At 60.1% G+C, this 56071-nt stretch carries 54 protein-coding genes, 1 tRNA gene and 1 pseudogene (2 of these 56 cut by a window edge); 25 read left to right on the forward strand and 31 right to left on the reverse strand.

Annotated features, from left to right (window positions below; translation table 11 throughout):
* The 3 genes in view from I6J26_RS09910 to I6J26_RS09920 are tightly spaced (at most 7 nt apart) and all read right to left on the reverse strand, a layout consistent with a single transcriptional unit that may run on beyond the window.
* Positions 1-1588, reverse strand: partial view of an ABC transporter ATP-binding protein gene (locus tag I6J26_RS09910; protein ID WP_115021449.1) — the 5' portion only. Its footprint begins 185 nt before the window's first position; the window shows 1588 of its 1773 coding nt (coding positions 1-1588); the start codon lies at positions 1586-1588; the stop codon falls past the left edge of the window.
* A complete protein-coding gene (locus tag I6J26_RS09915; protein WP_115021450.1) occupies positions 1581-3329 on the reverse strand; it encodes an ABC transporter ATP-binding protein in 1749 nt (582 codons plus the stop codon). The genes I6J26_RS09910 and I6J26_RS09915 overlap by 8 nt, the downstream gene beginning before the upstream one ends.
* Before the next feature lie 7 nt (positions 3330-3336).
* On the reverse strand, positions 3337-3903 hold the full coding sequence (locus I6J26_RS09920) for an ATP-binding cassette domain-containing protein (protein ID WP_239121770.1): 567 nt from the start codon (positions 3901-3903) through the stop codon (positions 3337-3339).
* Between the two features lie 427 nt (positions 3904-4330).
* Here I6J26_RS09920 and I6J26_RS09925 point away from each other — a divergent pair.
* A pseudogene (locus I6J26_RS09925) lies at positions 4331-4498 on the forward strand (IS481 family transposase); the annotation flags it as partial.
* Between the two features lie 33 nt (positions 4499-4531).
* Here the strand turns inward: I6J26_RS09925 and I6J26_RS09930 are convergent.
* From I6J26_RS09930 to I6J26_RS09955, 6 genes are all read right to left on the reverse strand, one after another.
* Positions 4532-5748 (reverse strand): IS3 family transposase gene (locus tag I6J26_RS09930; protein WP_115021451.1). Its coding sequence is split into 2 segments (ribosomal slippage): positions 4532-5487 and positions 5487-5748, totalling 1218 coding nucleotides; the frame shifts between segments, so codons are not numbered across the junction.
* Positions 5749-5960: 212 nt separating this feature from the next.
* A tRNA-Arg gene (locus I6J26_RS09935) sits at positions 5961-6033 on the reverse strand.
* A 90-nt stretch (positions 6034-6123) separates the two neighbouring features.
* Positions 6124-6402, reverse strand: a complete 279-nt coding sequence (locus tag I6J26_RS09940; protein ID WP_070672429.1) for a glutaredoxin domain-containing protein — start codon at positions 6400-6402, stop codon at positions 6124-6126.
* Positions 6402-6947 carry a dihydrofolate reductase gene (locus tag I6J26_RS09945; protein ID WP_115021452.1) on the reverse strand — a complete coding sequence of 182 codons (546 nt, stop codon included), beginning with the start codon at positions 6945-6947 and terminating at the stop codon, positions 6402-6404. The genes I6J26_RS09940 and I6J26_RS09945 overlap by 1 nt, the downstream gene beginning before the upstream one ends.
* A complete protein-coding gene (locus I6J26_RS09950; protein ID WP_115021453.1) occupies positions 6947-7753 on the reverse strand; it encodes a thymidylate synthase in 807 nt (268 codons plus the stop codon). The genes I6J26_RS09945 and I6J26_RS09950 overlap by 1 nt, the downstream gene beginning before the upstream one ends.
* A gap of 37 nt (positions 7754-7790) precedes the next feature.
* Positions 7791-8549: a 3'(2'),5'-bisphosphate nucleotidase CysQ gene (locus tag I6J26_RS09955; RefSeq protein ID WP_181815344.1), complete on the reverse strand. Its 759-nt coding sequence runs from the start codon at positions 8547-8549 to the stop codon at positions 7791-7793.
* A gap of 34 nt (positions 8550-8583) precedes the next feature.
* Here I6J26_RS09955 and I6J26_RS09960 point away from each other — a divergent pair, with 34 nt between their 5' ends.
* The 4 genes from I6J26_RS09960 to I6J26_RS09975 all read left to right on the forward strand — a co-directional run bounded on the left by I6J26_RS09960 (position 8584) and on the right by I6J26_RS09975 (position 16028).
* The gene (locus I6J26_RS09960) at positions 8584-13527 is read left to right on the forward strand and encodes a DEAD/DEAH box helicase (protein ID WP_115021454.1); all 4944 of its coding nucleotides are present in this window, start codon (positions 8584-8586) and stop codon (positions 13525-13527) included.
* Positions 13528-13665: 138 nt separating this feature from the next.
* The gene (locus I6J26_RS09965; protein WP_115021455.1) at positions 13666-14487 is read left to right on the forward strand and encodes a DNA-formamidopyrimidine glycosylase family protein; all 822 of its coding nucleotides are present in this window, start codon (positions 13666-13668) and stop codon (positions 14485-14487) included.
* A 10-nt stretch (positions 14488-14497) separates the two neighbouring features.
* A complete protein-coding gene (locus I6J26_RS09970; protein WP_070672447.1) occupies positions 14498-14911 on the forward strand; it encodes a YccF domain-containing protein in 414 nt (137 codons plus the stop codon).
* A gap of 52 nt (positions 14912-14963) precedes the next feature.
* Entirely contained in the window at positions 14964-16028 is a 1065-nt protein-coding gene (locus tag I6J26_RS09975; protein WP_239121771.1) for an HNH endonuclease signature motif containing protein, read from the forward strand.
* A gap of 139 nt (positions 16029-16167) precedes the next feature.
* Here the strand turns inward: I6J26_RS09975 and pgi are convergent, their stop codons facing one another.
* The 4 genes from pgi to I6J26_RS09995 form a co-directional block, all read right to left on the reverse strand.
* Entirely contained in the window at positions 16168-17802 is a 1635-nt protein-coding gene (gene pgi, locus I6J26_RS09980; protein ID WP_115021457.1) for a glucose-6-phosphate isomerase, read from the reverse strand.
* A gap of 82 nt (positions 17803-17884) precedes the next feature.
* The gene (locus I6J26_RS09985) at positions 17885-18805 is read right to left on the reverse strand and encodes a trypsin-like serine protease (RefSeq protein WP_070672456.1); all 921 of its coding nucleotides are present in this window, start codon (positions 18803-18805) and stop codon (positions 17885-17887) included.
* Between the two features lie 150 nt (positions 18806-18955).
* Complete coding sequence (locus I6J26_RS09990; protein WP_115021458.1) at positions 18956-19798, reverse strand: hypothetical protein; 843 nt, start codon at positions 19796-19798, stop codon at positions 18956-18958.
* Between the two features lie 25 nt (positions 19799-19823).
* Positions 19824-20186 carry a chorismate mutase gene (locus I6J26_RS09995; RefSeq protein ID WP_115024247.1) on the reverse strand — a complete coding sequence of 121 codons (363 nt, stop codon included), beginning with the start codon at positions 20184-20186 and terminating at the stop codon, positions 19824-19826.
* A 121-nt stretch (positions 20187-20307) separates the two neighbouring features.
* Between I6J26_RS09995 and pcrA the strand changes: the two genes are divergently transcribed.
* Positions 20308-22890 carry a DNA helicase PcrA gene (gene pcrA, locus I6J26_RS10000; RefSeq protein WP_115021459.1) on the forward strand — a complete coding sequence of 861 codons (2583 nt, stop codon included), beginning with the start codon at positions 20308-20310 and terminating at the stop codon, positions 22888-22890.
* An 8-nt stretch (positions 22891-22898) separates the two neighbouring features.
* On the opposite strand, the gene I6J26_RS10005 is transcribed toward pcrA, so the two are convergent.
* The 5 genes from I6J26_RS10005 to I6J26_RS10025 form a co-directional block, all read right to left on the reverse strand.
* Positions 22899-23651: a M23 family metallopeptidase gene (locus tag I6J26_RS10005; protein WP_115021460.1), complete on the reverse strand. Its 753-nt coding sequence runs from the start codon at positions 23649-23651 to the stop codon at positions 22899-22901.
* Between the two features lie 422 nt (positions 23652-24073).
* Positions 24074-26767 (reverse strand): FtsX-like permease family protein, encoded by a 2694-nt coding sequence (locus I6J26_RS10010; protein WP_115021461.1) that lies wholly within the window; start codon positions 26765-26767, stop codon positions 24074-24076.
* A gap of 1 nt (position 26768) precedes the next feature.
* Positions 26769-27485: an ABC transporter ATP-binding protein gene (locus I6J26_RS10015; RefSeq protein WP_070671533.1), complete on the reverse strand. Its 717-nt coding sequence runs from the start codon at positions 27483-27485 to the stop codon at positions 26769-26771.
* Positions 27482-28033 (reverse strand): PadR family transcriptional regulator, encoded by a 552-nt coding sequence (locus tag I6J26_RS10020; RefSeq protein WP_039676922.1) that lies wholly within the window; start codon positions 28031-28033, stop codon positions 27482-27484. The genes I6J26_RS10015 and I6J26_RS10020 overlap by 4 nt, the downstream gene beginning before the upstream one ends.
* Before the next feature lie 189 nt (positions 28034-28222).
* Entirely contained in the window at positions 28223-28975 is a 753-nt protein-coding gene (locus tag I6J26_RS10025) for a M23 family metallopeptidase (RefSeq protein WP_115024248.1), read from the reverse strand.
* Between the two features lie 406 nt (positions 28976-29381).
* Here I6J26_RS10025 and I6J26_RS10030 point away from each other — a divergent pair, with 406 nt between their 5' ends.
* Genes I6J26_RS10030 through purH form a run of 3 tightly spaced genes read left to right on the forward strand, consistent with a single transcriptional unit; the run spans position 29382 to position 33168 of the window.
* Positions 29382-30944, forward strand: a complete 1563-nt coding sequence (locus tag I6J26_RS10030; RefSeq protein ID WP_181815345.1) for a cell division protein PerM — start codon at positions 29382-29384, stop codon at positions 30942-30944.
* 42 nt (positions 30945-30986) lie between these two features.
* On the forward strand, positions 30987-31592 hold the full coding sequence (purN, locus tag I6J26_RS10035) for a phosphoribosylglycinamide formyltransferase (protein ID WP_115021462.1): 606 nt from the start codon (positions 30987-30989) through the stop codon (positions 31590-31592).
* Positions 31593-31635: 43 nt separating this feature from the next.
* Positions 31636-33168, forward strand: coding sequence for a bifunctional phosphoribosylaminoimidazolecarboxamide formyltransferase/IMP cyclohydrolase (gene purH, locus I6J26_RS10040; protein ID WP_115021463.1), 1533 nt, complete (start codon positions 31636-31638; stop codon positions 33166-33168).
* 16 nt (positions 33169-33184) lie between these two features.
* Here purH and I6J26_RS10045 read toward each other — a convergent pair whose 3' ends face one another.
* Entirely contained in the window at positions 33185-34087 is a 903-nt protein-coding gene (locus I6J26_RS10045; protein ID WP_115021464.1) for a hypothetical protein, read from the reverse strand.
* A gap of 226 nt (positions 34088-34313) precedes the next feature.
* Here I6J26_RS10045 and I6J26_RS10050 point away from each other — a divergent pair, with 226 nt between their 5' ends.
* Together I6J26_RS10050 and I6J26_RS10055 are read left to right on the forward strand one after the other, a co-directional pair.
* Positions 34314-35198, forward strand: coding sequence for a hypothetical protein (locus tag I6J26_RS10050; RefSeq protein ID WP_115024251.1), 885 nt, complete (start codon positions 34314-34316; stop codon positions 35196-35198).
* Positions 35198-36112, forward strand: a complete 915-nt coding sequence (locus tag I6J26_RS10055) for a hypothetical protein (protein WP_239121772.1) — start codon at positions 35198-35200, stop codon at positions 36110-36112. The genes I6J26_RS10050 and I6J26_RS10055 overlap by 1 nt, the downstream gene beginning before the upstream one ends.
* Before the next feature lie 36 nt (positions 36113-36148).
* Here the strand turns inward: I6J26_RS10055 and I6J26_RS10060 are convergent, their stop codons facing one another.
* Entirely contained in the window at positions 36149-36850 is a 702-nt protein-coding gene (locus tag I6J26_RS10060; RefSeq protein WP_239107239.1) for a hypothetical protein, read from the reverse strand.
* A gap of 106 nt (positions 36851-36956) precedes the next feature.
* Between I6J26_RS10060 and I6J26_RS10065 the strand changes: the two genes are divergently transcribed.
* The gene (locus tag I6J26_RS10065; protein ID WP_115021466.1) at positions 36957-38201 is read left to right on the forward strand and encodes a serine/threonine-protein kinase; all 1245 of its coding nucleotides are present in this window, start codon (positions 36957-36959) and stop codon (positions 38199-38201) included.
* A 106-nt stretch (positions 38202-38307) separates the two neighbouring features.
* Positions 38308-38988 (forward strand): DNA-binding response regulator, encoded by a 681-nt coding sequence (locus I6J26_RS10070; protein ID WP_239121773.1) that lies wholly within the window; start codon positions 38308-38310, stop codon positions 38986-38988.
* Positions 38989-39018: 30 nt separating this feature from the next.
* Here I6J26_RS10070 and I6J26_RS10075 read toward each other — a convergent pair whose 3' ends face one another.
* From I6J26_RS10075 to rpmB, 6 genes are all read right to left on the reverse strand, one after another.
* A complete protein-coding gene (locus I6J26_RS10075; RefSeq protein ID WP_115021468.1) occupies positions 39019-39735 on the reverse strand; it encodes a TetR/AcrR family transcriptional regulator in 717 nt (238 codons plus the stop codon).
* Positions 39736-39821: 86 nt separating this feature from the next.
* Positions 39822-40616, reverse strand: a complete 795-nt coding sequence (locus I6J26_RS10080; protein WP_115021469.1) for a hypothetical protein — start codon at positions 40614-40616, stop codon at positions 39822-39824.
* Positions 40617-40878: 262 nt separating this feature from the next.
* Positions 40879-41133, reverse strand: a complete 255-nt coding sequence (rpsR, locus tag I6J26_RS10085) for a 30S ribosomal protein S18 (protein ID WP_039674516.1) — start codon at positions 41131-41133, stop codon at positions 40879-40881.
* Between the two features lie 15 nt (positions 41134-41148).
* Entirely contained in the window at positions 41149-41454 is a 306-nt protein-coding gene (gene rpsN, locus I6J26_RS10090) for a 30S ribosomal protein S14 (RefSeq protein ID WP_039674518.1), read from the reverse strand.
* A gap of 3 nt (positions 41455-41457) precedes the next feature.
* Positions 41458-41622 carry a 50S ribosomal protein L33 gene (rpmG, locus tag I6J26_RS10095; protein ID WP_010187624.1) on the reverse strand — a complete coding sequence of 55 codons (165 nt, stop codon included), beginning with the start codon at positions 41620-41622 and terminating at the stop codon, positions 41458-41460.
* A gap of 2 nt (positions 41623-41624) precedes the next feature.
* A complete protein-coding gene (gene rpmB / locus I6J26_RS10100; RefSeq protein ID WP_005279911.1) occupies positions 41625-41861 on the reverse strand; it encodes a 50S ribosomal protein L28 in 237 nt (78 codons plus the stop codon).
* 504 nt (positions 41862-42365) lie between these two features.
* Between rpmB and I6J26_RS10105 the strand changes: the two genes are divergently transcribed.
* The 7 genes from I6J26_RS10105 to I6J26_RS10135 all read left to right on the forward strand — a co-directional run bounded on the left by I6J26_RS10105 (position 42366) and on the right by I6J26_RS10135 (position 47933).
* Positions 42366-42635 carry a type B 50S ribosomal protein L31 gene (locus I6J26_RS10105; RefSeq protein WP_005530151.1) on the forward strand — a complete coding sequence of 90 codons (270 nt, stop codon included), beginning with the start codon at positions 42366-42368 and terminating at the stop codon, positions 42633-42635.
* A gap of 15 nt (positions 42636-42650) precedes the next feature.
* Positions 42651-42824, forward strand: a complete 174-nt coding sequence (gene rpmF / locus I6J26_RS10110) for a 50S ribosomal protein L32 (protein ID WP_039674524.1) — start codon at positions 42651-42653, stop codon at positions 42822-42824.
* A gap of 256 nt (positions 42825-43080) precedes the next feature.
* Entirely contained in the window at positions 43081-43779 is a 699-nt protein-coding gene (locus I6J26_RS10115; RefSeq protein WP_039674526.1) for a response regulator transcription factor, read from the forward strand.
* A gap of 65 nt (positions 43780-43844) precedes the next feature.
* Entirely contained in the window at positions 43845-45329 is a 1485-nt protein-coding gene (locus I6J26_RS10120) for a HAMP domain-containing sensor histidine kinase (protein WP_239121774.1), read from the forward strand.
* A 110-nt stretch (positions 45330-45439) separates the two neighbouring features.
* Complete coding sequence (locus tag I6J26_RS10125; protein WP_115021471.1) at positions 45440-46945, forward strand: S1C family serine protease; 1506 nt, start codon at positions 45440-45442, stop codon at positions 46943-46945.
* 146 nt (positions 46946-47091) lie between these two features.
* Positions 47092-47685 (forward strand): MogA/MoaB family molybdenum cofactor biosynthesis protein, encoded by a 594-nt coding sequence (locus I6J26_RS10130; protein ID WP_115021472.1) that lies wholly within the window; start codon positions 47092-47094, stop codon positions 47683-47685.
* Positions 47685-47933, forward strand: coding sequence for a hypothetical protein (locus I6J26_RS10135; RefSeq protein WP_115021473.1), 249 nt, complete (start codon positions 47685-47687; stop codon positions 47931-47933). The genes I6J26_RS10130 and I6J26_RS10135 overlap by 1 nt, the downstream gene beginning before the upstream one ends.
* Positions 47934-48095: 162 nt before the next feature.
* Here I6J26_RS10135 and mscL read toward each other — a convergent pair whose 3' ends face one another.
* The 3 genes from mscL to I6J26_RS10150 all read right to left on the reverse strand — a co-directional run bounded on the left by mscL (position 48096) and on the right by I6J26_RS10150 (position 50076).
* Positions 48096-48515, reverse strand: a complete 420-nt coding sequence (mscL, locus tag I6J26_RS10140) for a large-conductance mechanosensitive channel protein MscL (RefSeq protein ID WP_115021474.1) — start codon at positions 48513-48515, stop codon at positions 48096-48098.
* A gap of 278 nt (positions 48516-48793) precedes the next feature.
* Complete coding sequence (locus I6J26_RS10145) at positions 48794-49453, reverse strand: SAF domain-containing protein (protein WP_115021475.1); 660 nt, start codon at positions 49451-49453, stop codon at positions 48794-48796.
* Between the two features lie 56 nt (positions 49454-49509).
* The gene (locus I6J26_RS10150) at positions 49510-50076 is read right to left on the reverse strand and encodes a 5-formyltetrahydrofolate cyclo-ligase (protein ID WP_115021476.1); all 567 of its coding nucleotides are present in this window, start codon (positions 50074-50076) and stop codon (positions 49510-49512) included.
* Positions 50077-50146: 70 nt separating this feature from the next.
* Here I6J26_RS10150 and I6J26_RS10155 point away from each other — a divergent pair, with 70 nt between their 5' ends.
* The 4 genes from I6J26_RS10155 to sepX all read left to right on the forward strand — a co-directional run bounded on the left by I6J26_RS10155 (position 50147) and on the right by sepX (position 54643).
* Positions 50147-51076, forward strand: coding sequence for a UTP--glucose-1-phosphate uridylyltransferase (locus tag I6J26_RS10155; RefSeq protein WP_115021477.1), 930 nt, complete (start codon positions 50147-50149; stop codon positions 51074-51076).
* Positions 51077-51135: 59 nt separating this feature from the next.
* Positions 51136-52428, forward strand: a complete 1293-nt coding sequence (glp, locus tag I6J26_RS10160) for a molybdotransferase-like divisome protein Glp (protein WP_115021478.1) — start codon at positions 51136-51138, stop codon at positions 52426-52428.
* A gap of 4 nt (positions 52429-52432) precedes the next feature.
* Positions 52433-53143 (forward strand): GNAT family N-acetyltransferase, encoded by a 711-nt coding sequence (locus tag I6J26_RS10165; protein WP_115021479.1) that lies wholly within the window; start codon positions 52433-52435, stop codon positions 53141-53143.
* 141 nt (positions 53144-53284) lie between these two features.
* A complete protein-coding gene (sepX, locus tag I6J26_RS10170; RefSeq protein WP_115021480.1) occupies positions 53285-54643 on the forward strand; it encodes a divisome protein SepX/GlpR in 1359 nt (452 codons plus the stop codon).
* Positions 54644-54721: 78 nt separating this feature from the next.
* On the opposite strand, the gene I6J26_RS10175 is transcribed toward sepX, so the two are convergent.
* Together I6J26_RS10175 and I6J26_RS10180 are read right to left on the reverse strand one after the other, a co-directional pair.
* Positions 54722-55360, reverse strand: a complete 639-nt coding sequence (locus I6J26_RS10175; protein WP_239121775.1) for a DNA-3-methyladenine glycosylase I — start codon at positions 55358-55360, stop codon at positions 54722-54724.
* A 24-nt stretch (positions 55361-55384) separates the two neighbouring features.
* On the reverse strand, positions 55385-55969 hold the full coding sequence (locus I6J26_RS10180) for a methylated-DNA--[protein]-cysteine S-methyltransferase (protein WP_239121776.1): 585 nt from the start codon (positions 55967-55969) through the stop codon (positions 55385-55387).
* Between the two features lie 19 nt (positions 55970-55988).
* On the opposite strand from I6J26_RS10180, the gene I6J26_RS10185 reads away from it, so the two are divergent.
* Positions 55989-56071: the 5' end (the start) of a DoxX family protein gene (locus tag I6J26_RS10185; protein ID WP_039674551.1), read on the forward strand. 331 nt of this gene lie beyond the right edge of the window; the window shows 83 of its 414 coding nt (coding positions 1-83); the start codon lies at positions 55989-55991; the stop codon falls past the right edge of the window.

A 56071-nucleotide genomic window follows, 5' to 3' on the forward strand; every position in this document is an offset into this window, starting at 1 on the left:
TAAAAGTAGATTGCTCCCGTAGCTCGTCCATCGCAGCAAGAATGTTTGCCTCATTTTCTGCATCGAGCGCGGAGGTAGCCTCATCAAAGAGTACAATCGGCGCTTGCTTGAGAAGCGCGCGAGCTACAGATACGCGCTGGCGTTCACCGCCGGATAGAAGCCGCCCGCCTTCACCAACAGGAGCATGCCACCCTAGGCGGTTGGCAATAGAAGTCACGCCTGAAAGATCAGCTGCGCGGAAGACTTCCTCATCGGAGGCGTCGGGACGACCAACGCGGATATTAGCGATTAACGAGTCGTCGAAGAGGTAGACGTCCTGAAAGACCATGGACAGTCTGGACATTAACTGTTCGGTTCCAAGCTCGCGGATATCTACGCCGTCAACCATCACCGCCCCGGAATCTACATCCCAGAATCGCGAAATAAGGCGCGCAATTGTGGTCTTTCCGGAGCCAGAAGGACCGACAATGGCGGTAACGGTGCCTGAGCGAGCATGGAAAGCGACATCTACCAATACTGGTTTATCGCCGTATCCAAACGTGACATTACGCAGCTCTACATTTCCCGAACCATCGCCTGGGCGCGGAGTAGTGGGTTCTGGCAGGGAAGGAGCATCCGTGATGAGCTCAGTTTCTGCGAGCGCGATACGACCGGCGTCTAAACCGACGAAAGAAGAACCCAGCTGCTCAAGCGTGCGGGTAAACCTCAAGCTGATTCCGATGATCGCAATTGTTTCTAGTGGCGATAGGGCGCCTTCAACGGCAAGATCCGCGGAGACCATAATGAGAGCCACGATGAAGATCTGCACTACTATGCCGTTGAGTAGCAAAGCTAATGTGGATACCCATAGCTCGCGTATTCGTGCTTTATGGTCGATTTCTAGCGCTTGCTCTAGTGGCGCAAAAACTTGTGATTGTCCTGCCGCGCGCAGGGCTGGTTGACGGTTAGCAAATTCTACGATGCGCTGGGAGAGCTCTTTACTCGGCCCCAGTGTGCGGTTCGATGCTTTCTCACGAATCCATGCAGCCAACTGCATCACCACGAGCGCCAATGGTGCGATGATAAGAAGGACCAAGCCCAGCTTCGGGTTCCAGAAACACGCTCCTACTAACAAGGTGACAAGTGCCGCGCTATCGCGGTATATCGTTCCTTGAACATGCGCAATGGTCTCGGACGCCACCATAAAGCGATCTGAAACGAGGCGAGATAGGCCGCCGGTATTAGCCGGTACGAACCAGCCGAGCGGTAGCGTTGCTAATTTATCGCCCACAGTCGTGTGCGCGGTTCGGATGAAGTCCAAGGCCGTGTGGTAAGAGGCCATGGTTGCGAAAAATCGCAGCGCAAAAGCTACGAGCGCAATTGCCAAAAGCGTCCACATCCATGGTGCGATTGTCGTATCCCCATCGAGTGCCTTTGTAAGTGGCACGAGCGTGAGAACGGCGAGGCCGTCAAGCACGCCAACGATAAGCGATAGACAAGCATACCTTTTATTTAGCTTATGGCCTACAGGACCTTGCAGCTTTTTGACACTGCGAGTGAGTAGCGGATCACGAAGACGCGAACTAACAGGCGTAGTGGCATTAGACATGAGAATTATCCTTCATAGGCTTGAGGCAGATTATTTGGTCTGCTCCTTGGATGGACTCCGGCTTGTGGGCGATGACTAAGACGGTCTTGCCTCTGACGAGTGTGGCTAGAGCTGCTTGAATTTCTGCTTCGCAGTCAGGATCAGTTGCCGCAGTAGCTTCATCCAGGATCAAGATTGGGGCATTGGTAATAATTGCCCGGGCAATAGAAATGCGTTGCTGTTGTCCACCGGATAAAGAGATGTCCTCGCCAACAACGGTGTCGAGCCCAGCCGGTAAAGCGCGAATATCAGCAGCTATGTGCGCAGCCTCTGCGGCTTGCCAGATCTCTTCATCGCGGGCTTCTGGGCGTGCAAGGCGAATGTTTTCCCGAATACTCATACGCAGTAAGTGAGGATCTTGTAAGACGAAAGCCACAGTGCGGTACAAACTGTCGAAAGTGAGATCACGGATATCCACGTTGTTGATAGTGATTGTGCCCGAATCTGGATCCTGGAAACGCGCCAGCATCGTTGCTGCTGTGGATTTGCCAGACCCGGAGGGGCCAATCAATGCCGTGACAGTGCCTGCATTTAGTTGCGCAGAAAAGTCTTGGAGGACTGGTGTGTCTGGGGCGTAGCTAAAGCTGACCTTATGGAACTCCACCTCCATGTCTTGACTACTGGCATCGAGGCTCTTTTGGCCTTCTTTCACGTGGGAAATTGTCATGACTTCATCAAGGCGCAACGCCGCATTGCCAGCGAGCTGGTAAGACCACATCATTTGGCCGACGGTTTGAATCGTGCCCGGGATCACCAGCGCAATTAACGTTGTTGCGATGACTTCAGCGACCGTGACATAGTCACCAGCTATCAGCAGGGAACCGGCTCCTACATTGATAAGGATGAGGACAGGAACCGCCACCACAGACTCTGAGATTGCGGAAACGCGCAGAAGCGGACGTACCCACTCGTAATAGAATTCCGCGAATTTTTGGGCAGCTTCGCGATATCGAGCGTGGGCTTTGCCAACGGTGCCGAAAGCCTTGACGACGGAAATACCTTCGGAGAACTCCACCGCAGTCGCAGAGACCTCACCCAGATAATTATCCATTTCCGCAGTTTTTGTGCCCATATTTTTCATTGAATACGCTTGGATTGCTAGGAAAATGGGCACAGTGGCAATAGAAAGTAGACCAAGGCGCCAATCCAAGATAAAGGCATAAACCAGAAGCGCGAGGGGCGTAAAGATCGCGGCGACCTTCTCTACAGGAGCGTGGGCTGTCAGGGTGTGCAGAGTTAGCGTATCGTCCTCGACGGCTTTGCGGACTTTGCCGGAATTAGTCTGGCTAAACCACGAGAGTGGTGCTTTCGCAATAGCGGTAATAATTCGGCGCCGGTTAATCCCCACCAGCTTTGCATCAGCGAAGTGGGTGATCGCAAGGGCAAGGAAATAGAAGAATAGCTGGCCCAAAAATGCAGCAAGTAGCCATTTCACAATGGACGCGACGTCATCAGTATTGCCGTCGATTAGAGCATTTCCCAGTGCCACCAACGCGACGTAGGGTGCTACGGCGAGTACCGAGGATATAAGCGCGAGAAACTGTGCGAAGTAGATGGTTGTTTGCACTGGGGCCAGTAGCTTTTTTAGAGCGACCTGGCCGGCTTTTTGTTTTGCGCGAGCCTCTTCTTCCGGTGACGCACCGTGTGATTCTGGTGCGTGGGTTCCGCTTGATTCTGTGGAACTTTGTTTTACTTCAGACATTACTTTCTCAATTCTTGTTGATGTCAGTCATATCGATGATTCTGGTGACTGATTCTTGGATGAATTCGTGGTCATGGGTGATGACGATGACCACTGCTCCGCTTGCTGCAAGAGATCGAAGGAGCGCAGAGATGGATTGCAGTTGGCGCCAGCCCACGCCAGAGGTAGGTTCATCGAAGATGTAGACCTCTGCTTGCTTGGCTTGGGCTGAAGCTATGGCTAAGCGTTGCCGTTGCCCACCGGACAGAGACTGCGGATGCCGTTGGGCCATTCCTGCCAGATCGAGGCGATGGAGAATCTCATTGACATCGATATGGTCCCGCTTCTTCTTTGTTAGTCCGAGCGTTACTTCTTCTTCGGTGGTGGCTGCGAATAATTGGCGGCCAACATCTTGCATCACCATGTACGCGGTACGTCTGCGGGCAGCCGCTCCTACTCGTTTGCTGTTCAAACGAAGACTACCGCCGCGTTTGGGAGAAGCAAGACCACAAATGATCCTGGCGAGGGTGGTTTTCCAGCGCCGTTGGGCCCGATTAAGGCGGTGACCTCGCCGCTGGGGAAAATGCGTGGTCAATGTTTAGCACCTCATGCGTGCCATAAGAAAACAGATGTTGCTTAACTCGAGTCCGCTCCGCTGGGGATCGGCGTTTTCGAGCGTGAGTGGTACCGGCACGCTCGCGGGCAGGGGAACGTGGTGTAAGCTGCGTAGCCCCAATTGTTTGCGTTCGGGTTCGTCTAAGGCATAAAACTCCTGAGCGTGGAAACTCCGCCAGCGTTGATGAGATCTCTGGTGTTTAAACGTGCCGTCGACCCACTGGATGAGCTTGTACTCCGTGCGGGCGTAGAGGAATGTTTGGTCATAGTAAACCTCGATTCATGAAAATCAGGCAAGGTAAGGCTTGCCTAATATATATAATACTGTTTATAAACTATTTCTAGTTTTGATCTGAAGGTTCACCCTTAATGGGGGCGAATGCAGATAAGCGGACATCAAACCAGAACACGACTGCCGACTACGCACCGGCCAAGTAGGCACGAACGGCAAGACAACCCTGCGATGGGGCGACAAACTACGCCGCCTCTACATCGGACGCCGATGGGGCGGAGAACCCATCACCATGGTCTGCGTCGACAACCACGTCGACATCAAAATAACTGGGGTTGCCCGCAAATCGTGGACACGTAGTGGAGCTACCTAGTGGCTAGGCAGCTATTTCTTTTCTACTGGTGGTTAGACCAATGTGGTTTTCGAAGTCGACGGGGCTGACCATCCCGAGTGCAGAGTGCCGGCGCCGGCGGTTGTAGACGACTTCAATCCAGTAGGCAACGGCCTTGCGTGCAGCATCACGGGTCGCCCAGCGCTGCCGGTCATAGAATTCAGTCTTTAGCGTCGACCAGAACGACTCAGCCATCGCGTTATCGAAGCACACACCAGTACGCCCCACAGACTGGGCAATGCCCAGGTTGCGGCAGACCTCCCAGAGCTTCTCACTGGTAAATTGCGTTCCGCGGTCAGCGTGAAACACCAGCCCATCAGGAACATCACCGCGTAGCGTATGCGCCATCCGCAGGGCCCGTTCAACCAGGTGTGTGTCTTGAACGCTATCCATAGCCCAGCCCAGTACCCTGCGGGAATGACCATCGCGGACCGCGCACAAGTACAACCAGCCCTCACCGGTGCGCAGGTAGGTAATATCTGACATCCACACTCGGTTGAGCTGACCAGTATCAAACATGCGCTTGACCAGGTCAGGAAGAGTTGACTTACGCTTGGCTTGAATCGTTGTCACCGGGACAAAGGCACGCGGTGAAATCCCTTCAATGCCCATCATGCGCATCCGTTTAGCCACAGTCTTGCGATTCAAGGTGATCTGGTAGCGCTCGGCAAGCTCTGCGGTGATCCGCGGAGCACCATAAACCTCATCGGAGTCTTTCCAAATCTGATGAATCTTTCGGTCAACATCATCGTAAAATGCTGCCCGATCATCTTCGCCGGATAGTCGTTTCTGCTGCGCATGGGCCCATTTGTAGTATCCAGACCGAGATACTTTTAATAGTCGTGCCATGCGCTTGATGCTGTAGTTCGCCTTCTCCTGCTGCATTAGTTCGAACTTTTCTGCTCGCGTTGCTTCGCGGCGAAGAAGGCTGTCGCTTTTGACAAAAACTCGTTATCCATCTTGGCTTCTGCCAGCTCCCGGCGCAGACGAGCATTCTCAGCTCGGAGGTCAGCCTCGCTCATCCCATCGGAGGATCCTCGGCGTTCACGTTCGAGTTTGACCCACCGGCCCAAAAGCCCGGCGGAAACACCGATTTCCTTAGCCACATGAGCGATCGGTCGCTCTGACTCGATTACCAGGTTCGCGGCTTCACGCCGGTACTCCGGCGTGTACTTCTTGCGCTGTTGACTCACAATGAACATCCTCTCTTACGGACACAAGATCCGTACAAATAGGGTGTCCACTAAACGAGGGTAACCTCATAACCGCCACCGGGGCACAAATCGCCGCCTACACACTCACCGAAGAAAAGATCTATTACAACAAGAAAGACAACGAACTCAACCCCAACGGGGCAACTAAAAACAAAAAACTCGAGACACCGACCAGAACGATGTCTCGAGACTTCACAGCGTGCCCCAGAGAAGATTCGAACTTCCGACACCGGCTTTAGGAGAGCCGTGCTCTATCCCCTGAGCTACTGGGGCAGGGGGTGCGTTGCGCACCTAGGTAAGACTAGCAGCCCTGCTTAGGGCGGCGGTAAACGCGTGGCCTTTGGTCGCGCTGGCTGCGGGGGCTTATTCGCCGGCCAGCTCCGCGTACTTGGCGCGGACCTCGCTAGCAGCGGGATTGGTGGCGTGGGTGCCGTCGGAGTAGAGGACGGTCGGAACGATGCGGTTGCCGTCGTTGACGGACTCGATCCAAGCGTTGATATCTTCGGTGCCTTCCGCTTCGGCGTCGACGAGCGCGTGCGGAGTCTCAGTGCGATTGAGGGCGGAAATCAGGCGTTGGCAGAACGGGCACCAGTCGGCGTAGAAGATGGTGACGTGTTCGGTGGTTTCCGGGGCAATAGCCATTAGGCAGCAGCCTTTCTGTCGTAGGTGAGGAAACGGTATTTCATCGGCAGCTCGCTGGGCGGCTGGCCTGGGATGGTGAGGTGACCGGATGCGGAGGTAATCCAGTCGCTATCAGCGGACAGGCTGAATGCGTCCGGGACGGAGGGGGCCAGGACGGCATCCGCGCCGTAGGCATCGCCGACCTGCACACCCATGAGGGTGAGCTCGATGGTATCGACGCGATCGAGAGCGGAGTTGTAGAGTTGGCCGCCGCCGATGATCCAGGCGTCGCCAGGCGTGGCATCAAGCGCGGCGTCGAGGTTATCCACCACGGTAGCGCCCGCAGACCACTCGCCGGGTTCATGGCTGGACAGCACGATGTTGTCCCGGCCTGGCAACGGGCGGAACTTGGGGTTGAGGGACTCCCACGTCTTGCGGCCCATTATGACAGGCGCGCCCATGGTGGCGTCCTTGAAGTGCTTGAGGTCCTCCGGCACGTGCCAGGGCATGACGGCACCGTCGCCGATGATGCCGTCGAGGGACTGGGCCCAGATTGCGCCCAGCATTAGACGGACACCTGCGCCTTGATGGTGGGGTGGGGGTCGTAGCCGATGACCTCGAAATCCTCGAAGTCGTAGTCAAAGAGGCTCTCTGCCTTGTGGAGCTTGAGCTGCGGATATTCGCGCGGCTCACGGGAGAGTTGTTCCTTGACCTGCTCAATATGGTCGTTGTAGATGTGGCAATCGCCGCCGGTCCAAATGAGTTCGCCTACGTCCAAGCCTGCTTGCTGGGCAAACATGTGGGTCAGCGCGGCGTAGGACGCCAGATTGAAGGGAACACCGAGGAACATGTCGGCTGAGCGCTGGTAGACCTGCATGGAGAGTTTGCCGTTAGCGACATAGAGCTGGAAAAGCAGGTGGCAGGGCATGAGCGCCATCTTGTCCAACTCAGAGACGTTCCACGCGGAGACCAGGTTGCGGCGGGAATCCGGATTGTTCTTGAGCGTGTCCAGCGCGACCTGAATCTGGTCGATGTGCTGGCCATCCGGCGTGGGCCACGAGCGCCATTGCACGCCGTAGACAGGGCCCAGTTCGCCGTACTCATCAGCCCACTCGTTCCAGATGCGGACCTTGTTTTCCTGCAGCCACTTGACGTTGGACTCGCCGCGCAGGAACCACAGCAGCTCACCAATCACGCCGTGGAAGTAGACCTTCTTGGTGGTCAGTAGCGGAAAAGACTCCGCCAGGTTGTAGCGCAGCTGGGCGCCGAACAGGGAGCGGGTGCCGGTGCCAGTGCGGTCGCCTTTGGGTGCGCCTTCTTCGAGGACGCGGCGCAGGAGGTCCTCGTATGGAGTCTCAATCATGGTCGCCATGATAGCGAGCTCGTGTCCGCATCATGCGCGCGGGGGCTTAGTACCCGCCGTTGGCCTCCGCGTAGGCGGCGGCGTGTTCGAGGATGTCGTCAGCCAGCTCGGGGCGGCAGACCAGTAGGTCGGGGATGAAGGTGTCCTCGTTGTTGAACTTGATAGAGGAGCCATCCAGGCGCGAGCAATGCAGGCCCGCGGCCAAGGCAACGCCTACCGGGGCGGCCTGGTCCCATTCGTACTGGCCACCGGCGTGAATGTAGGCGTCATAGTCACCCAACAGGACGTGGATGGCTTTCGCACCAGCGGAGCCTACTCCAACAGTGTCAAAGCCCATCTTCTCTGCAACATAGTCTGCGACCTTCGGCGGGCGGTTGCGGGAGACCACAAACTTCTTCGACAGCGGGCCGGTCACCGCGCGCACATCGGAGGACTTAAAGGTGACACCCATATCCGGCATGCCCACTGCTGCGTGGGTGGGGACGCCGTTTTCTACCAGCGCGATGTGGACGGCCCAGTCCTGGCGACCGGTAGCGAACTCCTTGGTGCCGTCGAGCGGGTCCACGATCCACACGCGCTCCTTCTTCAGACGGCTCAAGTCATCGGAGGCCTCTTCAGACAGAACCCCGTCTTGTGGGCGGTGCTGCTCGAGGACGCGGGCGATCCATTCCTGAGCGGCTTCATCGCCGGCATCACCCAGCGCCAAGCCACGCAGCAGGCCACCGTTGCGCACGCCTTTGAGGATCTCACCGCAGCCATCGGCGAGGGAATTAGTTAGACGGGAATCAGAAATCTCAACGGTCATGCTGCCCAGATTACCGCGCGCGCTACAGTAGGGCATGCCCAAAAACGTTCTGGCGAAGTTCCGCCCGCAGGTAGCCGGTTGGTTCGCGGACGTTTTCGCTACCCCCACCCCCGTTCAGGAGGAAGCCTGGCAGGCCATTTCCGCAGGTGACAATGTACTCGTGGTGGCACCGACTGGCTCTGGTAAGACGCTCGCGGCTTTTCTGTGGGCGTTGAATTCTTTGGTAGAGCGCGAGGGCCAGACCGCGCTTCCACTGAGCAATGAACCAACACGTGAGGGCGCTCATGGCGGTGTACGAGTGCTCTACATTTCCCCACTCAAGGCTTTGGGCGTAGATGTGGAGAATAACCTGCGCGCCCCGCTCAACGGTATTGCCCGCACCGCTGAGCGCCTAGGTCTCGACGTTCCGGATATCACCGTCGGCGTGCGCTCCGGCGATACCCCGCAAGCCGAACGCGCCCGCCAGGTGCGCAAGCCGCCGGACATCCTCATCACCACGCCGGAATCGGCCTATCTTATGCTCACCTCGAAGGCTGCCGGAATCCTGAAGACCGTGGATACCGTCATCATCGATGAGATTCACGCGCTCGCCGGCACCAAACGCGGCGTGCACTTGGCCCTGACTTTGGAGCGCCTCGGGCTTATCGCGGGTGAGTTCCAGCGCATTGGGCTGTCGGCTACGGTGCGTCCGCTGAGCGCTGTTGCCAACTTCTTGGGCGGTGACCGTCCCGTGGATATCATCGCCCCGCCCGCCAAGAAGCGCTGGCAGCTTGATGTCCACGTGCCGGTGGAAGACATGTCGGACCTGCCCACCCCGGAACAGGGCTCGCCCATCGGGGAGGCTACTGTCGACGACCCCCTTGGCATCACCGCAGGCCCTCAAGACACGTTGCGCCTACACTCGCAACGCGGGGAAGAGAGCGGGCCAGGAGACTCCGCTCTGCCCACAGCGAAATCCATCTGGCCCTTCATCGAAGAAGAGCTTTACGCTGAAATCATGGAGCAGCGCTCCACCCTTGTCTTCGTCAACTCGCGGCGGACTGCCGAGCGGCTTACCAGCCGACTCAACGAGCTCTATGCCCAGGAGCACGATCCGGAGTCCTTGAGCCCGGCCACCCGGCGCGACCCGGCCCAGCTGATGAAACAGGTTGACGTCGCCGGTAAGGCACCTGCCGTCATCGCCCGCGCTCACCACGGTTCAGTGTCCAAGGACGAGCGCGCGCTGACGGAGACGATGCTCAAGGAAGGCACGCTCAAGGCCGTGGTGGCCACGAGCTCCCTGGAGCTGGGCATCGACATGGGAGCGGTGGAGCTGGTGGTGCAGGTGGAGTCGCCGCCCTCGGTGGCCTCCGGCTTGCAGCGCGTGGGCCGCGCCGGGCACTCTGTGGGCGCGGTCTCCCACGGTTCTTTCTATCCCAAGCACCGCGCGGACCTCGTGCAATCAGCACTCATCGTTGCCCGCATGGAGGAGGGCCTCATTGAGGAGATGCACGCCCCGCGCAACCCGTTGGACGTGTTGGCGCAGCAGACGGTGGCGGCGGTGGTGGCGTCGGCAAGCGCGGGCACGCGCGAGGGACTCGACGCCGACACGTGGTATGGCACCGTGCGCCGTGCCTGGCCCTATAAGGACCTAGCGCGCGAGGTCTTCGATTCCGTTCTTGACCTGGTCAGCGGCGTGTACCCCTCGACGGATTTTGCGGAGCTCAAACCCCGGGTGGTCTATGACCGCGTGACGGGCGTACTTACCCCGCGCCCCGGCGCGCAGCGCGTGGCGGTGACCAACGGCGGCACCATTCCGGACCGCGGCATGTTCGGGGTCTTCCTGGTGGGAACTGGTGAAGCCGGTTCTGCGCCGCGCCGCGTGGGCGAGCTCGATGAGGAGATGGTCTATGAAACCCGGGTGGGGGATGTCTTCACCCTTGGTGCGACGAGCTGGCGCGTGGAGGAGATTACGCGTGACCAGGTGCTCGTAACACCCGCGCCGGGACACACCGGTCGTTTGCCTTTCTGGAACGGCGACCAGGCCGGGCGGCCTTATGAGTTGGGCAAGGCGCTGGGGGCGTTTCGGCGGGAGGCATACGCCGATCCGTCGGTGGTGCGGGATGCGGATGAGAACGCGCGGCGCAACATCGCGGCCTACCTCAGGGAGCAAGACGAGGCCACCGGGCTCATCCCGGATGAGAAGACGTTGCTACTGGAGCGCTTCACGGATGAGCTAGGGGACTGGCGCGTGCTGTTGCACACCCCGTTTGGCCGGCCGGTGAATGCGGCGTGGGCGCTGGCGGTGGGCCAGCGCGTGGCGGAGCGTACCGGGATGGATGCGCAGGCCGTGGCGGGCGATGACGGCATCGTGCTGCGCTTGCCGCAGGGGGAGGCGGATCCGGACGCCTCGCTGTTCCTGTTTGATGCTGATGAGATAGCGGACATTGTCACCGAGCAGGTGGGAAACTCTGCGCTCTTTGCCTCGCGTTTCCGGGAATGCGCGGCGCGAGCGCTGCTTCTGCCGCGGCGCAATCCGGGCAAGCGCGCGCCTTTGTGGCAGCAGCGCCAGCGTGCGGAGCAGCTTCTCGACGTCGCCCGCAATTACCCCTCCTTCCCCATCATCCTGGAGACCGTGCGCGAGTGCGTGCAGGATGTCTACGATCTGCCGGCGCTGACGGAGGTCATGCGGGAGCTGGCGCACCGCCGCATTCGCATCGCGGAGGTCACCACGGAACAGCCCTCGCCCTTTGCGTCCTCGCTGCTGTTTAACTACACCGGCGCGTTCATGTATGAGGGGGATTCGCCGCTGGCGGAAAAGCGCGCGGCGGCCTTGGCCTTGGACCCGGCGTTGCTGGCGAAGCTTTTGGGAACGGTGGAGCTGCGCGAGCTTCTCGACGCCGACGTTATCGCCGAAGTCCACGCCCAGCTGCAGCGCACCATCCCGGAACGACAGGCGCGCACCACCGAGGAGGTCGCGGACCTGCTGCGCGTGCTCGGTCCCATCCCGGTCGAGGAATTCGGCGCGCACGCCACGGTGCCATTGAGCGCACTCGATGCGCTCGGTGCGCGGATTATGCGGGTACGCATCAACGGCCGCGAGCATGTGGCCCAAGCACTCGATGCGCCGCTGCTTCGCGACGGCCTGGGCATCCCCGTCCCACCCGGCATCCCCGCCCAGCAGGCCACGATTACCGACGCCGTGGACCAGCTGGTTAGCCGCTGGGCGCGCACGCGTGGGCCGTTTGTGGCGCGCGATGTGCAGGACGCCTTTGGCCTCTCGGCCGCGGTGGCGCACTCGACGCTGAAGGGGCTGGATTCCATCCTGGCCGGGCATTACCGGCAGGGTGTGGAGGAGCAAGAGTACTGCGCTGCAGAGGTGCTCAAGGTCATCCGCTCGCGCTCGCTGGCGGCCGCGCGGGCGGCCACGCAGCCGGTCTCGCCCGCGGCTTTTGGACGCTTCCTTCCGGACTGGCAGCAGGTGGCCGCGGTGGGCCGGCGTCCCGTGCTGCGCGGGGTGGACGGCGTCTTCGCCGTCATCGAGCAGCTAGCTGGGGTGCGCCTGCCAGCCTCGGTGTGGGAGAGCCTCATCCTGCCAGCACGGGTAGGGGATTATTCGCCGACCATGCTCGATGAGCTCACCGCCAGCGGCGAGGTCCTTATCCTCGGCGCCGGCAAGGCCGGCTCCAACGACCCGTGGATCATGCTGCTGCCGGTGGATTATGCCGCACAGTTGGCCCCGCAGGTCTCCGAGGAGGAGGCTGGCCCGTCCCTGCTGCAGACTCAGCTGCTCGCGGCCTTGCAGGGCGGCGGTAGCTACCTCATCTCCGATATCCAACCGCAGCTTAGCGGCACGCCCGAGGAGGTCCGGGAGGCGCTCTGGGGACTGGTGGAGGCAGGCTTGGTTAGCCCTGATTCCTTCGCACCCATCCGAGCCCACTTGGCCGCAGGCGGACGCGCTGGGCGGGCAGCACACCGGGCCAAGCGCCGGCCTTCGCGCTCACGCCTGCGCATGGGGCGCACGTCCTTTGCGCAAGCACACAATGCTTCCGGTACACCAACCGCGCCCGACGTGGTGGGACGCTGGTCGCTGTCCGTTCCAGCCGCCACGGACGCAACCTCGCGTTCCATCGCGCACGGCGAGGCCTGGCTGGACCGTTATGGCGTGCTTACCCGCGGTTCTGTGGTGGCCGAGGATGTCCTGGGCGGTTTCGCCTTGGCCTACAAGGTGCTCTCTGGCTTCGAGGAGTCCGGCAAGGCGATGCGCGGCTACGTCATTGAGGGCTTGGGCGCCGCGCAGTTCTCCACGCCAGCGGTCATCGACCGCCTGCGCGGGCTGGCAGATTCGCCCGACGTCACCGGCTGGCCGTCCGGTACCCGCGAGCTGCAGACCTATGTGTTGGCTGCCACGGACCCGGCGAACCCGTATGGTGCTGCGCTATCCTGGCCGCCCTCCGACGGCCCCGACTCTGCAGCCCGTCCAACCCGTGCCGCCGGTGCACTCGTCGTACTCATGGATGGCCTGCCCGTAGCCCACCTGACCCGCGGCGGCAAGACGCTCACGACCTTCCTGACAGCACTGCCGGAAGGCATCGAGCGCGCTGAGGTATTGACTGCGATTCTTAACGGCCTCAACGAACTTGTGGCTTCTGGGCGTTTGAGCAAGCTCGTCATTGAGAAGGCCAACGGCCGGCCCATCTTCGAGTCGGAGCTTGCCGGCGAACTGCGCGCCTTGGGAGCGGCGCTAACCCCGAAGGGGGTGCGCATGAGCGGCTCCGCACACACTTCTTCTTCCAGCCGTGCAGGACAGCACGGCGAACCTGGAGAGGACGCGCGCTCCTCCGAGCCGCACCGTCCCCTGCTCCGAGGCGGGCGCCGCGCTGTGGACGCCATAGAGGAGCTGACTTTCGACGACCCCGTGGACTCCTCTGAGCCTAACGACCCACCATCTGCGCCCAGCAGTCCCGGCGGCTTCCGCCCGCGTCGACGCCGACGCTGATTGCTCTTCATCGGCGTTTCGCCTGTGTCGGCGAATTATTCGCCGCCGAGATTTAGAACACTCTCCGCCTCCTTGGCATTCGGTGTGGGAAAGGACGCACCGGTAGAGTAGGCACCCGTTCGGTGAGGAGGTTCTACTGTGCCAGAGGGTGATTCCGTTCTGCAGCTGTCCAACCGTCTGCAGTTCATAGAAGACCGGCGCGTGACCTATTCATCCCTGCGCGTGCCCCGCTATGCCACCGTGCGCTTTGACGGGCTAGTGTGCGAGGAAGTCTGGCCTTATGGCAAACACCTCTTCATGGATTTTGGTGGCGAGCTCATCCTGCATACCCACCTTAAGATGGAGGGCACGTGGGCCATCCACTACGCCGGGGACCGCTGGCGCAAGCCGGGCCACAGCGCGCGCGTGGTGCTGCAGTTAGAGAACTCCCCGCGCGACATCGAGTTGGTGGGGCACTGGCTAGGGCTGGTCGAGGTTTTCCCCGCCCGCGAGTTTGAGCAGCGCATGGCGCACTTGGGCCCCGACATCCTCGCGCCCGAGTGGCTAGAGGGTGGATTCGAGGAAGCTGTCCGCCGCATCGAGTCCCGCCCTGAGCGCAGCATCGGTGCGGCCCTCCTGGACCAGCGCAACGTGGCGGGCTTGGGCAACGAGTACCGCGCCGAAATCTGCTTCTTGGCCGGCGTTCATCCAGCGACGCCGGTAGCGCTTGTCGACGTCCCCCATATCCTCACCCTCTCCCGCCGCCTCATCTGGGCCAACCGCGATTCCCCGGTGCGCGTGACCACCGGTGTGAAGCGGGCAGGGGAGACGACGTATGTCTTCGGACGCAACCGTCAGCGTTGCCGGCGCTGCGGCACACTCATTGAGAAGGCCATGCTGGGCGGAGTGGATGCCGGCGGCGACGAAGGCGAGCTGGAGCGCGTCATCTGGTGGTGCCCGCACTGCCAGCCGCGCCGCTAGGCTGGGATGTATGAAGATCATTTTTAACATCATCTGGTTGGCAACTGGTGGCCTTGTCCTTGCACTGGGCTACTTCCTTCTGGGCATCCTGGCCTGCATCCCCATCGTGACCATCCCTGCGGGCGTGGCCTCGATGCGCATGGCGAACTTCGCGCTGTGGCCTTTCGGGCGCTCCGTCATTCAGCCGGTCAAGGGTACTGGTGGCATGTCGCGGTTCTCCAACGTTGTCTGGTTCCTGGTCGCTGGCCTGTGGCTAGCCATCGGTCACGTCACCACCGCAGCGGCCCAGGCCGTGACTATCGTGGGCCTTCCGGTTGCCTGGGCCAACCTGAAGATGATCCCGGTGACGTGCTTCCCGTTCGGCCGCAAGATCGTCGATTCTGATGAGATCCCCTTCGGCTGGGAGTCGATGATCAAGCTCTAACGATTCTCTCTCCGGTTGCGGGGTTGGTGAGAGTGCTTTAGTGTTCTGGGTCATGGGGGATTTAGAGACCTATTTCTCCTACCGCAACTCGGGGATCACACTAGTGAAACAAGCGGTAGGAGGCGAGAAACGTTTACGCGCACTCGGCGCTTCGCCTGCCGATGCCACCGAACTAGCACGCCTAAACCACATTTACTTCGGCGCCACGAAATTCACTGGTAAACAACGACAAGCCCGTAGCCGGGCCGCAGAGCAAGGCCACGACTTAGCCACATTAAGCTTGATTGAGTCCTACACCAAGAAACTCAACAATCAGCTGCATGCCTGGAACCTACGCCTCAAGCTTGCCGGCACCCCAGCACCAAACATCCCAGCCGTAGCAGCCAAGCGCTTAAAAGAACTCAAGCCTAAACGTGTGCCGAAACCTGGGGTGCGCATGACCTACCGTGCTGATGGTCCGCATTCACTCACCATTACCGATGACCCCATGACCGTCACCGAGATGCGCGGCGTTCTAGAATCTCTCAACCAGAACAATCTGTTGGAAGCAACCAAACAGGTCTTCTTCAACAAGTCCCACGGCGGAACCAAACCCGCCGTATTCACCAGCGTGGTCGTAACCTTAGACAAGCTCGACAAGATTATCTCCGGCGACGGGGATGACATCGTCCTCGAGCTCACCAATGGTGGGCGTATGACCGGCACGCAGTTTTTGAACTACAAGTTTGCTGAGATCGGCTACGTCACCCTCATCCACCCCACCATCGGGCCGGTATGGCTGCACCGAATGAAACGCTTGGCCGGGTTCGAGCAGCGCATCATGGCCAGTGCCGAGCACCCCACCTGCGCCAGGAAAGGCTGTAATAAACCGGCTGATTATGCCCACGTGCATCACCTAGTGCCGTGGAAAGCAGGAGGTACCACCGACCCGCCGAATCTAACGATGCTGTGTGCCTACCACAACGGTATTAACGATGATGACCCGGAGAAACCCACCGGTGCCGGCTACGTCTTCCGCCTCCGCGGCGAAGTAGGCTACATCCCACCCTGGGCAGAACCGATCACTGCCCAGGCGGCTTACCAACAAGCCCAGAACAACCTCCCCCGGCCAGGCTAAACCCCCAAGCACCACACCGCCCACGCGGACGCCCCCACAAGGCCTCCGCGGCGTTGGCGATCCCACACGTCGATTGCCCGTTAAAAACGGGTGATCCCCCGACCGTTCGGCCGGGGGGGGAGACGTCGCCAAGCAGTGCTTAACGGTGGCTGCGGTACCAGCCAATCAAAGCATCCGTGGAACCGTCGCCGGATGCGGCCTCCTCCTTGCCGGAGACAGCCGGTGCCAGGTCATTGGCCTGCTGCTTGCCCAGCTCCACGCCCCACTGGTCGAAGGAATTGACATCCCAGATGATGCCCTGGGTAAACACGATGTGCTCGTAGAGCGCGATGAGTGCGCCAAGGGTCTGCGGGGTGAGCTCCTCCGCCAGGATGGTGGTGGTAGGACGGTTGCCCGGCATCACCTTGTGCGGAACGAGGGATTCATCCACGCCCTCGGCGGCGATTTCTTCAGCGGTCTTGCCAAAGGCCAGGACCTTGGTCTGTGCGAAGAAGTTGCCCATGAGCAGGTCATGCATCGAGCCGGTGCCATCTGCAGTGGGGAAGTCCTCCTTCGGGCGGGCAAAGCCGATGAAGTCCGCCGGGATGAGCTGGGTGCCCTGGTGCATGAGCTGGAAGAAAGCGTGCTGGCCGTTGGTGCCTGGCTCGCCCCAGTAAATCTCCCCGGTACCGGCGCTGACTGCGGTGCCATCACGACGCACGGACTTGCCATTGGACTCCATGGTGAGCTGCTGCAGGTAGGCAGGGAAGCGCCCGAGGTCCTCGGAGTAGGGCAGAACCGCGTGGGTCTGCGCGCCGAAGAAGTTGGAGTACCAGACGCCGAGCAGGCCCATCAGGACCGGCACGTTCTGCTCCAGGGGTGCGGTGCGGAAGTGCTCATCCATGGCATGGAAGCCTTCGAGGAAGCGCATGAAGTCCATCGGGCCGATGGTGCACATCAGGGACAGGCCGATGGCGGAATCGACGGAGTAGCGCCCGCCTACCCAGTTCCAGAAACCGAACATGTTCTGGGTATCGATGCCGAACTCGGCGACCTTCTCCGCGTTGGTCGAGACTGCAACGAAGTGCTTGGCGACGGCCGACTCATCACCATCAAACTGCTCGATGAGCCAGCGGCGCGCGGCATGAGCATTGGCCAGGGTTTCCTGGGTGGTGAAAGTCTTGGAGGCCACGATAAAGAGGGTGGAGCCGGCGTCGAGGCCGTCGAGAGTCGCGGCGAGATCCGCCGGGTCAACGTTGGAGACGAACTCTGCGCTGATGCCCGCTACCTCGTAGGAGCGCAGGGCCTTGGCGGCCATGGCGGGGCCCAGGTCAGAGCCGCCGATGCCGATGTTGACGACCTTCTTGATGGTGTGGCCTGTATGCCCCAGCCACGCGCCGGAGCGCAGTGCGGTGGCGAAGTCGCGCATGCGGCCGAGCACCTCGTGGGCGTCGGCAGCAACGTCCTGGCCGTCAACGCTCAAGTCCTTCTCCACAGGCAAGCGCAGCGCGGTGTGCAGTACGGCGCGATCCTCGGTGTTGTTGAGGCGTTCACCGGCGAACATGGCGTCGCGGCGCCCTTCGACGTCCGCGGCGCGGGCGAGGTCCACGAGCTTGGACACGACGTCCTCATCGATGAGGTTCTTTGACAGATCCACATGCAGGCCCGCGGCGTCGAAGGAGTAGTCGGTGGCGCGGGAAGGAGAGTTGGCGAAGAGCTCGCGCAAATTGAGGTCCTTCTTGCTCTCAAAAAGAGAGGTGAGCGCGGCCCATTGTGGCTGTGCGGTGATGTCCATTGCAAAAGCCTTTCTGGCAGGTAGCAGACAGGAAACTTACTGTTTCCACCGTAGTCCAGAACGTGCGATGCTGCTGGGGGAGTTAGATGTAGAGGGTAAGACCAAAATGCTGCATTGTGTTGCCAATTTCCATGGCGCCGGCTTCCTGATTATTGGGCTCATCAACGACGTATGACATGACGCCCACGGCGTAGAGCTCGTTATCGATGACGGCGTAGACGGGGCCGCCGCTGTCTCCACGGTCGCTGTCGTTACCGAAGGCAAACAACCCCTGGTCAGCATCTCGCCCAAGATAGTTACCACAAGAAACCCCTCGCGTGGAGCCAGCACGGCAGATGGTGGGGTGTGCCAGGTCGACTTCGTCAAGGCTCATCCATCCGATCAACGGTGCGTTGAGAGCCGGGGATGTGGATACCTTGGCTGCAGGATTAGATACTTCGATTAGGCCGATATCGGCGGAGTTAATGTGTTCGGTGTTGGTGTTGCGCGCCTCTAGGACCATCTCACCAATTTTGACGCGGTTTCCGGCGCTGTCGTTGTAATAGAACGTATCGCCTTTATCGCCGCAGTGGCCTGCGGTGAGGATGAAGAGGCGCTGGCCGTCGCCCGCAAAATGGCCTGCGGAACAGCGTCCGCTATTTTCGAGGTTGTAGATTGCAACACCCGGGGTCAGCACTCCTGCCGTCATGAAGTATTCGGCCGCTTCCGGCTGGGCTAGGTCAACGCGCGGCTCTGGACGCTCGGCTTGGGGAATTTCGGTGGTGTTATCCCACAGCGCGTCGCCATCGAGGACCTTGTCCGAGCCTTTCTCCGAGGCCTGCGTATCGGGGTGCTGCTCATTATCAGGGGCGCCGCCGCCCTCCAGACCGGCGCCTGCACCCGGAAGGTTCAGCGTAGTCGTGGTAATCGTTGCGACCGTGGAAGAAGAACTGCCGCAGGCGCTGAGCACGACAGCGGAGGTGATGGCGAGGAGAGAAGCCGCGAGGCGGGAGGGAAGGCGCATGCCGTGAGCTTAGCGCATGCTGAACGCCTCCGTTCTCAGTTGGGGAGCAGTCCGCAGCTGTCCACGGGCACACCGACAAGTGTGAGTGTGTGACTACACAGTTGGCGAGGTGGCGGATCCTCACAGTGGCCCTAAACGCAGGGCTGATTCTTAGGAATAGACCTTGAGCCCGAAGTGATTCATGATGTGACCTAATTCCATAGCCATCGTAATCCGGTTATCTGTGGTCAGAGAGCCGGAGTAGATACCCACGGGGTAGTACTGACCATCAATGAGCGCATAGACTGCCCCGCCACTATCACCGAAGTAGCCGTCGTTTCCGAAGAAGAAGGCGCCAATCTCTGGTTTCGCAGTGAGGTAATTGCCGCAGGAGTACCCGCGGGTAGCACCAATGCGACAGATGGTTGGCTTTATCCGATCGACTTGTTCGAGGGACAACCAACCATTGACCTTGCCATTGAGCGCTGGTGTCGCGGAGTACTCCGCGGCGGGGTTGGTGATCTGAATGAGACCGATGTCAGGTGAAGAGATATAACCGTCCCGGTTGGTGTTCTTGGTCTCTACGGTCATCTGACCGAAAAACACTGGTTTCCCCGCGCGGTCACGGTAAAAGAAGCGGTGTCCGGGATTGCCGCAGTGCCCAGCGGTGACAACAAAAACGTTGTGCCCATCGCCCACAATATGACCTGCAGAGCATTTCTTCTGTTCGTCGTGGTTGTAGATTGCAGATCCAGGCTCGACGCGTCCAGCGTTGGTGAAGTACTGAGCAGCATTCCGATCGGAGACATAAATCTCCGGCTGCAGGTTTCCTGGAAGCGTGATGCTGCCATCCCCTTTGGGAGCAATGGCATCAGCGAGGCCACCTATATCAAGCTGCGATGACCCTGAGCTGAGCTGCGCCAAGCCCATCTGGGCGTGTGCTGCAGGAGCCCAGAGGCTCACAGCGATGGCAGCTGCGGTGACTGTAGAGAGAATGCGAGAGAGAATTTTCATGGTTGAGTGGTCCTGTTCGGCGGGTCTAGCCCAGCTTGCCGCGACCTAATCGGAGCAGAGCGGAGGCAATGGAGGGGCCTTCCTCACCGAGCTCATCACGGAACTCGTTGAGAATGGCGATCTCGCGGGTATGAACTAGGCGCGTACCGCCGGAGCTCATGCGAGTCTTACCTATTGTGCGCGAAATATCGGTGCGGCGCTTGATAGCGTCAAGAATGACACGGTCGAGCCGGTTGATTTCTTCGCGGTAGCGTTGAATCTCGGCATCGCTCAACGGATCGTCCGTACCGGACGGCATACGGATGTCAAGCCCGTTATCGACCACGTTGGGGTTGTGGTGCTCTGGGTTTAGGCTTGCGGAGGAAGAATCTGCATGTGAAGCGCTCATGGCATCAGATTTTGCCACCCCTCCATACAAAAAGGAATCAATTCTGTTGGTTCCGTGGTTGGTGCAGGTGACATGTTGTTTAGGGGGAATGTCCGGCGGGGCTAGTAGGTTGGAGAGCATTATGAACAACGAATCTCCTTTTAGCCCTCGCTCATCCGCGCCACGGACCTCTTCACCCTTTAGCCCTGCCCCTGCGGAACCTGCTGCAGACGATGCCTTGTTTGGTCTGCCGCCGGAGCCACCAATGGAGCCGGAACCGGAACCAGAAGAGCCGGAAATGGGCGTTGATCCACTGCTGGAAGGACTTAACCCACAGCAGGCAGAGGCCGTAACCCACTCTGGCTCGCCGCTGCTTATTGTTGCCGGTGCAGGATCCGGCAAGACGGCAGTGTTGACGCGGCGCATTGCCTTTCTTATGCGCTCGCGCGGGGTAGCTCCTTGGCAGATTCTCGCTATCACCTTTACCAACAAGGCAGCTGCAGAGATGAAGGAGCGCGTCGGCCAGCTTGTCGGCCCGGTGGCTGAGCGCATGTGGGTGTCTACGTTCCACTCCATTTGTGTACGCATCTTGCGTAACAATGCGCAGCTCGTGCCAGGGTTGAACACGAACTTCACCATTTATGACGGCGATGATGCGCGCCGGTTGCTCACCATGATTGCCAAAGATATGCAGTTGGATCTCAAGAAGTATTCTGCTCGCGTTCTGGCTAATCAGATTTCGAACCGCAAGAATGAACTCATCTCCCCGGAAGAGGCACGTGCGGAAGCGGAGAAGACGAAAAATCCCTTTGAACTCACCGTGGCGAAGGTTTTTGAGGAGTACCAGCGCCGCCTGCGTGCAGCGAACTCTGTGGATTTTGATGACCTCATTGGTGAGGTTGTGCGCATTTTCAACCAGCACCCACAGGTGGTGGAGTTCTATCGTCGCCGCTTCAAGCATGTGCTTATCGACGAATACCAGGACACCAACCACGCGCAGTACGCACTCGTATCTGCCTTGGTGGGCAGGGGAGAGCTTCCCCACGATGCTCCTGAATTGTGCGTGGTGGGTGACTCGGACCAGTCTATTTATGCCTTCCGCGGGGCCACGATCCGTAATATCCAAGAATTCGAGCGTGATTACCCGCAAGCGCACACGATTCTTCTGGAACAAAATTACCGCTCGACCCAAACCATTTTGAACGCAGCGAATGCTGTCATTGCCAAGAACGAGGGCCGCCGCAAGAAGAATCTATGGACGGCACACGGCGAAGGCGAGCAGATTGTGGGCTACGTGGCGGATAACGAGCACGATGAAGCTCGCTATATCGCTTCTGAAATCGATTCTCTTGCGGATAAGGGGAAGTCCTATTCCGATATTGCGATCATGTACCGCACGAATAATGCTTCCCGTGCGCTTGAGGATGTGTTCGTACGTTCCGGCATTCCCTACAAGGTGGTAGGCGGAACACGCTTCTATGAACGCCGTGAGATTCGAGACCTCGTGGCTTACCTGCGCATTATGGATAACCCAGATGACACGGTGAGCCTCCGCCGCATTATCAATGTGCCTAAGCGCGCTATCGGTGACAAGGCCCAAGCACAAATTGCTCTCCACGCGGAAAACCTTGGCGTTAGCTTTGGGGCTGCTCTGCGGGACGCTGCGGACGGACAAGTCGCTGGGCTGGGAACACGCGCAGTTAATGCGGTGAGCAAATTTAACGAGATGATGGACGGCGTGCGTGAACAGCTGCCGGGCATGACCAATGAGGTCACCGGCCAGCCCGACCTAGGAGAGCTGCTGAATGCGCTGCTTGATGCCACCGGCTACCGCGCCGAACTCGAAAATTCCAACGACCCGCAGGACGGGGCCCGTCTGGATAACCTCAACGAATTGGTGTCCGTGGCTCGTGAATTCAGTTCAGAGGCAGCCAACCAGATGGCGTTTACGGGCGCGGATGCGCAGGAGACTCCTGAGCTTGCGGAGGGCGAAGCCGCGCCGGGTTCGTTGCAGGCCTTCCTTGAAAAAGTCTCGCTCGTGGCGGACGCGGACCAGATTCCGGACCACGAATCCGGAGTCGTCACACTGATGACTCTGCACACCGCAAAGGGCCTTGAATTCCCAGTGGTCTTCCTGACCGGCTGGGAGGACGGCCAGTTCCCGCACATGCGCTCTTTGGGTGACCCGAAAGAGCTGAGTGAGGAACGCCGCCTCGCCTACGTGGGCATTACCCGCGCTCGGGAGCAGCTCTACCTCACGCGCGCGATTCTTCGTTCGTCGTGGGGTAACCCAGTGACGAACCCGGCCAGTCGCTTCCTCGCCGAGGTCCCGGAGGACCTCATCGACTGGCGCCGTGAAGAACCAAACAGCTCTCTGTCCAGCGCGTGGGGTGGAGATGACTCTTACTACTATGGACGCAGCTTTGGCTCGGACAGCGGGTTTTTCCGCTCCCGAGGACGAGGCGGCCAAGGCGGCTCGGGCTCGCGAGGCGCTACGTCTTCCCCTTCGCAGCGCACGCGGAGGCCAGCTTCGGCCACATCAATGCCGAAGAATAACCATCTCAATTTAGTTGTAGGGGACCGCGTCAACCACGCGAAGTACGGGCTGGGCACGGTCATCGAGGCCTCCGGAACCGGTGCACGCGCAACGGTCACCGTGGACTTCGGTTCAGCGGGCAAAGTCCGCCTCATGCTTATCGGCGGTGTGCCGATGGAAAAGCTCTAAACGAGCTTCTAGATGAGGATGCCGCGCTCGGCGAACCACTCCACTGGGTCAACGGCTGCGCCGCCGCCTGGGTGAACCTCGAAGTGCAGGTGCGGGCCGGTGGAGTGGCCCTCGTTGCCGATGACAGAAATTTGGTCGCCGGCTTCCACGCGGTCGCCCACGTTGACCAGGAGCTGGTCGCTGGGCATGTGGCCGTAGACCGTGATGGTTCCGTCATCGTGCTGGATGCGAATCCAGTTGCCAAAGCCCTGGGCTGCGCCAGAGGAAATGACCTCGCCGTCCATGACGGCGTAGATCGGGGTGCCGATGGGGTTCGCCACATCGATACCGTTGTGGAAGGTACCCCAGCGTGGGCCGAAGCCAGAGGTGAACGTGCCGGACGTCGGGAACACCACGGTGTTGCCATCCGCATCCTCGCCGCGCATAGGGGTGAGGCCGGAGTGATCGCCATCGGGGGCGAAGGCCTCTGCGAGTCCAGGAATGCTAGATGGGTCAAGAACGATGTCGTATCCGCTCTCAGTGGCATTGACGGTAGGGACGGATGCGCCGTTCAAAGCGCCGGCCGTTGAGGTGAGCAGTCCCGTGACAGCCTTGAAGAGGTCTACTTTGGACTCTTCGTTGATGTCCGCCTCGACAGTCCCCTTGGAGGAGCCATCGGAAACGTCCACGCTCGCTGCGGGTTCGGCGGCGAACGCCGGTGCTGCAACGGTCGCGGTCGCGCTTGCGGCCACGGCGGCGAGTGCGCAGAGGGTGCGCTTCATAACTTCACGTCCTTTTGTGCTGCTCTGGCTTGCTGTATCGGTGTCTCTCAGCGAGGTAGTCCTCGCACAGAATCATGTGAGTGATGGGATGCGGCCATAACAGCCGCTGTGTGCCGCGCGGCCAGCGACACGCCAACGCTGAAGCGTTGATGTGTGAGCCCGTGTGGCAACGAGATACAAACTATCCTGGGCAGACCCCCTGCGCAATGGGAGAAATTGCAGGTAAACACAGGGATTGTTCGAAAAACTATCGAACAGCCCTGCATGTTACGCGTGTGACGAGAGTGAAAATTGTTACAAGGGTAAAGTAAAGGTTTAAAGAATGGGGGTGGGTAATGGGGGGTCATCACGGCGAAAGCCCCGGCTACCTGATGGTGAGCCAGGGCATAACTTCCGCGTGACGATGAGGGTCACGCTGGGGACTAAGTCAACGACCTGCTTTCGCTGCGGTCACGGGCAGTCAGTGCTGCTCCTTCACGTGTGCGGTTTACGGCGGCGGCAAGTGCGGCAGCCACCAGCGGTACAACGAGCACTGCGAGGAGTGACCACCAGTCCGGAACGAAGTAATCCTGTCCGCGCAGCGCATATGGCGGTGGATCGAACAGATAGCGGGGGTTGTCTGCAAAGACATAGGCGCCGATATGACCGGTCAGCACACCGAAGAGCATGCTTGCTGTGGCCACCAGCCACGTCTGCCATGCCGATACTCGGGACATGAGTGTGGGCTCAGCACCGATGGATTGGAAAACGTTGTTCTCCTGCCGCATGCTCGTCGCAGCGTTGGCAATGATGAGCGCCAACACAATCAGGCAGATCAGCCCCATAGCGAGTGCGGGGTAGAAGCGCATGTCTTCGACGGGCGTCGAGGCCCAGCTCAAGAAGTACTGGGAGTGGGAGGCTTGGGTGGCGACGTCGTCAAGCTCTTGGCGAGTCTTGTCATCCGGAACCTCGTTGAAGGCAATCGCTCGGCCAACGTAAGACGGCTCCATCCCCAACGCCGCGCCTGCCTGGGGACTCACCAACACGATATCGCGCGCCATGGTGGGCAGAGCCTCCGCGATAGGAACGGTGGCAGAGGTTGTGTCGCTCTTCTTTGTAGCCGAGAAATCCTTAAAGGTATCCACGGTGACCGTGCCCTCAGTGTGCTCGCCCACGTGGGAATTGTGGGGCAGGACGATGCCGCCCGCATCGAGCGTGCGGGCAGCAGCCTGGCGGTCCTGCTCCGAGTCGAAGTGCCACAAATCTAGCTGCGTGGAGTCAGCCTGGATAAGCCGTGAGTCATTGGTTAACGGGTTGTAGACAAACATGGTCATCATCTCGTGCGCGCACTCTTCACGGGCCTCCGGCGATTCGTCAGTGCGGCGGCCTTGAGAGTCGATGAAGACAGCCCTTTCCACGGGAACCGTGGTGTCAACCTGCGTGCACACAAAATCAAACTCGGTGCTCAGGCTGTACACCTCTCCCGCATCCTGATCCCAGTAGGACGCGTTTTGGGAAGGATAGACGTAGTAGGGGTGAATAGAGCCGGGGGAAGTGTTGGTTGCGGCCTCGGCAGCCGCACGTTCGTCCTCATTCGACTCCTTTACCGGTTCGCCATACAGTCCTCCCTGAATAAGTGCGGAGGTCTCTGGCATGACGGTCCGCTCCTCGGCGCGGCTCTTGGCGTTGGCGGTCATGATGGATACGCCGAAGACTGTGGTGGTGAAGGTGATGGCCACGATAGCGATGGCCGTCGGCAAGGCATGCATACTGCGACGCGTGAGTCCGCGGCCGGCAAGGCGCAAAGGCAAAGGCCCGCGGCGAACAACCGTCGAACACAGGAACACGAGAGCCGGTGCCGAGCCAGCGATGGCGATAACGCCAAACAGCACAATGAGGGTAGGGAAGGACTCGCCCATCTTGGTGAAACTAAAAAGCAGGAGCAGTGGCAGCACCACAGGGCCGATGGCCATCCACGGCCGGAAACGCAGCAGGCGGTCGGGAGCGCCGCCCTGAATCGCTTGGGCTAAGGCACTGCGCTGCGCCAGCCACGCCGGGACGATGGAAACGATGACCGAACCAACGACGGCGACCAGCCAAGCGCCTACGCACTCAACCCATGGCAAGCGGATGGGGAAGTCCGGGTAGCGCACCAGCCATGCGATCCATCCGCCACTCAGTCCCACGGCAAGTCCGAGCGTGGCACCGATGATGCCCATGAAAAAGCCGTAGGCCATGACCGCCAGCATGATGTGGCGTGGCAACGCGCCCTGGCTCGACATGAGCGCGTAAAGGCGGGTATTGCGCCCCATGGCGAGGGTGAACACAGGAGCAAGGAGGAAAAGGATGAGCAGGCCAGCAATGATGTAGATGCTGGCGAAGAACACAAAGAAGACGATGGCTTCGAGTGCTTCCGACACCGACGGGTGATCGCTCTGAGTCGGAAGGGATGTGCCGAGCTCTGGGCCCCACAAGTCAAGGCCCTTCTCGGCGGCCTTATCTTGCATCTCCGGGGTAAGGGGTTCATCGCCATTAATGAGCCACGTGGTATGTGAGGAAGTGGACGTGTGCTTCGGAGTATCACCCAAAGCAGGGGCGGTGACGAAGTCGGCGTCATCGGGCCCGATGGCGGCCACTGTGGCGTGACGCTCGCCCTCAATGTCTCGGCCGAGGAACGAGACGGTATCACCCACCTTTGCGTCAAGGTCACGGGCAGACTTGCGGGAGAGGACAATCTCGCTGGGGCCGAGGCCGAGCTTATCGACGACCCCTTGAATCTTCTCCGGAGGGTTTTCCACATCGAACTGGGCGAGCCAGGAGTTGGTGGAACTCTCGCCCCGCAGAATCGAGGTGCTGTAGTAGGTAGTGATGGGCGAGATAGTGGAACCCGTGGGAAGAATGTCAGCAGCTAGCTGGGGCACCTCCGCGTTGGTGACGTCCTTCTGGTCTTGGCGCACCTGAATGCTGCGATCCGCGGAAAAGAGCGAAGTAGCCAGGTTGGTTGATTGTTGAAACAGTGAGAAACCAACCACGAGCGCCACGGGTAAGGCAATGAGAATAACGGCAGCGATAGTGCGCCAGGGGTGGCGCCACAGGTCGCGCCGGGTAGGGCGGGTAGCGGCGGTGATCGCTGGCATGTTATCGAGCCTCCTCGCCGGTGAGGCGGCCATCGCGGACCATGACTACACGATCGGCCCAGCCGGCAAAGCGCGGTTCGTGGGTGACCAAGATGCCTGATGCACCGGCGTCAATGCGAGAGCGCAGGACCTTCATGATGTCCTCACTCGTTGCAGTATCGAGGGCGCCGGTGGGCTCGTCAGCGAGGAGCACCTTGCGCGGTCCGATGAGTGCACGAGCGATGGCGACGCGCTGCGCTTGTCCACCAGAAATTTCCTCGGGGAAGCGGTCGATGGTGCCGTCAAGGCCGACCTCACTGAGTGCTTCCTCAACTGCCTCGCGGCATTGCGCAGGATTGAGGCCGTCCAGTTCCAGAGGAAGGGCGACATTCTCGCCGACAGTGAGCGACGAGACCAGGTTGAAGTGCTGGAATACGAGGCCCAAATGGCGGCGGCGGGCAAGCGCGGCCTTGGACTTGGAGAGCTGGGAGGCATCGGCGCCGTCGAGAAGCACGCGGCCCGATGTCGGCGGCTGAAGCAGGCCAGCGACATTGAGCAGCGTGGACTTACCGGAACCGGACGGTCCCATAACGGCAACGAGTTCGCCGGGGGACAGTTGGAGGTTTACCGAATCCAAGGCAGTGACCTGGCGGGCACCGCTGCCAAAGACGCAGGTGATGTTCTCGAGTTCGAGCGGGTAGGGAGTGTTCCGGGATGCCGGCACTGATTCTGGGGTCATTTCGGGGCCTCCTCTGAAGACGTGGGGGCGGATGGGTTGGTGAGGGATTCCACGCGGTCGAGCCAGCGTGAGAGGGATTCCAAGTCGAAGATTTGCCGTTCAACCGCAAGGCGCTGGGCGCTGCGTTCGGCGGGAAGTTCAGCGGCCTGACGGTTGAGCTCACGGAGTTGGCGAACAGTGGCGAAGCGCTGGGCATCCAGGACAGCGATGACGTCGACGTCTGAACGGCGAGCCGCAAGCGTGACTTTGAGAACGAGTTCGTCGCGCTCGATGCTGTCTTTGTGGGTTGTGGATGTCCACCATTCGGCAAGCTCGGTGCGTCCAGCGTCGGTAATGGCATAGCTCGTGGCGCGGCGCCCGGTAGGCCCGGTGAGCTCACCATCGGTGGCTATGAGCCCATCGCGCTCAAGGCGGCTTAAGGTCTGTGCGACCTGACCCATGTTGAGCGGCCACAGGCCATCGAAGGAATCAGCAAAGCGGTTTTTGATGTGGCTGGCTGTAGCAGGTTCCTCGCTGAGAAGGGCGAGGACGGAGTGTTTAACGGACATGGTCACCTCCTGGCGGAGATGTGGAGAAAAGTTGGTGCATACCCGGTAAGTTACTCGGTAACCTTCGGTGTGGTCAAGGGTTTGGCTCAAGACGGGGGTAAAAGGTTAAAACGCCGAACGGCGGCCCAAGGCATGTCTGCCCGGAGCCGCCGTTCGGCGTAGTGGAAGGTCTATGAAGCGTTCAAAGATTTAGGAGATGTTGACGCCGCGCTCTGCGAGCCACGGGATGGGGTCTACAGCGCCTTCACCGGTGGGGTGAATTTCGAAGTGGAGGTGGGAGCCGGTGGAGAATCCCAGGGAGCCCATGCCAGCAATCTTCTGGCCGGCGTGGACGCGCTCGCCCACGGCAACATCGAGGGTCTGCATGTGGCCGTAGACGCTCATGGAGCCATCATCGTGCTTGATGCGAATCCACTGACCGTAGCCGGAGGCCGGGCCGGAATCGATAACGGTGCCGTCCATGACAGACAGGATGGGGGTACCTACGGCGTTAGCGATATCGATGCCGGAGTGGAAAGAACCCCAGCGCGGGCCGAAGCCGGAAGTGAAGACACCTTCTGCCGGGCGGGCAACGGACGGAGCGCGGTTTGCCTCATCGGCAGCAGCGCGGGCATCAGCGGCCTGGATGGCCTTATCGAGCTGAGCGGCCAGATCGGATACCGGCTTGGACTCAGCAATTGCAAGAATCTGTGGGGCAGCATCCTGGATGGAGGCCTGTGCGTCCTTCAACGGATCGGTATCTGCCTGCAGGGTGTAGTCGATGGACTGGGTCTTGGTCTCCTCAGTTCCGCTCGACTGGATGGTGCCGGCGGCTGCACCACCTACGCCAGCGGTGGATACGGCACCAGCGGCGACGGTGACGACTGCAATGCGTCCCTTCGCGGTCTGTGAGGTGGTGATCTTGCGGTGGCGACCTGCGCTCCGCTGAGTCTTGCTTCGCATGAACTCTACTTCCGTCTTCATTCACTATCGTCCGCCCGGCGCAAACGTTACGTTCTCTGCCGGTTGGTTACCCGATTGTGACCTTCCTGTTACCAACGGAATGTAACAGTAGCGTCTCAGGAAAGCGAGGGCAACCCGGTTTGCGGTTTTTCTTGTTTATGTGCCGTAAATCCTAACAGTAATGGTACTGGAGGTGATCTGTGTGAATACTGTGGTGACTAAGCGGGGGTAGTGCAATCGATTTTGCACTTATCTTAGAGTTTAAATCTCAAGGCTGAAAATTTGCATTCGCCGCTGGGGCTTGTGCCCTACTTTTCACGTGTCAGCTGCAGCTTATTAATCATTTGGGTCTAGCCTCGCCGCGCCACCCCCGACGGGGGAGGGGAGCGTGGCAAAGTGGACGCCAATGAATAAGAACACGAGTCCCCAGTCACGGTCGGCGACGCGGCCGCGCACCCAGGTGCGTGGACATGGTCAGGATAGTGAGCGAACCGAGCGCCCCACCCGCCGCGATCGCCGCGCGCCGACGCAACGGATCAAGGGCGCCGAGGCCGCTAAGGCGAAAGCTCGCCGCGCCCAGGGGCCCACCACGCTGCGGGAGCGTATCCGTCGCATGCTCATGGTGGTTGCCGTCCCCAATCTGGTGGTCGTGTTGGGCATCATCGTCGTGGTCATTGCTGCGCTCTTGCTCACGAGCTCGCCCTCGGCGTGGTTTAACACCATCGTTGCGGAAGCCTGGATGGTCTTTAACCTCGCTCCTATTCGGGCGGGGGGAATTGACCTCGGCTTCCTGCCGGGATTACCTGCGGTACTGCTGGCGTGGTTGGTAGGACGTCGGGTGCGCGTAGCCATTAAAGACAAGGTCAGTATCAATGACCTCCTCGTGCTGACCGCCTGCGTCTTCTTGGTTCCTTTAGCGTTGACCTGCCTTGCGTGGCTGATGCTGTGGGATGCGGGCAAAGCCTATGACGTCTCCCCGCCGGCCCTGTACGTTGTGCTGCCCCGCATGCTGTTGCTCCATGCGGCTGCTCTCATTGGCGGTATGGGGACTCGCCTGTGGAAGGCTCTGGCCAAGCGCAGTGGGGTGCCGCGCGTGCTTGTCGACGCCTCCCGGATCGGCCTCAGCTACCTCGGCTACTTGGCCATCGTGAGCCTGGTCCTCGTTCTTGTTTTGTGGGCAGTGGGCTGGCAACGCCAAGCTGAGATGCTGGCGGAGTATCCGGTCCTTGACTCGGTAGGTACGGCTGGCCTGGTTTTGCTCAGCATCCTCTATATGCCTAACGCCGTTATTGCTGCCGCGTCCGTGCTGAGTGGCTCCGAGCTACACGTTGGGCCGGACACGAGTGTCAGCTTGTTCAGCAGCCATATGGTGCCGCTGCCTCCGCTGCCACTGGCCGCGGCAGTACCGCCGAGTATTAGCTCCTGGGCGGTTGCTCTCTTTGTGCTTCCCGCAATTGTTGCCGGCGTAGCTTTTGCACGGCGCCGAGCGCTGGTGAATTTCCAGGTGGCCTTGGTCGCTGCCGTCGTTGCCGCTGTCGCTGCTTTCGCTGCGATCTACGGCACCTCTGGTGCACTCGGTGTCTACGGCTATACCGGACCTGAGCTATGGACGGCCGTAGGGCTTAGTGCCTTGTGGTGCCTCGTCGTCGGTGCTGGCTTCGCCGCCGCCAATGCGCTCTTGTCCTGGCGCGCTCGCCGTAGTAGCGAAGGCGACGTCGAGGCCGCTGTGGACGCAGAGAAGGCCGCTGTGGACACAGAGAAGACAGCTGCGGACGCAGAAAAGACAGAGGGCACCCGTCCTGCGAATGCCGTGCCGGTCTCAGCACTGCTCGGCGTCAACTCCGAGAGCCCGGAGGACTCGGACGTCATCGACGCTGAGGTGGACGACACTGATGAGGGGGACGAGGGGGACGTCGCCAAGCACATGCCCGCAGACCCTGATCGTGATGAGGACGCCTCCCAGGGTTAAGCAATTGCCTGTTTGCTCCCCGCAGGCGCTAGGCTGGAGCGCGTGACTACACCACACCAGCCCGCTGCTTCTGCCCGTCTCAATGTCGTCGTTCTGGTCTCTGGAACCGGCTCTTTGCTGCAGGCCATCCTCCATGGTCAGGACGAACACTATGCCGTGGTGAAAGTTATCGCGGACGTGCCCTGTCAGGGCATCGAGCGTGCACAGGCAGCGGGAATCGCCACCGAAGTCGTGGAGATGGGTGAGGATCGCGCCGAATGGAATAGACGTCTGGTTGATGCAGTAGATGCTGCACAACCAGACGTTGTTGTTTCTGCGGGCTTCATGAAGATCCTGGGCAAGGATTTTCTGGACCGCTTTGAAGGGCGCACCATCAATACTCACCCGGCACTCCTGCCAGCCTTCAAAGGGGCGCATGGTGTGCGCGATGCGCTGGCCTACGGTGCCAAGGTCACAGGCTCGACCGTCCACTTTGTAGATGCCGGCGTCGATACGGGCGCCATCATCGCCCAAGAACCCGTGCGGGTGCTGCCGGAGGATGATGAGGCCAGCCTGCACGAGCGCATCAAGGTGGTCGAAAGAGAACTCATTGTCACTGTCCTGCGCGCTATCCGCGTACAAGACGCAGCACTGACTATTGAGCTTTAACAATCGCTGCAACAAACGCAAGGAAGGCTAGAGTCCCCACACCATGAGCGAGGATCGTAAGAACATCAAACGCGCACTTATTAGCGTGTACGACAAGACCGGTTTGGAGGACCTATCCCGGGCCCTCGACAAAGCCGGCGTGGAGATCGTCTCCACCGGTTCCACCGCGAAGAAGATCGCAGATCTGGGCATCGAGGTCACGCCCGTCGAGAAGCTCACTGGCTTCCCGGAGTGCCTCGAAGGCCGCGTGAAGACCCTGCATCCGCGCGTACATGCGGGCATCTTGGCGGATACCCGCAAGGAAGACCACCTCAACCAGCTTTCCGAGCTGGAGGTGGAACCCTTCCAACTCGTTGTGGTCAACCTGTACCCCTTCCGCGAGACCGTAGCTTCCGGCGCTGACTTCGATGGCTGCGTGGAGCAGATCGATATCGGCGGACCGTCCATGGTGCGCGCGGCTGCCAAGAACCACCCTTCTGTTGCTGTGGTCGTGGACCCAGCTCGCTACGGCGAGGTGGCTGACGCGGTGGCCAACGGCGGCTTTACCCTAGAGCAGCGCCGCGGTCTGGCTCGGGATGCCTTCCTACACACCGCTGATTACGACGCCGCGGTGTCCGCGTGGTTCGTGGACCAACTCAGTGAAGAAGCAGAGACCACCCCGCTGCGCTACGGCGAGAACTCTCACCAAAAGGCGACCGTAACCCGCATTGGCACCACCGGTCTGGCCAATGCGAAGCAGTTCAACGGCAAGGAGATGAGCTACAACAACTACCAGGACGCCGACGCCGCCTGGCGCGCCGCCTGGGATCACGAGCGCCCGTGCGTGGCCATTATCAAGCACGCCAACCCCTGCGGCATCGCGGTGTCTGAGGAATCCATTGCGGCCGCTCACCGCGCTGCCCACGCCTGTGATCCGATGTCTGCTTTCGGTGGCGTCATCGCTGTCAACCGCGAGGTCACCGTGGAGATGGCCGAGCAGGTCAAGGAGATCTTCACCGAGGTCATCGTGGCGCCTTCCTATGAAGAAGGCGCTATTGACGTGCTCAAGGCCAAGAAGAACCTGCGCGTGCTGCAGGCAGAGCACGAAGCACCGGAGGAGGAAGTTAAATTCATCTCCGGTGGCGTGCTAACCCAGGAGCCGGATACCTACCAGGCCGAGGGCGATAACCCGGCCAACTGGACCTTGGCTGCTGGTGAGGCGCTCAACGAGTCCGACTTGGCACAGCTTGAGTTTGCCTGGCGCTCGGTACGCGCGGTGAAGTCCAACGCCATTCTGCTAGCTAAGGACAACGCCACCGTGGGCGTGGGCATGGGCCAAGTCAACCGCGTGGACTCTGCCAAGCTGGCAGTCGAGCGCGCCAACACGCTGGCCGATGGCTCCAACCGTACCGAAGGTTCCTTCGCTGCCTCCGATGCCTTCTTCCCGTTTGCCGATGGCCTGGAGGTGCTTCTCGACGCCGGCGTGAAGGCCGTTGTTCAGCCGGGTGGTTCCATCCGTGATGAAGAGGTCATTGAGGCCGCTCAGAAGGCTGGCGTGACCATGTACTTCACCGGAACCCGTCACTTCTTCCACTAGAGCTTTCACGGTGGCGTCACTGCGCGTTCAGTGAGGCCACCGCAAAGCCAGTATTGTCGACGGGATTTCCGTCTTTATCTTTGTACGTAAAGGTAAACCGAAACTCCTGATGTTCGCCGACATGGATGGGCATTTCCAAGGCCTCATCCACGGGGACATCGAAGGCTGCGAGCTCAGTGCCGTCGCTACCAGTGACAGTCACGCTGGCGCTGGCGACATCCGTGTTGTCGCGGTCATCGATAAAACCAAAAACAGCATTGAGCTGGCTTTGGCCTTCAGCCAGATGAATATCGGCGATATTGGTGCTGCCCGAGCGGGACACATAGGAATCCCGGAACAGCGTACGAGCGATGACCGCATCCTCCTCCGCGAGGTCGGTTGAGATGCCGTCGTGCGCGCCTACGGGGGTACCTGCGACAACGGCAGTTGTCGTCGGTTCTGCCGATGCGCCCGCTTGGTCGCTTCCCGAGGAGTCACGTCCCCAGATAAACCAGGCGCCGACTCCCAATACAATGGCGAGGACCACCAGAATCGCGATGAGCGCTGCTATTGCGCCACTAAACTTTCCTTTGCCCTTCGGGGAAGGCGGGGCGGAGTACTGCGTTCCTTGTGGGGGCTGCGGTTGCTGCGGATGGCCCGGGTAGTGGGATTGCCCTGGCGGTGGGGTAGGCGCGCCACCAAAGACCGGCTGGGCGTTCGCACCACCTCCACCAGCAGGGGAGCCTGGATGAGAACCCTGATACGCCCCCGGTGTGTGCGGGCGGCTGCCGAACGGCGGCGGAGCACCAAAGCCTCCGGGTGTGCCGGGGTTACTGGTGCCACCACCTGGCTGACCAAAGCCGGGGCGGGGAGTACCAAAACCGGAGTTAGACCCGGAGCGGCCTGGTGGCGTGCCTGAAGGTCCAGGAGAAAAAGTCATGGGTACGCGAAAGCCTTTCCACAAGCGAGGGAAGTGTCTCTAACAATGTAAACCGTAGTGCGCAGAGGGCGCGGGCGTCTCGGCAGATTCGAGGGATACTCCCCGTGGGGTTGGGGCTGGGTTAGAAGATAAATCACTATAGTCAGGGCAACACTGTGCAAAGATGGAAGGCACCGTATATGCGGTAGCGATAGGCGCTACAGACACTGTAGAAACGGAGGCTCCGGTGACTGACTCAGAACACAACCACGGTTTCGGCACGCCCCAACCGCAGGGACACGGCGGTCAACCGAACCAGAACCGCAAGGACACGCACCCAGAAACCGTGGACTTTGAATCCCCCCTGTCACAAGAGCGCCAATACTCCAACCCCTTCGCCACGCCAGCTGATCAACAGCCCACCCAGCACTTTTCCGCCCCGCAGGCACAGCCAGGACAGCCGAGCCAGCAGGGTCAGCAAGGCCAGCAGGGCTGGACCGAACACCAGGGCCAGCACGGGCAGTGGGGCAACCAACAGCAACCGGCCGGTGGCTACAACGCTGCGTACCCGCAGCAGGCTGCGGCCTCTACCGGGTCCTCCAACGGCGGAAAACTGATCCTCATCGCCGTCCTTATCCTGGCCATGCTGCTCGTCATCGCCGCGCTGGCCTACCTCTTCTTTTTTAAGAACTCCACTACCGGGAACCAGGCCCAGCCACCGCTGACCACCGAGGCACAGGTGTCTGAGGAGACCACGGGCGCCGACGAAGAAGCAACCTCCGCTGCAGAGACTACGACCTCCGAGGAAGAGACCACCAGCGCTGAACCGGAAAAGCGTCCCGAACACCCAGCGCTTCCCGACGGCGCACAGCCAGTCAACGATGCTGCACGCAACAATGAGCCAGGCGGCGATTTCAACAACGTATACCGCGGCTCCGCTGTGACTTCGGAACCTTTTGCCAACATCGTGCGGGATGAGTACGTGAAGCACTACGTGGATACTAAGGAGCTCAACGCAACGATCAACGCCTACAGTCCGATAACCAAGCAGACCTACACAGTGGACTGCTCCGACAACGGTAAGTTCGTCACCTGCAAGGGTGGCAATAACGCGATTGTGTACATCGTCTAATGCGCCGCATCTATCGAATCCGCACCGCCGCGCTCGCCACAGCGACCGCCCTGTCGGTCGCACTGCTGAGTGCCTGCACTATTGGTGAAGTCTCCGGTAACAACGAGGCCGAGACCGCGTCCCAGGGCACCGAAGAATCGGTACCGCAGCCCACGCTGCCTGAATCCACCCCCGTACCCGCACCCGTCACCACGGAGGACCTGCCCGTGATTGAAGCCACCGACCCGCAAGAAGCCCTCGACGCCATTGCTGCGGACAACCCCGGAACGGGTATCGCCGTGGCCGGCGGCGGAACAGTCTTCGCGGCTGGCATGACGGATCCCGTTGCCGCCTGGTCAACCGCGAAGGTTCCCCTCGCCATCGCCGCTGAACGCGCCGGGGTTGCGGAAGACGGCACTATCACCCAGGCAATTACGTACTCCGACAATGCCGCTGCTGACTCGTTGTGGGAAGCCCTGGGCGGCGGACAGGAAGCAGCACAGGCCACACAAGAGGTCATCGGTACAACCTCAGTACCAGCCACCCCGCCACGCCCGGGGTTTAGCGCCGTTGGTCAAACGCAGTGGTCGGTAGCGCAGCAGGCAGAGTTCGTGGCATCCCTGGGCTGTATGGACGGCGCGGAGCCGGTTCTCGCCGCAATGGCCCAGCCCGATCCTGCCCAGAGGTACGGCCTGGGCACCCTAGAAGGCGCGGTCAAGAAAGGCGGCTGGGGCCCGGCCGAAGATGGATCCTATGAAGCTCGGCAGATGGGCCTTGTTACCCTTGGCGGCCACACCGTGGCTGTGGCCATCTACGCCAGTGCAGACTCCGGAGACTACGGCGATGCCCAACAGATGCTCACGCGCCTCGCTACCCAGCTCGAGTCGGCTGAGGTTGAGTGGCCGGCGGCTGGCTGCCAGCAGGGAGCGGTGTAGCTGCACGGGTGCTAGACCCTTGGCTCAAGGGCGGTTTTACTTCGGCCAGTAGACGTCGAAGTCGCCGGACTTGCCATCAATGTCGTAGTGCCCGCCACGGATGGTGAGCACCGAACCGGTATCGGCACCACTCGTGGGATCGAGAATCGCCACGCTAAAGTCGGTCCCCTCGCCCTTCGCTGGGCCAAAGGCAGCACCACTGGACCAGATGCCGCGATAGAAAAGCGAATCCTTGCCTTCGCAGATAACAATGTGCGAATCGTCATCCGCGCTGGCGGCGGCGAAGACCATTTCTTCGCCTTGCTGGCAGCGTGCCTCGGGGACATCAGACCACCCAGCAGCAGTCAGCCCAGGAGGCACGTCGGCAACACCAGCGGATTCCTGCGGTGCCTCCCCGGAAGCGCTAGGCTGGCCGCTTTCACCGTTATCTCCGGTATCAGCGCCGGACTCGGTTTCTGACTCCATCGTCATCGGAGCAGTGGCAGAAGCCTGCTCACTTGTTGGTACCTCCTGGCTGGTGGATCGCACGTCATTCCAAATAATGATGCCAGAGATCGTCAGCGCGATGAGGATGGCAATGGCACAGATAATTGGCACGTTGTTCCGCTGCTCAGAGGGAGCCGAAGCAGGGAGAGCAGAAGCCGGGCTTGGGCTAGGGCGCTCGGAAAAAGAGTTGTTGCCAAATCCTGGGGTGGTCATAGGGTCCTTGGAAAGACGATTGAGAACAACAGAAATCATAATCGTTGTGTACGAACCGCCATTATCCGAGGGGGAGTACCCTCCATTCGGGGGAGACGCGACACGGCAACATCATGAGACCTAATGCATATGGTGCAATGGTGCGGTGACTAGTTCCTATTTCGTTGAGTGGCTTACCCAGCATAAGCGCTACACCACGGTGTACCTGCTGGGTGAAGGCGGCATGGGTCAAGTCTTTCACGCGACGGATCCAGACCTCTCCCGTGAGCTTGCGGTCAAGGTGCTGCTGGACGACGTCCGCGATGAAGCCTCCCGCGCTCGTTTCCACAACGAGATGAAGGCGCTTACCCGCATTGGCAGCCACCCTGGCGTTGTCCAGTTCTATTCCAAAGAATCAACGCCACGCGGCGACGATGTCATGGTCATGGCGTTTATTGACGGTGGAACGCTGGCGCATGCAATCAAGGATCGCGCTCGAACTGGTCGAGGATTCACAGTGAAGGAAGTCGTGTATTTCCTGACGCCGATTGCCTCAGCCTTGGATTATATGCACCATGAGTTGCATCCCGGGTGGGTACATCGCGATGTTAAGCCCGCGAATATCCTGCTCAGGAAAAATCCCGGTAGTCTTCCGCCGGCTGTCCTCTCAGATTTTGGCATCAGTATCGAGGAAGGGCAGTCACGCCTGACCAAGATTGGCCATATCGTGGGCACAGAGAAGTACTTAGCGCCAGAGAATAAAGGTCATGCCTACGGTGATGATGATTTGTCGGCGCGTGCTGACGACTACTCTTTAGCGCTCATCGCCTTCGAAATGCTCACGCTCCATCACCTCAAGGACACGATGCCACGCAGCGAGTGGCGTGGTGAGCGCCGCCTTCCGGAGCTATCGAGTGCGGCCTTTTCTGATGTACTTGCCCCCGACACCGCCGCAGTGGTTAGTCAGGTGCAGGAGGTGCTCAGCAAAGCTCTCGATAGTGTTCCGATGCAGCGCTACGCCACGGCGGAGGAGTTCATCCAGGCATTGGAGAAGATATCCAACCCTTCTTCGTCTGCCGCGCCGCAGAAATCGCCCACAGCACCGCAGCCACCACGCTCGGAGCACACAGCGCATACGGCCCCCACCCAAAAGTGGCCAGAGCCCCCGCGGCATACTGAGAACATGCGGCCTACTGGGTTCGTGGCACCCTCGAATCCCATTTCCCCCACGTCGCATGTGCGGCCGTCAACTCCTGTGACTCCGCCAACGTCCGTAGCCCAGAATCAGTCAGGGGTTCCGTCGGCGCTGAGCTCGCCGCCGAAGAAAGATAACAGCAACGCGCTTATTATCACTGCGACCGTCGTGGTTATCATTCTTATTTTCCTGGTGACCTGGGCTATCGTGGCATAACCCGACGGTGGCCTAGAAGCCGAGCAGAAGTTCCCGCTACACTGAAGGACAATTTTTGCGGTACAACGTTCGCGTTGTGCCGGGAGTGTCGTCAACGGAGGTGACTATGAACACGCAACAGACACCCCAGCCGCAGTCGGCGGCACGGGGCCCAAGACTGCGTATCGATGACCTGATCGGCAGCGTGAGGATTGTCGCGCCAGGAGAAGAAGTTATCGTCGGCCGTGCAGGTGATTTCCGCGTGGGTGAGGGAGACCTTACCCTCCACCGCCACCTCTTCCAACTGTGGTACGGCGGGCAAGGATGGATGATCAGCAACATTGGTAGCCACATCCCATTGCGCATTGAATTACGCGGAGTGAAGGGATTCTCCCGTATCGATCTTGGTCCGCGATCTGTGGCTGCAGTTCCACCAGGACCTTCCCGAATCACGTTTGAGACTCCGGAATGCCCCTATGAACTGTACATTGACGTCGAGAACAGCAATGTTACGCGGCGTACGAGGCGCGATCAGGAGCTGGAGGAGGAGCGCACCCGTACCCGACATGTGCCCAATGATGAGCAGGAAGAGCTGTTGCGCCAGCTTGCCAGCTATCTGAAAAAGCCAGGCTCGTCGGATGCCGATATTCCGTCAGTGCGCGAGATCGCGGATGCCCTCGAATGGACTGAGAAGAAGACGAATCACAAGATGGATCGACTCGTCGACAGCCTGAAAGCCGACGGCGAGAAAGTCTACAAGCCCTACAAGACGTTCCTAGCGCACTACGCCATCCGCCACGGACGCTAAAAACTATCCTATGGCTGTTGGGAGGCCTCGCTAGCGCGCGGCCTTCTTACGGTCCGCGGCGGCAGCGGCGGCTGCCGAGATGGAGTCGTTGCGGTTCTTCAGCAGCTCCAGGGTCGTGGCTTCTGCATTGTCCGGGGGAGTGGTGCCGAGGACGGCCAAGGCGGCGTCGGCAAGCATGGCGGATTGCTCCGGCACGCGCTGAGCGGCGTCAAACGGGGCAGTGCCGTCGTTGGGGCGCATCTCAATCACTGACAGTGCGATGTGGAAGGGCAGCTCGATGCGCGGATCATCCGTGCCGACAATGCCGGCAGCGGCGGAGCGGAAATGCTCCTTCAAGCGGTCACGTTGCACGTGGTACTCACCAAAGTCCGGGGAGTTAGCCACCGGGAGCTGGTAGAGACGGCCCACATTCCACGCAGATGTCAGCAGCAGACGGGACTCCGCAGCAACGAGGGACCACAAGCGCTGCGCTGGTGCTGCATCGGAGGCAGCGAGCTCCTCTGCCAATTCGAGCGAGGGCTCAATAGTGGAGTTGAGCAGGGTAAGGAAAATATCCGTCTTGGACGGGAAGTGATAGTACAGCGAAGCCTGACGGATACCCACGGCATCGGCGATCTGGTGCGTGGAAGTCGTGGCGAAACCCTGTGTCGTGAACAGCTCGGATGAGGCGTCGAGGATTTCTTCGCGCGCAGTGTTGCCTCGACGGCGCGGGCTATTCTTACGCGGCCTGCCAACGGTACCTGCCATCAGGCGGACTCCCTTCGGTGAGCGTCACTCATTAAATATTTTCAGCTAAACTATCGTACTCCCTAGAGCGGGAAGCGTTGAATTCACTACCCAGACGTAGTGCCTACCACCCTACCGTGCCGTGCCACGATGGATTCAACAGTTGCAGAAACTGCGCGGCACGCAGAGCCATAGGCAGTGCGATCCAACGGGGGAAGGTCACCAAGGGCGACGCTGTGCTTGTCGACGCCCTCGTACCAGCGCCCCAACTCCAGCGCCATGCCCGTGCCCCACGCCAAACTCAGGCCCTCGGCCTCACTGGCAGTGAGCAGTTCGCGCTCGACACCGATGGCTAGGCGGTCTGGGGTCGGGCGCGGGGCCGGGGCAGCCCAGCGCGCAATAGCTGACACCGGAGCTAGCAACGTGGCACGGATGGCGACGTCTGCGGTGCGGTCAGGCAACCCATCAACGAGAGTAAGCGGGGCAGGGCGCTTCGCCAAGGCATCGGCGTACAGTTCTTCTTCACCACCATGGCCCACGGGCAGTCCGGCATCGGCCCGGGCGGACGTGGTGTCCGCCACCGCAGAACACCGCAGGCCGGCGTCAGTCACGACGCTTTCGAGTTGCTTATCCTCACCGAGCCACGTGATGCGCATGGAAGGAAGCAGGTCGCCGCGGGCAGCTGGCCCGGTCAGACGTACTGGGCTGGAGAGGCCCGGAGAGCGTACGAGATCCGTTACGATGCGGGAAAACCAGGCTGCGAGTTCGAGGCTATCGGCGCGGTGCGCTGTGGCATTGCGCAGGAGATCCTGTGCCTCTTCCAGAAGGCCGCGGGCATGCGCGGGGGAGTGGCAGTGGGCAGCAAGCTCGCTTAGATCAGTCAACGACTCGTGCAGCGACATAAGGTTCAAAGCCCCTTTCGGTCAGGGTGATTCTTGTTTTTCAATGTAGCAGCACAAGGGGCACGAGCAGCGCGGTGGGTACCCAGAGCTGACCGGGGGGTGGCGGTGGCAACGAAAAGAAGGCGAAAGGGGAGGGAAAACGACAATCGCCGCCTCAGCTCCTCAAAATGAGGAACGAGGCGGCGATTGAGAAGCTCTTTTGTCCTGTCCTAGTGAGTCACGAGTACAGCGGCAAAAGTGCGCTGTTGAAACCAGCTAGTGTTTAGCGGGACGTGAACGGCAGGAGAGCCATTTCGCGTGCGTTCTTGACGGCAGTAGCAACCTGACGCTGCTGCTGCGGGGTCAGACCGGTGACGCGACGGGAGCGGATCTTGCCACGATCGGAGATGAACAGACGCAGGGTCTTGATCTCCTTGTAGTCAACCTGCTCGATGCCTTCGGCCTTGAGCGGGTTCTTCTTCGGGCGACGGGTCTGCTCCATACGGAACTTCTTGTGATTATTACGCTTGACAGCCATTGTGTGGTTACCCCTTTACCAGCTGGACTTGCGAACGCCCGGCAGCTCACCACGGTGAGCCATGCCGCGCATACGGACACGGGACAGACCGAACTTACGGAGGTAACCGCGCGGACGTCCATCAGCGGAGTCGCGGTTACGGACGCGGACGCGGGCGGCGTCACGTGGCTGACGGTTCAGCTCGAACTGCGCCTCGAGGCGCTCGTCGTCCGGGGTGTTCGGGTTCTTGATGATTGCCTTGAGCTCAGCGCGACGCTCCGCGTAGCGGGCGACGATTTCCTTGCGCTGCTCGTTCTTGGCGATCTTAGACTTCTTAGCCATAGATTATCGCTCCTCGCGGAATTCGACGTGCTTGCGGACAATCGGATCGAACTTCTTGAGCGTGATGCGATCCGGGTTGTTGCGCTTGTTCTTGCGGGTCACGTAGGTGTAGCCGGTGCCCGCGGTGGACTTCAGTTTGATGATTGGACGGATATCATTACGTGCCATCGTTAAATCTTCTCCCCACGTGCGCGAATCTTGGCCACAACGGACTCAATGCCGTCACGGTCGATGATCTTCATGCCCTTGGTGGAAACATTCAGGGTGATGGTACGGCCCTCGGAGGGCAGGTAGTACCGACGACGCTGCACGTTGGGGTTCCAACGGCGCGAAGTGCGGCGGTGCGAGTGCGAGACCTGCTTGCCGAATTCCGGCTTGCGGCCCGTTACCTGGCAAATAGCCGACATGGGTCTTCTTTCTCCTAGCCGCCCACATCGAAAGCGACTAACGGAGTGCCTTAGCCGCGGTGAGGCGCGGCGCTCGAAAAGTGAGGTTGAGCAGGAGGCATAATTCCGTTGAACACCAGTTGATGAGGGCGTAAAACGATTACTTTGACAACAGCAAGGGGAAATCTTACATGCCAGGAAGCTCAGAACCTAATCGCTGATTCGTGACCCAGAGATGCGCGCTGGGGAAACGGAGGCAATACGCCATTATAAAGGTAGGGGAGTGGTGCCGCCTTCTGCCGATTTAGGTTTTAGGGTCGGTGGCCTGTAGGATATTGCGAGTTGTCGGCGCGAGCCGCACAGTTTGTAAGAATTGAGACCCAACTCGGGCACGATCCTTACGCGCACAGTTACTCTTCGTAATCTGCGCCAGTTCAGCAATACGCATCATGGGCCGGCCTAGAACCTAGTGATTGTGTGGAGAGAAGGAACCGACCCGTAGTTCAACCCTGAGGGAATCGACATATGAAGAAAGATATCCACCCGGATTACCACCCGGTGGTCTTCAAGGACGCCGGTACCGGCCACTCCTTCCTGACCAAGTCCACCGCTACCTCCGACCGCACCGTTGAGTGGGAAGACGGCAACGAGTACCCGCTCATCGTCGTTGACGTGACCGCTGAGTCTCACCCGTTCTGGACCGGTGCACAGCGCGTTATGGATACCGCTGGTCGTGTTGAGAAGTTCAACCAGCGCTTCGGCGCAATGGCTCGCCGCAAGAAGAAGAACGCGTAAGGAGGATAGGAAAAGATGGCAACTCCTAAGTTTAAGAAGTCCCGCGCGAATACCCACTCTCGCCGTTCCCAGTGGAAGGCTGACAACGTCGCCCTCCAGGAAGTCACCATCGACGGCCAGACCGTGCGCATCCCGCGTCGTCTGGTGAAGGCTGCCAAGCTCGGCCTCATCGACGTCGAGCAGTTCTAAGGCATTAAGAGCCTGTCTAAGGTATTAAGCCTGCTGCGAGAACAGCATCCCCGAATCATTCATTCATTTTGAGTGAATGCTTCGGGGATTTTTGCTTCTTTTACTCGTCTTTCCTCTCTTGTCGAGGGTGTTGACGTCCGTGCAATGTCCGTGCAATGCATGAGGTTGGTGACTTTTCCCTTAAGGGGGGATATAAGGGGGCGAAAAAATTCTGCTCGCTTCGTGAAAATGCCCTTCGTAAGTCATAATTGGCTATATGAAGATTCTAGTCGTGGATGATGAGCAAGCCGTACGCGAATCGCTTCGCCGATCCCTGAAGTTCAATGGCTACGATGTAGCGTTGGCTGCTGATGGTGTGCAGGCTGTTGAGGCAGTGCACCGAGATAATCCTGAATTGCTCATCCTCGACGTCATGATGCCAAACATGGACGGCCTTGAGGTCTGCCGCACCCTGCGTAGTGAAGGGTGGGATCGCCCTATCCTCGTGCTGACTGCTCGTGATGGCGTGTCTGACCGTGTTGCTGGCCTTGACGCGGGCGCTGACGATTATCTGCCCAAGCCCTTCGCGCTGGAGGAGCTTCTTGCTCGCGTGCGTTCCCTGGTCCGCCGTGCGGCAGCTGACTCCATTGGGTCCAAGCAGCCGGCCGAGACTCAGCTGAGCTTCGAGGACCTTAAGCTCGATGCTGATACCCGTGAGGTAACCCGCGGCGATCGTCAGATTTCTCTGACCCGTACGGAGTTCGCTCTGCTGCACCTGTTGATGGAGAATCCGCGCAAGGTGCTGTCCCGAAACACCATCCTCGAAGAGGTGTGGGGCTACGATTTCCCGACGTCAGGCAATGCGCTGGAAGTCTACATTGGCTATCTGCGTAAGAAGACCGAGGAAGATGGCGAACCCCGACTCATCCATACCGTGCGTGGCGTGGGCTACGTCATGAGGGAGGCCACCGCGTGATTCTCCGAAGGCCCGCGCCTCCCGCGGTGCCTTCTGAAGCTTCAACGGCTACCACCGAGGTAGCCATGACACCTCGCCGACGCGGGTGGGCTTCACGGGCGCCACTGCGATGGCGCCTTTCTCTCGTTACTGGTGTCGTCGTGGCCGTTTCCGTGGCGGTCATGACGTTGGTGACCTACTGGTTAGTAGCGGTGTCGATGACCGCCAGCGTCGACAAGCACATGGCTCAGCAGGCGGACGTGTTGATCCGTCAGGCCCAAGACCCGAGCTTTGTTAACAACATTGACCAAGAGATCGCGTCCTTCAAGTTCTACAATCCAGACACTCGTGTCTCTATCTCCCCAGCGTCGGAAACCTTTGCGTATGGTGATGCGCTGCCGGTTGGCGGCGATTTCAAGCGCGACGGTGACACTACGGAAACCTCCATCCGCACGGTCGGTGGCGAGCGCGTCTTGGCCAGGTCCCATGATGGTGGGGCCACGGTGGTGGTGGCGCAGGATTTGGGGCCTACCGAAGAGCTTATTGCTGCCGTTGGTTCCGCCTTGCTCATGATCGTGGCGTTCGGCGTCCTGCTGTCTATTTTTGCGGGCATGGTGGTGTCGAAGACCGGTATGCAGCCGATCGCCCGCCTCAAGCGGGCCGCAGATTACGTCACCCAGACTAATGATCTGCGCCCGATTGAAGTTGTGAGCAACGATGAGATGGCGCAGCTGACGGTGTCCTTCAACCGAATGCTCAGTGCCCTCCAGCACGCACGTGTGCAGCAGTCCCAGTTCGTTGCGGACGCCGGTCACGAGCTGAAGACTCCGCTAACCTCGATGCGCACGAACATCGAATTGCTCATGATGCTGAATAAGTCTGGTGGCGGTTTCGGTATTAGTGAAGAGGATCGTCGTGACCTTGAAGAAGACGTCATGGCGCAGATGTCAGAGCTTTCCACGCTTATTGGTGACCTTGTTGACCTTGCCCGTGAGGATGCAACGGAGAAGGAGCCAGAACCAGTCGAACTTCATGAGGTTCTGGAAAATTCCCTCAACCGTGCTCGTCGTCGCCGCCCAGACGTTGACTTCCGTGTGCGCTTTATCCCGTGGGGGCTCGACGGTGACCCCTTCGCCTTGGGGCGCGCCACCCTCAACCTCATGGACAATGCTGCCAAATGGTCGCCGCCCACCGGCACGGTGCGTGTATCCATGCGCCAGGTGGCGGAGGATAAGGTGTGTCTGCGAGTTGATGACTCCGGTCCGGGTATTGCTCCGGAGGAGCGCGAGAAGGTCTTTGAGCGCTTTTATCGCTCCGCGGAGGCTCGTTCGATGCCGGGCTCCGGCTTGGGCTTGGCCATCGTCAAGGCCGTCGTTGAGCGACACAATGGCTCCATCACCATCAAGGAATCTGCTGATGGCGGCACACGTATGGAGGTCATTTTGCCCGGCTATCCGGTCGAGGGCGATGCCATGGTGGACGGCCTTGAAGAACAGCCCAATGATCTTCCGGCAGCGAGCCCTGCTGACCGCGGTAAAATCTTCGCGGAGCGCTGGTTCAACCAGGGCTAGTTTGAGCGTTCCACCCCAGTTCAGTACATACAGGAAACGTTCAGCATCTCGTAGCAGAATGGCAGTACTGCTACAGAACGACGCCAGCACGGTAAGGCACACTAGAGAGCATGAACATGAGGAACTCGAACATGGATCACTCGCAGGATCCCCGCCGCACGCACGCGGGAAGCGAGTCTACTGGTTGGAACCAGCCCCGTACTGATGCTCAAGGCTCACAAGGTTCCAACGGTTTCGGCAACCGTCCCAGCGACGGGCCCCACATGAATCAAGGCGCGACGGGAGCTCCGTCCTCGCCCGCATTCCGCGCCGCCCAGGCCCCGTACGGTGGTCAAACCTCGGCTCACAACCAGGGTCCGGTTAGCGGTGCGGCCTCTGGCTTTGGCGGACAGCGCCCTCAGAACCAGCAGCCCTATCGTGGCCGCGGATTCGGTACTTCTCAGCCGGCGGCTCAGAACCAGCAAACATTCGGGAACCAGCAGGCACCCGGTGTGCACCTTGTACCGAATGAGCAGAACGAAAAGCCGAAGCGCAAAGTGGGGTTAGGAACTGCACTGGCGATGATGCTCGTGGGGGCGGTGGCACTCGGAGGCGTTACCGGCGCTGTCGTAGGCGCGATGGGTAATAATGGCGACTCCACCTCGACTGTCAACGAGGTCCTGCAAAATAAGCCGGTGGCCAACAGTACTGGCAAGGAACCTGCAGCAGGGTCGGTGGAGGACGTCGCATCGAAGGTGCTTCCGGCGGTGGTGTCTATCTTCAGTATCACCCGTTCCGGCGGTGCTGAAGGTTCCGGATCCATCATTTCTCCAGACGGCTATGTTCTGACCAACCACCACGTCGTAGCCGGTGCTGACCAAGGTGGACGTCTCGAGGTCACGATGAATGACGGTTCTCGTCATTCCGCTACCTTTGTGGCGTCGGATGCCACGACGGACGTTGCTGTCATCAAGATTGATGACGCTACGGATCTTCCTTTCCTGGAGTTTGGTGACTCCGAATCGGCAGCTGTAGGGCAGGAAGTCGTAGCCGTGGGCTCCCCGCTGGGCCTCAACGCAACGGTGACGTCCGGTATCGTCTCGGCGAAGAACCGGCCGGTGCGTGCCTCACAGGAGGGTGGTGAGTCATCGCTTATCGACGCTATCCAGACCGACGCCGCGGTCAATCCCGGTAACTCAGGTGGTCCTTTGGTGGACATGGAAGGCAACATCATCGGTATGAATTCGATGATTGCTTCGCTGTCGAGCGGTACAGGTTCAGAAGGCGGTTCAATTGGTCTGGGCTTTGCTATCCCGTCGAACTTTGCTAAGCGCATGGCCGATGAGCTCATCAACAACGGCAAGGTGAAGCACCCCACCTTGGGTGTAAAGGTACGTGCGCAAAGCGATGTCTACGGAGCCGAAATCGTTGACGTTGACCGCGATAGTCCCGCGGATAAGGCAGGGCTGAAGGCTGGCGATATTGTCACTCGTGTCGATGACCGCCTCATTGAGAGTTCTGATTCGCTCATCGCGGCTACGCGTTCCCAAGAATTTGGAGCGACTGTCACTCTTGAGGTGACGAGGCCAGATAGCGAAGATTCGCGACAGGTAGAGGTAACGCTGGCGAGCGAGTAAGTTTACAAATATCCACGCGGCCTAGAAGCCTCTGTGTCTCTAGGCCGCGCAGCGACCGCCAGACGCACGATCTAGAGACAACACAGCGACAACATCGAGACGACACTGAGATGACGATGGGCCTTCGGCCTTAAGGAGACACCGCCTTGGCAGAGAAAACCGACACCACAGACTTGTTGGGACGCGACGCTTCGCACGAGCTGGATGACGTCAACGAACCCGATGATGCGTTCCTGTTCGCCAGCGAACAGGAACAGAGCGTGCAGGCCCCGCGCCGTGCGCTAGTCGTCATCGTTACGGATCACCCGGATGACTCCGCACAGGATACTTCGCGCCTTGCAGGTGAGCTGCTGGTGGAAGCCGGCTTCACCGTCGATGGCGCGGTGATAGTTCGCTCGAAGAAGTCTAAGATCCGCCAGGCCATTGAAACTGGTGTTGTCGGCGGCGTGGATCTTGTTCTCACGATTGGCGGTACCGGCGTGGGCCCTCGCGATAAAACTCCGGAGGCGACCCGTGCGGTGCTGGATCAAATGGTTCCCGGTGTTGCTCAGGCACTGCGTTCCTCCGGCCAAGCCTGTGGAGCAGTGGATGCGTGCACGTCCCGCGGTATTTCTGGTGTGTCTGGCTCCACCGTGATCGTGAATGTGGCTTCCTCTCGCGCCGCTGTGCGTGACGGCATGGCCACGCTGACTCCGCTGGTGCACCACCTCGTCGACCAGCTCCAGAAGTCAAGCGTCTAATGGACCATTCTGAACAGCGCCCTGCGCGCCGTCGCCGCCGCGCGCAGCGCCCGTCCACTGCGGAGAATTATGACCGCAGTTTTGATGCTCCCAGCCTAGATGCTCGAAGCACCGAGCACACCGGGGGAGAAGATGAGCTACGCAGCGTCTCCTTTGACGAGGCTGCAGCTGTTGGCGGCGACGACGAGCCCACCGGCGAAGCTTTTTACCGCGAAAATATGCCACCTCACTTCGGCTCGACGCAGTAGGGAAGTAGAGGGGCCAGAGGAACGAACAGGACAAGAGGCACAAGTGCCACATACCTATTCGCAAAAGGCCGAAGGCCGCCCCAGAAAACGAAAGAAGGCCAGCCCTTTCTCCGCGAAAGGGCTGGCCTTACAGCAAGCGTGAACGCTTGTGAACAGCCGAACCTACTTGGTCGTCGTGTTGGTGGTGCCACCATTCTCAGCAGCGAGAAGGTCGCGGATTTCGGCTAGGAGCTGCTCGGAGGTCGGGGCAGCTTCCTCCGGGTCCACGCCCTGGCGGCGCTTAGCGCGCTCGGTCAGTGCGTTAATCGGCGCAACGATGCCGAAGTAGACCACAGCGGCGATGATGAGGAAGTTGATGGCGGCGGTAATCACTGCGCCGAAGTCGAGGAAGGTATCCGGGTTGTCAGTGATAGCGAATCCGAGAGCGCCAACGTCCGCAGAACCAAAAGAGTTGATGAGCGGCTGGATGAGGTGATCCGTCACGGCGGTGACAATTGCGGTGAAGGCAGAACCGATGATGACTGCTACGGCGAGTTCGATGACGTTGCCGCGCATGATGAAATCTTTAAAGCCCTTGAGCATAGGAATGTCCTTATCTGCTATAGCCTCGCGACTTACTGCGGCGCGGTCGAACGCAGGGCGATCGGTGCGGCAGTAGGAAAACTCTAGAGAAAGAGGCGAGGCTGAGTGGAAAATTACTGTGATGAGAGGCCACGTGGCGGCGCGGTGCCGTCAGCAGCGTCTGCGCTGTTGGGCTGTGGCGCCTAGGGTGGACAGAGATACCGTAGTCCGTTTGTGGTGATACCGGCAAGATGTAGAGACAGCGTTGCGCCTAAACGAGCCGACTATCACAGTTGTGGTCAGCTGTGTGCCCGGTCGCCCACAATGACGACCGTAAGCGGCTGGGCCAGGGAGGCTGCCGCGACGGCTTCTGCGGCATCTGCCGGGAGCGCAACGAGCAATGTGCGTCCCCTCGCACCGTCATCAGTTGTGCCTACGGAGATTACACGCGCACCGCTAGCGATAGTTGGACCATGTACGGCAGAGAACTCGACATCTAGTGCTTCTGCCTCACCTGTGCTGCTGCCACCAACGATGTTGACCGTATCGCCATGGTGCAGATTCGAAGCTATCTCAGGTTCAGCCAACGTGAGTGGGATGAGATGGGCATCTTCCATACCGAAATCTGCGATGAGATCTGAGCTCAGCAGGCGCGTCGTCGTGAGGATTTCTCCTGGGCTGGCGGAGGCCAGGAGCACTCGGCCCACCACGTCTTCCGGGTTGCTGCCCACAGCGGTGGCAGGAAGCAGGGAGGAAGGGACGCGGGCTAGGGAGACATCATCGCGTGTGAGTTTCTCACCCGCGCTGACCTCTCGAGCCATGACAACGGTATGGGGATGCTCACGTGTCGAGGCCACAGCGCTGAGACCAGCGGCCACGAGCAAAACGCAGGCCAGTACGCGGCGCAGGAGAACGCTGCGCCGGTGCCCCGGTGTGCGTAGAAGCTGGAGAAAGTCCATGCCTTCTTAGACTGGGCCTAGGTTCAGTCGGTTCCCAGAGTGCTATTCCCAGAGCTCTATAACCAACGCATTTCGCGCTCGGTAAGGATGCCGTCCACGGGGCGATCGTGCTCTTCATAAGGCACCTCGCGAACTTCTGTGGAGTGCACGAGCGCGACAACCGGCGGGTGCCCCGTTGGCAGTGGGCTAAGGGCTCTGTCGTAATAGCCGGCGCCTTTACCCAGCCGCATACCGGAGGGGCTCACAGCCATAGCTGGGGCCAGAATGAGGTCCAGTGTTGCCAGGATCGAACTCGAGTGGCGCTCGCCGATGGGCTCCGCAATACCTAGCGCGCCAGGGCGCATGGAGTGTGGGCCGTCGTACAGTGACCACAGTAACTGGCCCTGTGGAGCGGAAATAGGCAGATACACCTGCGCGCAGGCTGCCTGGACAGTGTCCACAAACGCCGAACCGCCAGGCTCCGTTCCCAGTGGATAGTAAGCAGCCACCTTCATTTCGGGAGTCAACAGGGAACGTACCCCTCTACACCAGGCTTGATTATCCTCCTCGCGCTGCTCGGCACTCCGTGTGCGTCGAGCGTGGAGAAGTTGGGCTCTGAGAGCATCCTTAGTGGAAGTTGTCATGGATATAAATCATAGAATGGTCGCGTAGCGCAGCGCAGTGACGCGGTGGACGCATTGTAAACTGGAATCTATGGCTATTGCACATGAGGATTCCTCGACAGGGATCGCCACGGTTGTTGTCCCCGCTGCCGGCATGGGCACCCGCTTTCTGCCCGCCACAAAAACTGTGCCGAAGGAGCTGCTCCCCGTCGTAGATACGCCGGGTATTGAGCTGATCGCGGAGGAAGCCGCGTCCGTCGGCGCCCAGCGCCTGGCTGTGATCACCGCGCCGAACAAACAGGAAGTGATGCGTCACTTCGAGGAGTTTCCTGAACTCGTCGATACTCTTGATTCCCGCGGCAAAGACGAACAGGTAGGCAAGGTTAAGCGCGCCTCCCAGCTAATCCACCCCATTTCCGTCCCTCAGGAGAAGCCACTGGGATTGGGGCACGCGGTGGGGCTGGCAGAATCCGTTTTGGATGATGACGAGGAGTACTTCGCCGTCATGTTGCCGGATGACATTGTTCTCCCCGCCACCGTAATGGGGGAGATGGCGCGCGTGCGTGCTGCACTAGGCGGCAGCGTGCTGTGTGCTTTCGAGGTCTCCCGTGAAGAGACGTTTAACTATGGTGTCTTTGATGTGGAGGACACCAATGTCCCGGGTGTGAAAAAGGTCGTCGGCATGGTGGAAAAGCCCGACCCAGAGGACGCACCGTCTAATCTCGTGGCAACTGGCCGCTATCTGCTCGACCGTCAGATTTTTGATGCTTTGCGCCGAATTAAACCTGGTAAGGGCGGCGAATTGCAGCTCACTGATGCCATTGAGCTGCTCATCACCGAGGGGCACCCGGTTCATGTCGTCGTACACCAAGGTAAGCGCCATGACTTGGGTAACCCGGGTGGTTATATCCCAGCTAACGTCGATTTTGGTCTGCGTGATCAGAAGTACGGTCCGGCACTGTACAAGGCGATTAAGCAGATCATGGATGAGTATGAGGCAGAGAACGGCCTCAAGGGTTAGCCTCTGCGCATTATGATCTAGTTCATCCCTGAAGAGCCCACAACAAAGGTAGGCGGTTTATGCGTTCGGTCGATGACCAGATGGCATTTGTTCTTGATGCAGCGGTGACCCCGGAACCGGTGCGCATCGCTATCGCGAATGCTCTGGGTCTCAAGTGTGCCGAGGAGGTGCAGGCCAACCAGCCATTGCCGGGTTTTCCGCAGGCAGCGATTGACGGTTACGCTGTCCGTGCCGTCGACGTCGGTGGTGAAAGGGCGCTCAAAGCTCGCTCACGACAGTCCGAAGAGGACGTCGATGGCTCTGCTGCGGAGCCGGAAGTCGAGCGTTCCCTTCCGGTGGTGGGCGAGGTACCCGCAGGCTCCCGTCAGCCGCTTCGCTTGCAGCCTAAGCAGGCGGTTCGTGTCTATACAGGTGCGCCGTTGCCGACTCTCGCTGACGCCGTCCTTCCCCTTGAATGGTCAGATCGCGGCCGCAAGCGCGTCACCTCGCACCGTCCAGTGCGTTCGGGCGATTTCGTGCGCCGTGTGGGTGATGATATCCAGCCCGGCGATGTCGCGGTATCTTCAGGAACGATCCTGGGACCAGCACAGATTGGATTGCTCGCGGCAGTGGGCCGTTCCAAGGTTCTGGCTTATCCGCGCCCGCGCGTGACCATCGTGTCCTACGGCAAAGAGCTTGTTGACATTGATCGCGAACCCGGTCTTGGGCAGGTGTTTGACGTCAACTCCTACTCCTTGGCGGCGGCCGCTAAGGAAGCAGGTGCCGACGTACAGCGCGTGGGTATCGCGGCCGGTGAACCGCGCCGCGTGCGCGAAGCACTGGAGACTTATCTGGCACGTAGTGAAGTCCTAGTTATTTCAGGGGCCGTGGGCGGTGCCGGTGCGGAGGAGATCCGGGAGGTCCTTGATGAGCTTGGTGATGTCGATACCTCTCGCGTCGCAATGCACCCAGGCTCAGTTCAGGGCTTTGGGCTCTTGGGTGAGGAGCGCATTCCGACGTTCCTGTTGCCATCGAACCCGGTGTCGGCTCTCGTCATCTTTGAAGTCTTTGTTCGCCCACTCATCAAGCTGTCACTGGGCAAACGCTCTGGTCAGCGCCGCGTGGTGCGAGCACGAGTACTCAACCATGTGGAATCCCGTCCCGGCCGCCGCGGGTTTATTCGTGCGCGCCTCATGCGCGATGCAGAAACGTCCGACTACCTGGTGGAAGGTCTCGGCGGCGCCTCGGGTGCACCAGCCCACTTGCTTGCGGGTTTGTCCGAGGCCAACGCCATGATTCGCATTCCTGAGGATGTGACGGAGATTCGTCCGGGCGATGTCGTCGACGTCATGTTCTTAACCCAACGCAGCTAGGGCCATGCTCGATCCCTTTGGAACCGCCGCCGGACGGCTGTCGAGACCTGCCAGCGGTGCGGTCAATCCTGACCACCCCGGCTGGCCGGAGGCTACACCTTCGCTAAGAATGCGGGGCACCGCGGCTTTCCCCCAAGGCCTGAACGTGCGGCTGCGCCCATTGTTGCGCAGTGACGGTAGTGCGTGGCGTCAGCAGCGCATTGAGGACCGCGATTTTCTCAAACCAGTGGAGCCGACGCTGCCGACGGAGTGGGCCTCCGCGCATTCCCAGTCCGCTTGGTGGAACCATTTGATGTTCCTGCGCGAATCGGCGCGTTCAGGGACGGTCGTTCCCCTCGTCATTGAGGTCGATGGGCAGTTTCGTGGCCAACTGACCTTAGGCAATATCCAGCATGGTGGGGTCAGTGAATGCTGGATTGGCTACTGGGTACATTCGGGTGTGCATCGCGCAGGCATCGCTACCGCCGCCTGCGCCCTGGGGGTGGATCATGCCTTTTACCGTGTTGGCTTGCACCGCGTCACCGCGACGTATCTCCCAGAAAATCCTGCCTCCGGCAAGGTCCTGCACAATAACGGTTTCCGGGATGAAGGTTTTCTGCGCCGCAATCTCCATATCGATGGCGCGTGGCGTGATCATCACTTCTTGGCGCTTAACCGGGAGGACTTTGCATCCAGTGCAGTGGTGCGTCTGCGAGCTGCCGGCCGAGTTGTCTAAAGCTTAACTACCTCTGCTTTCACATAAGTCACAACCTTGTAATTTTGCGGCCGACAATGCCCGAAATGAGCCCGTAGGCGGCTAGAGTGGGGGCCTAGTTGTACTCCCTTTTCGTCGACCCTGGAAAGTGGGACCCTCCTCATGATGACCACTGTGCCCATCATTCTCGTCATTGTGGTGTGGCTTTTCATTCTCGCGCCCTGGTTGCTACGCTCCCAGCGCCCAATGAGCCACACCGGTGAGGCATTTGAAGAGACGCGTGTGCTTTTTGAGGGGGACTCCGGTTCGGTTCTTGGGCGCCGCAAGCCGCGACTTGGCAAGGACGATGTGCGTCCGAGCAGTTACAGTTCGGCCGACGACGCAGACGCTGATTACGAACTGGTTATTGCTGATGATCCCGCGGCGGATAGCTCCCGCTCCGCGGAATCCTCACGTGGGGAAGCCGAGGATGCTGATACTGTTGCGGCGACTATCGACGGCGAAGTGGTCGAAGCAGCCACGGAGTTTGAGGACGGCATCGATAGCGACGCTGGCACAGACGGTGCGGAAAATGCTCAGGCGGTGCCTGCCAGCGCTGCGCAGGCTGACGCGAAAGCCGACTTAGAAGATGAGGACGATGACGACGATGACGACGACGTGATCGTGGATGAGGAGCGCGCAGAAGACGCAGAGGGCGTGGAGAATGCCACCGGCCGCACTGATGCTTCCGCGGCTGAGGTCTTCACGGTTCCGGCTAATGCTTCCGTGGCTGAGGACGCTTATGAGCACGATGAAACCTACACCTCACCGGTGGACCTTCTGTACCCAGGAGCGATCGATGCGCCGGAGTACTCAGACGTGGCCGACGGCGCCAACGCTGCGGCCGGTTCTAACGGCTCTGAGGGAGCTGGAGAATCGGACGCCGCCGAGTCTAGAGTTGCCCTACCCGTGAGCGAGACCATCACGGCAGACTCGGACGCTGACAAGCGGATGACCAGTGACTCCGATACTGAACTCTCCGCGGAAGAACTTGCTTTCGCACAACGCCGGCTCGGACGCGGCGGTTGGGACCCTGTCAAGGAGAAGGAGGCCTCAGCAACTCGTTATCAGCGCCGTCAGCGCACGCTCATTGGCTTGGCCATCGCCGTGGTAGCCACTGTGTGCCTCGGCATCGTGGTGGGGGGATGGACGTGGTGGTTCGCCGGCATTACCGGTGCCATCACCACTATCTACCTGGTGGCCTTGCGCTCCCAGGTGCGCCGTGAGCAGGAGCTGCTCCGTCGTCGCGTTTACCATCTGCGCCGTGCACGCCTTGGCGTGCGGAACGCGGACAACCCCGCTGAGTCCCTGCCGCCGAACCTCCGCCGACCGGGCGCACTCGTCTTGGAGATAGACGATGAAAGCCCCGATTTCGACTTCCTGCCGGTCTATGACGAGGATGATAGCGATGGCGGCTTTGACGGTCCGCACAGCTCGCCACGTCAACGCCGCGATGACCTCGCCGCGCGCCGCGTGGGTTAACTCCCAAGGACTAGCCTGCCCTTAATCCTCTACCACGTCTGGTACCTCAGGCGACTCGGGCATCTCTGAGGAGGCTGGTTAAGCCGGCCAGATTCCGGAGGTCCCTCGGCGGTGCGAGCCCACGAGGTGGGCATCGACCATGCCGATGGCCTCCATAAGGGAAAAGCAGGTTACAGGTCCGACAAACTTGAAACCAGCTTTCTTTAGAGCCTTGGACATGTCTTGAGCTTCCTGCGTGTACTTGGGGATATCTTCCTCCCGTTCGGGGGCGATGGTCTCCTCCGGGAGGAAGCTCCATATAAACTCATCGAGCCCGCCTTCCTCGCGCAAGGCCACCGTGGCCTTGGCGTTGGTGAGCACAGAGGTAATCTTCAGCCGGTTGCGGATAATGCGCTCATTGTCCATGAGACGTTCAACTTCCTCGTCCCCAAAGCTGGCGAGTAAATCCGCATCAAATCCAACAAAAGCTTCGCGAAAAGCCTCGCGCTTGCGCAACACGAGCTCCCAGCTCAATCCAGATTGAAAGCCCTCGAGGCAGAGGCGCTCCAGCAACCCCGATTCCTCGTGGATGGGCATGCCCCATTCCGTGTCGTAATAGTGCTTGAGCAGCGGTGAAGCCACTGCCCAAGCGGGGCGGCCGAGGCCGTCTTCGCCGTAAACAAGTCCCGTATCGTTCGTCATCTCAGGTGTGGGTGGTGTCATCTCTGTAACAGTCATACCTTCTTAGACTGTGCATACCTCTCAAGGGTTCCCGCCGGTGTGCTCTCGAATGAAGCGTTCTTCAAGCTCCAAGAGGAAGCGCTTAATATCTGGGCCTCCACGGTAAGCGCCAATATGGCCGTCCGCGCGCACCACCCGGTGACAGGGAACCACGATGGGCAGCGGGTTGGTGGCGCAGGCACTGCCCGCTGCCCGAACCGCACCGGCGCTTCCCGCTGCCTGGGCTAGCTGGGCATACGTCCAGCGCCCGCCATAGGGAATTCTTTGTAGTACGTGCTGGGCGCGGCTGCGGAAGGTGAGCGGGGGAGTGGGGACGTCGAGAAGCAGCTCGAAACTCTTGCGACTGCCCGCGAAGTACTCGGCGAGCTGCCGGGAGGCGTCGCTTAACACCGTCAATGCTGTGTCCTCATTCTGATCGTCGTGGGCAAGCTCGACGTTCGTGACGCGAGTGGCTTTCGTGGCTTCGCTGAGGTCAGGTTCCTCGGTGCGAAAGTAGACGTGGGACAAGCCCTCAACGCTTGCGACGAGGGTAAGTGGGCCAACGGGCGAATCCACGCTAAGCCAAGCGCGCATGGTGTGGGAGTCCTTTCGTGGGGCAGTGGGCATCCAGGGTAGTCTATGAAGCATGAATCGACCCGCCGTTCGCGATGCCGCACTGCTCATCCTCCGCGCAGTGCTGGGAATCATCTTTGTGGCACACGGCGTGGA

This window comes from Corynebacterium minutissimum (assembly GCF_016889765.1).
GTDB lineage: Bacteria > Actinomycetota > Actinomycetes > Mycobacteriales > Mycobacteriaceae > Corynebacterium > Corynebacterium minutissimum_B.

Excerpts from the sequence above, each read along its gene's own strand:
- I6J26_RS09915 (WP_115021450.1), bottom strand. The coding sequence starts at position 3,329 with ATGTCTGAAGTAAAACAAAGTTCCACAGAATCAAGCGGAACCCACGCA.
- I6J26_RS09940 (WP_070672429.1), bottom strand. The coding sequence starts at position 6,402 with ATGGCTATTGCCCCGGAAACCACCGAACACGTCACCATCTTCTACGCC.
- I6J26_RS09945 (WP_115021452.1), bottom strand. The coding sequence starts at position 6,947 with ATGCTGGGCGCAATCTGGGCCCAGTCCCTCGACGGCATCATCGGCGAC.
- I6J26_RS09950 (WP_115021453.1), bottom strand. The coding sequence starts at position 7,753 with ATGGCGACCATGATTGAGACTCCATACGAGGACCTCCTGCGCCGCGTC.
- I6J26_RS09955 (WP_181815344.1), bottom strand. The coding sequence starts at position 8,549 with ATGACCGTTGAGATTTCTGATTCCCGTCTAACTAATTCCCTCGCCGAT.
- I6J26_RS09960 (WP_115021454.1), top strand. The coding sequence starts at position 8,584 with ATGCCCAAAAACGTTCTGGCGAAGTTCCGCCCGCAGGTAGCCGGTTGG.
- I6J26_RS09970 (WP_070672447.1), top strand. The coding sequence starts at position 14,498 with ATGAAGATCATTTTTAACATCATCTGGTTGGCAACTGGTGGCCTTGTC.
- I6J26_RS09975 (WP_239121771.1), top strand. The coding sequence starts at position 14,964 with ATGGGGGATTTAGAGACCTATTTCTCCTACCGCAACTCGGGGATCACA.
- pgi (WP_115021457.1), bottom strand. The coding sequence starts at position 17,802 with ATGGACATCACCGCACAGCCACAATGGGCCGCGCTCACCTCTCTTTTT.
- I6J26_RS09985 (WP_070672456.1), bottom strand. The coding sequence starts at position 18,805 with ATGCGCCTTCCCTCCCGCCTCGCGGCTTCTCTCCTCGCCATCACCTCC.
- I6J26_RS09990 (WP_115021458.1), bottom strand. The coding sequence starts at position 19,798 with ATGAAAATTCTCTCTCGCATTCTCTCTACAGTCACCGCAGCTGCCATC.
- I6J26_RS09995 (WP_115024247.1), bottom strand. The coding sequence starts at position 20,186 with ATGAGCGCTTCACATGCAGATTCTTCCTCCGCAAGCCTAAACCCAGAG.
- pcrA (WP_115021459.1), top strand. The coding sequence starts at position 20,308 with ATGAACAACGAATCTCCTTTTAGCCCTCGCTCATCCGCGCCACGGACC.
- I6J26_RS10005 (WP_115021460.1), bottom strand. The coding sequence starts at position 23,651 with ATGAAGCGCACCCTCTGCGCACTCGCCGCCGTGGCCGCAAGCGCGACC.
- I6J26_RS10010 (WP_115021461.1), bottom strand. The coding sequence starts at position 26,767 with ATGCCAGCGATCACCGCCGCTACCCGCCCTACCCGGCGCGACCTGTGG.
- I6J26_RS10015 (WP_070671533.1), bottom strand. The coding sequence starts at position 27,485 with ATGACCCCAGAATCAGTGCCGGCATCCCGGAACACTCCCTACCCGCTC.
- I6J26_RS10020 (WP_039676922.1), bottom strand. The coding sequence starts at position 28,033 with ATGTCCGTTAAACACTCCGTCCTCGCCCTTCTCAGCGAGGAACCTGCT.
- I6J26_RS10025 (WP_115024248.1), bottom strand. The coding sequence starts at position 28,975 with ATGCGAAGCAAGACTCAGCGGAGCGCAGGTCGCCACCGCAAGATCACC.
- I6J26_RS10030 (WP_181815345.1), top strand. The coding sequence starts at position 29,382 with ATGAATAAGAACACGAGTCCCCAGTCACGGTCGGCGACGCGGCCGCGC.
- purH (WP_115021463.1), top strand. The coding sequence starts at position 31,636 with ATGAGCGAGGATCGTAAGAACATCAAACGCGCACTTATTAGCGTGTAC.
- I6J26_RS10045 (WP_115021464.1), bottom strand. The coding sequence starts at position 34,087 with ATGACTTTTTCTCCTGGACCTTCAGGCACGCCACCAGGCCGCTCCGGG.
- I6J26_RS10055 (WP_239121772.1), top strand. The coding sequence starts at position 35,198 with ATGCGCCGCATCTATCGAATCCGCACCGCCGCGCTCGCCACAGCGACC.
- I6J26_RS10060 (WP_239107239.1), bottom strand. The coding sequence starts at position 36,850 with ATGATTTCTGTTGTTCTCAATCGTCTTTCCAAGGACCCTATGACCACC.
- I6J26_RS10070 (WP_239121773.1), top strand. The coding sequence starts at position 38,308 with ATGAACACGCAACAGACACCCCAGCCGCAGTCGGCGGCACGGGGCCCA.
- I6J26_RS10075 (WP_115021468.1), bottom strand. The coding sequence starts at position 39,735 with ATGGCAGGTACCGTTGGCAGGCCGCGTAAGAATAGCCCGCGCCGTCGA.
- I6J26_RS10080 (WP_115021469.1), bottom strand. The coding sequence starts at position 40,616 with ATGTCGCTGCACGAGTCGTTGACTGATCTAAGCGAGCTTGCTGCCCAC.
- rpsR (WP_039674516.1), bottom strand. The coding sequence starts at position 41,133 with ATGGCTGTCAAGCGTAATAATCACAAGAAGTTCCGTATGGAGCAGACC.
- rpsN (WP_039674518.1), bottom strand. The coding sequence starts at position 41,454 with ATGGCTAAGAAGTCTAAGATCGCCAAGAACGAGCAGCGCAAGGAAATC.
- rpmG (WP_010187624.1), bottom strand. The coding sequence starts at position 41,622 with ATGGCACGTAATGATATCCGTCCAATCATCAAACTGAAGTCCACCGCG.
- rpmB (WP_005279911.1), bottom strand. The coding sequence starts at position 41,861 with ATGTCGGCTATTTGCCAGGTAACGGGCCGCAAGCCGGAATTCGGCAAG.
- I6J26_RS10105 (WP_005530151.1), top strand. The coding sequence starts at position 42,366 with ATGAAGAAAGATATCCACCCGGATTACCACCCGGTGGTCTTCAAGGAC.
- rpmF (WP_039674524.1), top strand. The coding sequence starts at position 42,651 with ATGGCAACTCCTAAGTTTAAGAAGTCCCGCGCGAATACCCACTCTCGC.
- I6J26_RS10115 (WP_039674526.1), top strand. The coding sequence starts at position 43,081 with ATGAAGATTCTAGTCGTGGATGATGAGCAAGCCGTACGCGAATCGCTT.
- I6J26_RS10120 (WP_239121774.1), top strand. The coding sequence starts at position 43,845 with ATGACACCTCGCCGACGCGGGTGGGCTTCACGGGCGCCACTGCGATGG.
- I6J26_RS10125 (WP_115021471.1), top strand. The coding sequence starts at position 45,440 with ATGAACATGAGGAACTCGAACATGGATCACTCGCAGGATCCCCGCCGC.
- I6J26_RS10135 (WP_115021473.1), top strand. The coding sequence starts at position 47,685 with ATGGACCATTCTGAACAGCGCCCTGCGCGCCGTCGCCGCCGCGCGCAG.
- mscL (WP_115021474.1), bottom strand. The coding sequence starts at position 48,515 with ATGCTCAAGGGCTTTAAAGATTTCATCATGCGCGGCAACGTCATCGAA.
- I6J26_RS10145 (WP_115021475.1), bottom strand. The coding sequence starts at position 49,453 with ATGGACTTTCTCCAGCTTCTACGCACACCGGGGCACCGGCGCAGCGTT.
- I6J26_RS10150 (WP_115021476.1), bottom strand. The coding sequence starts at position 50,076 with ATGACAACTTCCACTAAGGATGCTCTCAGAGCCCAACTTCTCCACGCT.
- I6J26_RS10155 (WP_115021477.1), top strand. The coding sequence starts at position 50,147 with ATGGCTATTGCACATGAGGATTCCTCGACAGGGATCGCCACGGTTGTT.
- glp (WP_115021478.1), top strand. The coding sequence starts at position 51,136 with ATGCGTTCGGTCGATGACCAGATGGCATTTGTTCTTGATGCAGCGGTG.
- I6J26_RS10165 (WP_115021479.1), top strand. The coding sequence starts at position 52,433 with ATGCTCGATCCCTTTGGAACCGCCGCCGGACGGCTGTCGAGACCTGCC.
- sepX (WP_115021480.1), top strand. The coding sequence starts at position 53,285 with ATGATGACCACTGTGCCCATCATTCTCGTCATTGTGGTGTGGCTTTTC.
- I6J26_RS10175 (WP_239121775.1), bottom strand. The coding sequence starts at position 55,360 with ATGACTGTTACAGAGATGACACCACCCACACCTGAGATGACGAACGAT.
- I6J26_RS10180 (WP_239121776.1), bottom strand. The coding sequence starts at position 55,969 with ATGCCCACTGCCCCACGAAAGGACTCCCACACCATGCGCGCTTGGCTT.